The sequence below is a fragment of the Achromobacter sp. ACRQX genome (genome assembly GCF_022346505.1).
Taxonomy (GTDB): domain Bacteria; phylum Pseudomonadota; class Gammaproteobacteria; order Burkholderiales; family Burkholderiaceae_B; genus Achromobacter; species Achromobacter animicus.
The window spans coordinates 1-56394 of the sequence record NZ_JAKRML010000008.1; the positions used below are offsets into that span (position 1 = coordinate 1).

At 65.5% G+C, this 56394-nt stretch carries 52 protein-coding genes and 1 pseudogene (1 of these 53 only partly in view); 20 read left to right on the top strand and 33 right to left on the bottom strand.

Annotated features, from left to right (window positions below; genetic code table 11):
* The 8 genes and pseudogenes from MHZ91_RS09420 to gpmA all read right to left on the bottom strand — a co-directional run.
* Window positions 1-126, bottom strand: a pseudogene (locus tag MHZ91_RS09420) (IS256 family transposase); the annotation flags it as partial.
* A 518-nt stretch (window positions 127-644) separates the two neighbouring features.
* Entirely contained in the window at window positions 645-2057 is a 1413-nt protein-coding gene (locus tag MHZ91_RS09425) for an FAD-binding oxidoreductase (RefSeq protein WP_239213428.1), read from the bottom strand.
* Window positions 2054-2773: a FadR/GntR family transcriptional regulator gene (locus MHZ91_RS09430; RefSeq protein WP_175139017.1), complete on the bottom strand. Its 720-nt coding sequence runs from the start codon at window positions 2771-2773 to the stop codon at window positions 2054-2056. Before MHZ91_RS09430 ends, MHZ91_RS09425 begins: the two co-directional genes overlap by 4 nt.
* A gap of 235 nt (window positions 2774-3008) precedes the next feature.
* A complete protein-coding gene (locus MHZ91_RS09435) occupies window positions 3009-4199 on the bottom strand; it encodes a GGDEF domain-containing protein (protein ID WP_239213429.1) in 1191 nt (396 codons plus the stop codon).
* Window positions 4200-4303: 104 nt separating this feature from the next.
* Window positions 4304-5062: a molybdopterin-synthase adenylyltransferase MoeB gene (locus MHZ91_RS09440; RefSeq protein WP_108005846.1), complete on the bottom strand. Its 759-nt coding sequence runs from the start codon at window positions 5060-5062 to the stop codon at window positions 4304-4306.
* Window positions 5059-6504, bottom strand: coding sequence for a S41 family peptidase (locus MHZ91_RS09445; protein WP_175122084.1), 1446 nt, complete (start codon window positions 6502-6504; stop codon window positions 5059-5061). Before MHZ91_RS09445 ends, MHZ91_RS09440 begins: the two co-directional genes overlap by 4 nt.
* Before the next feature lie 132 nt (window positions 6505-6636).
* The gene (locus MHZ91_RS09450; RefSeq protein WP_175186355.1) at window positions 6637-8238 is read right to left on the bottom strand and encodes a peptidoglycan DD-metalloendopeptidase family protein; all 1602 of its coding nucleotides are present in this window, start codon (window positions 8236-8238) and stop codon (window positions 6637-6639) included.
* 7 nt (window positions 8239-8245) lie between these two features.
* Window positions 8246-8998: a 2,3-diphosphoglycerate-dependent phosphoglycerate mutase gene (gene gpmA / locus MHZ91_RS09455; protein WP_175122082.1), complete on the bottom strand. Its 753-nt coding sequence runs from the start codon at window positions 8996-8998 to the stop codon at window positions 8246-8248.
* A gap of 214 nt (window positions 8999-9212) precedes the next feature.
* Here gpmA and MHZ91_RS09460 point away from each other — a divergent pair, with 214 nt between their 5' ends.
* From MHZ91_RS09460 to MHZ91_RS09480, 5 genes are all read left to right on the top strand, one after another.
* Complete coding sequence (locus MHZ91_RS09460) at window positions 9213-9635, top strand: rhodanese-like domain-containing protein (protein ID WP_175122081.1); 423 nt, start codon at window positions 9213-9215, stop codon at window positions 9633-9635.
* Window positions 9636-9687: 52 nt separating this feature from the next.
* The gene (gene grxC / locus MHZ91_RS09465) at window positions 9688-9945 is read left to right on the top strand and encodes a glutaredoxin 3 (RefSeq protein WP_175122080.1); all 258 of its coding nucleotides are present in this window, start codon (window positions 9688-9690) and stop codon (window positions 9943-9945) included.
* Window positions 9946-9982: 37 nt separating this feature from the next.
* Complete coding sequence (gene secB, locus MHZ91_RS09470; protein WP_175122079.1) at window positions 9983-10513, top strand: protein-export chaperone SecB; 531 nt, start codon at window positions 9983-9985, stop codon at window positions 10511-10513.
* Window positions 10514-10530: 17 nt separating this feature from the next.
* On the top strand, window positions 10531-11604 hold the full coding sequence (locus MHZ91_RS09475) for an NAD(P)H-dependent glycerol-3-phosphate dehydrogenase (protein ID WP_239213430.1): 1074 nt from the start codon (window positions 10531-10533) through the stop codon (window positions 11602-11604).
* A 63-nt stretch (window positions 11605-11667) separates the two neighbouring features.
* The gene (locus tag MHZ91_RS09480) at window positions 11668-12660 is read left to right on the top strand and encodes a tripartite tricarboxylate transporter substrate binding protein (RefSeq protein WP_218342617.1); all 993 of its coding nucleotides are present in this window, start codon (window positions 11668-11670) and stop codon (window positions 12658-12660) included.
* Between the two features lie 22 nt (window positions 12661-12682).
* Here the strand turns inward: MHZ91_RS09480 and MHZ91_RS09485 are convergent, their stop codons facing one another.
* Both MHZ91_RS09485 and MHZ91_RS09490 read right to left on the bottom strand, forming a co-directional pair.
* Window positions 12683-13153 carry a tRNA (cytidine(34)-2'-O)-methyltransferase gene (locus tag MHZ91_RS09485; RefSeq protein ID WP_056559971.1) on the bottom strand — a complete coding sequence of 157 codons (471 nt, stop codon included), beginning with the start codon at window positions 13151-13153 and terminating at the stop codon, window positions 12683-12685.
* 224 nt (window positions 13154-13377) lie between these two features.
* The gene (locus MHZ91_RS09490; protein WP_255595129.1) at window positions 13378-14055 is read right to left on the bottom strand and encodes a ComF family protein; all 678 of its coding nucleotides are present in this window, start codon (window positions 14053-14055) and stop codon (window positions 13378-13380) included.
* Between the two features lie 203 nt (window positions 14056-14258).
* Here MHZ91_RS09490 and MHZ91_RS09495 point away from each other — a divergent pair, with 203 nt between their 5' ends.
* Window positions 14259-15194: a methyltransferase domain-containing protein gene (locus tag MHZ91_RS09495; protein WP_239213431.1), complete on the top strand. Its 936-nt coding sequence runs from the start codon at window positions 14259-14261 to the stop codon at window positions 15192-15194.
* Between the two features lie 138 nt (window positions 15195-15332).
* On the opposite strand, the gene MHZ91_RS09500 is transcribed toward MHZ91_RS09495, so the two are convergent.
* The 7 genes from MHZ91_RS09500 to rsmB form a co-directional block, all read right to left on the bottom strand.
* A complete protein-coding gene (locus MHZ91_RS09500) occupies window positions 15333-16571 on the bottom strand; it encodes a YbdK family carboxylate-amine ligase (protein ID WP_175122075.1) in 1239 nt (412 codons plus the stop codon).
* A gap of 327 nt (window positions 16572-16898) precedes the next feature.
* Complete coding sequence (locus MHZ91_RS09505) at window positions 16899-18368, bottom strand: TrkH family potassium uptake protein (protein WP_191578419.1); 1470 nt, start codon at window positions 18366-18368, stop codon at window positions 16899-16901.
* A 53-nt stretch (window positions 18369-18421) separates the two neighbouring features.
* Window positions 18422-19801, bottom strand: a complete 1380-nt coding sequence (trkA, locus tag MHZ91_RS09510) for a Trk system potassium transporter TrkA (RefSeq protein ID WP_175122073.1) — start codon at window positions 19799-19801, stop codon at window positions 18422-18424.
* Entirely contained in the window at window positions 19798-20493 is a 696-nt protein-coding gene (locus MHZ91_RS09515) for a response regulator (RefSeq protein ID WP_175139011.1), read from the bottom strand. The genes trkA and MHZ91_RS09515 overlap by 4 nt, the downstream gene beginning before the upstream one ends.
* Window positions 20494-20504: 11 nt before the next feature.
* The gene (locus MHZ91_RS09520; RefSeq protein ID WP_175122071.1) at window positions 20505-22820 is read right to left on the bottom strand and encodes an ATP-binding protein; all 2316 of its coding nucleotides are present in this window, start codon (window positions 22818-22820) and stop codon (window positions 20505-20507) included.
* Window positions 22817-23407, bottom strand: coding sequence for a DUF4390 domain-containing protein (locus MHZ91_RS09525; RefSeq protein ID WP_175122070.1), 591 nt, complete (start codon window positions 23405-23407; stop codon window positions 22817-22819). Before MHZ91_RS09525 ends, MHZ91_RS09520 begins: the two co-directional genes overlap by 4 nt.
* A gap of 39 nt (window positions 23408-23446) precedes the next feature.
* Window positions 23447-24784, bottom strand: coding sequence for a 16S rRNA (cytosine(967)-C(5))-methyltransferase RsmB (rsmB, locus tag MHZ91_RS09530; protein WP_239213433.1), 1338 nt, complete (start codon window positions 24782-24784; stop codon window positions 23447-23449).
* 95 nt (window positions 24785-24879) lie between these two features.
* Here rsmB and MHZ91_RS09535 point away from each other — a divergent pair, with 95 nt between their 5' ends.
* From MHZ91_RS09535 to rimO, 3 genes are all read left to right on the top strand, one after another.
* Complete coding sequence (locus tag MHZ91_RS09535; RefSeq protein ID WP_239213435.1) at window positions 24880-25512, top strand: LysE family translocator; 633 nt, start codon at window positions 24880-24882, stop codon at window positions 25510-25512.
* 190 nt (window positions 25513-25702) lie between these two features.
* Entirely contained in the window at window positions 25703-25954 is a 252-nt protein-coding gene (locus tag MHZ91_RS09540) for a DNA-binding transcriptional regulator (RefSeq protein WP_175122067.1), read from the top strand.
* Window positions 25955-26096: 142 nt separating this feature from the next.
* Window positions 26097-27443: a 30S ribosomal protein S12 methylthiotransferase RimO gene (gene rimO, locus MHZ91_RS09545; RefSeq protein ID WP_175122773.1), complete on the top strand. Its 1347-nt coding sequence runs from the start codon at window positions 26097-26099 to the stop codon at window positions 27441-27443.
* 79 nt (window positions 27444-27522) lie between these two features.
* Here rimO and MHZ91_RS09550 read toward each other — a convergent pair whose 3' ends face one another.
* The gene (locus tag MHZ91_RS09550) at window positions 27523-28080 is read right to left on the bottom strand and encodes a bacterioferritin (protein ID WP_175139008.1); all 558 of its coding nucleotides are present in this window, start codon (window positions 28078-28080) and stop codon (window positions 27523-27525) included.
* Window positions 28081-28314: 234 nt separating this feature from the next.
* On the opposite strand from MHZ91_RS09550, the gene MHZ91_RS09555 reads away from it, so the two are divergent.
* The 5 genes from MHZ91_RS09555 (at window position 28315) to MHZ91_RS09575 (ending at window position 31374) form a co-directional block, all read left to right on the top strand.
* On the top strand, window positions 28315-28905 hold the full coding sequence (locus tag MHZ91_RS09555; protein WP_175122065.1) for a TIGR00730 family Rossman fold protein: 591 nt from the start codon (window positions 28315-28317) through the stop codon (window positions 28903-28905).
* A 36-nt stretch (window positions 28906-28941) separates the two neighbouring features.
* Window positions 28942-29508, top strand: coding sequence for a hypothetical protein (locus MHZ91_RS09560; RefSeq protein ID WP_175122064.1), 567 nt, complete (start codon window positions 28942-28944; stop codon window positions 29506-29508).
* A gap of 64 nt (window positions 29509-29572) precedes the next feature.
* Window positions 29573-30199, top strand: coding sequence for an HAD hydrolase-like protein (locus MHZ91_RS09565; RefSeq protein WP_239213437.1), 627 nt, complete (start codon window positions 29573-29575; stop codon window positions 30197-30199).
* Window positions 30200-30211: 12 nt separating this feature from the next.
* Window positions 30212-30838 (top strand): pyridoxamine 5'-phosphate oxidase family protein, encoded by a 627-nt coding sequence (locus MHZ91_RS09570; RefSeq protein ID WP_239213439.1) that lies wholly within the window; start codon window positions 30212-30214, stop codon window positions 30836-30838.
* Window positions 30839-30852: 14 nt separating this feature from the next.
* The gene (locus MHZ91_RS09575; RefSeq protein ID WP_175139007.1) at window positions 30853-31374 is read left to right on the top strand and encodes a class IV adenylate cyclase; all 522 of its coding nucleotides are present in this window, start codon (window positions 30853-30855) and stop codon (window positions 31372-31374) included.
* Between the two features lie 41 nt (window positions 31375-31415).
* Here the strand turns inward: MHZ91_RS09575 and fmt are convergent, their stop codons facing one another.
* Together fmt and def are read right to left on the bottom strand one after the other, a co-directional pair.
* Window positions 31416-32357 carry a methionyl-tRNA formyltransferase gene (gene fmt / locus MHZ91_RS09580; protein WP_239213440.1) on the bottom strand — a complete coding sequence of 314 codons (942 nt, stop codon included), beginning with the start codon at window positions 32355-32357 and terminating at the stop codon, window positions 31416-31418.
* A gap of 67 nt (window positions 32358-32424) precedes the next feature.
* Window positions 32425-32937 carry a peptide deformylase gene (gene def, locus MHZ91_RS09585; protein WP_175122059.1) on the bottom strand — a complete coding sequence of 171 codons (513 nt, stop codon included), beginning with the start codon at window positions 32935-32937 and terminating at the stop codon, window positions 32425-32427.
* Between the two features lie 239 nt (window positions 32938-33176).
* Between def and dprA the strand changes: the two genes are divergently transcribed.
* The 3 genes from dprA (at window position 33177) to MHZ91_RS09600 (ending at window position 35789) form a co-directional block, all read left to right on the top strand.
* The gene (dprA, locus tag MHZ91_RS09590) at window positions 33177-34289 is read left to right on the top strand and encodes a DNA-processing protein DprA (protein ID WP_239213441.1); all 1113 of its coding nucleotides are present in this window, start codon (window positions 33177-33179) and stop codon (window positions 34287-34289) included.
* A gap of 93 nt (window positions 34290-34382) precedes the next feature.
* On the top strand, window positions 34383-35291 hold the full coding sequence (locus tag MHZ91_RS09595) for a hydroxymethylglutaryl-CoA lyase (protein WP_175122058.1): 909 nt from the start codon (window positions 34383-34385) through the stop codon (window positions 35289-35291).
* 24 nt (window positions 35292-35315) lie between these two features.
* Window positions 35316-35789, top strand: coding sequence for a hypothetical protein (locus tag MHZ91_RS09600; protein WP_175122057.1), 474 nt, complete (start codon window positions 35316-35318; stop codon window positions 35787-35789).
* A gap of 115 nt (window positions 35790-35904) precedes the next feature.
* On the opposite strand, the gene MHZ91_RS09605 is transcribed toward MHZ91_RS09600, so the two are convergent.
* Both MHZ91_RS09605 and MHZ91_RS09610 read right to left on the bottom strand, forming a co-directional pair.
* Window positions 35905-36921 carry an amino acid ABC transporter substrate-binding protein gene (locus MHZ91_RS09605; RefSeq protein WP_175139005.1) on the bottom strand — a complete coding sequence of 339 codons (1017 nt, stop codon included), beginning with the start codon at window positions 36919-36921 and terminating at the stop codon, window positions 35905-35907.
* A gap of 171 nt (window positions 36922-37092) precedes the next feature.
* Complete coding sequence (locus MHZ91_RS09610; protein WP_175122055.1) at window positions 37093-38334, bottom strand: PLP-dependent aminotransferase family protein; 1242 nt, start codon at window positions 38332-38334, stop codon at window positions 37093-37095.
* 211 nt (window positions 38335-38545) lie between these two features.
* Here MHZ91_RS09610 and MHZ91_RS09615 point away from each other — a divergent pair, with 211 nt between their 5' ends.
* The gene (locus MHZ91_RS09615) at window positions 38546-39265 is read left to right on the top strand and encodes a YggS family pyridoxal phosphate-dependent enzyme (RefSeq protein ID WP_218342609.1); all 720 of its coding nucleotides are present in this window, start codon (window positions 38546-38548) and stop codon (window positions 39263-39265) included.
* A gap of 188 nt (window positions 39266-39453) precedes the next feature.
* Entirely contained in the window at window positions 39454-40422 is a 969-nt protein-coding gene (locus tag MHZ91_RS09620) for a tripartite tricarboxylate transporter substrate binding protein (RefSeq protein ID WP_239213442.1), read from the top strand.
* An 80-nt stretch (window positions 40423-40502) separates the two neighbouring features.
* Here MHZ91_RS09620 and MHZ91_RS09625 read toward each other — a convergent pair whose 3' ends face one another.
* From MHZ91_RS09625 to MHZ91_RS09665, 9 genes are all read right to left on the bottom strand, one after another.
* Window positions 40503-42410 carry a DUF2235 domain-containing protein gene (locus MHZ91_RS09625; RefSeq protein WP_239213443.1) on the bottom strand — a complete coding sequence of 636 codons (1908 nt, stop codon included), beginning with the start codon at window positions 42408-42410 and terminating at the stop codon, window positions 40503-40505.
* A gap of 41 nt (window positions 42411-42451) precedes the next feature.
* Window positions 42452-42982, bottom strand: coding sequence for a DUF3304 domain-containing protein (locus MHZ91_RS09630; protein WP_239213444.1), 531 nt, complete (start codon window positions 42980-42982; stop codon window positions 42452-42454).
* Window position 42983: 1 nt separating this feature from the next.
* A complete protein-coding gene (locus MHZ91_RS09635) occupies window positions 42984-43511 on the bottom strand; it encodes a DUF3304 domain-containing protein (protein ID WP_239213445.1) in 528 nt (175 codons plus the stop codon).
* A 1-nt stretch (window position 43512) separates the two neighbouring features.
* Entirely contained in the window at window positions 43513-44337 is an 825-nt protein-coding gene (locus tag MHZ91_RS09640; protein ID WP_239213446.1) for a DUF4123 domain-containing protein, read from the bottom strand.
* Window positions 44334-46457 carry a type VI secretion system Vgr family protein gene (locus MHZ91_RS09645; RefSeq protein ID WP_239213447.1) on the bottom strand — a complete coding sequence of 708 codons (2124 nt, stop codon included), beginning with the start codon at window positions 46455-46457 and terminating at the stop codon, window positions 44334-44336. The genes MHZ91_RS09640 and MHZ91_RS09645 overlap by 4 nt, the downstream gene beginning before the upstream one ends.
* Window positions 46458-47044: 587 nt before the next feature.
* On the bottom strand, window positions 47045-47440 hold the full coding sequence (locus tag MHZ91_RS09650; RefSeq protein WP_175186343.1) for an Hsp20/alpha crystallin family protein: 396 nt from the start codon (window positions 47438-47440) through the stop codon (window positions 47045-47047).
* A 32-nt stretch (window positions 47441-47472) separates the two neighbouring features.
* The gene (locus tag MHZ91_RS09655; protein ID WP_175122051.1) at window positions 47473-47916 is read right to left on the bottom strand and encodes an Hsp20/alpha crystallin family protein; all 444 of its coding nucleotides are present in this window, start codon (window positions 47914-47916) and stop codon (window positions 47473-47475) included.
* 219 nt (window positions 47917-48135) lie between these two features.
* Window positions 48136-52095, bottom strand: coding sequence for an FAD/FMN-binding oxidoreductase (locus tag MHZ91_RS09660; protein WP_239213448.1), 3960 nt, complete (start codon window positions 52093-52095; stop codon window positions 48136-48138).
* A gap of 132 nt (window positions 52096-52227) precedes the next feature.
* Window positions 52228-52764 carry a YqaA family protein gene (locus MHZ91_RS09665; RefSeq protein WP_175122049.1) on the bottom strand — a complete coding sequence of 179 codons (537 nt, stop codon included), beginning with the start codon at window positions 52762-52764 and terminating at the stop codon, window positions 52228-52230.
* Window positions 52765-52858: 94 nt separating this feature from the next.
* Here MHZ91_RS09665 and ilvA point away from each other — a divergent pair, with 94 nt between their 5' ends.
* Window positions 52859-54367, top strand: a complete 1509-nt coding sequence (ilvA, locus tag MHZ91_RS09670; RefSeq protein WP_239213449.1) for a threonine ammonia-lyase, biosynthetic — start codon at window positions 52859-52861, stop codon at window positions 54365-54367.
* 170 nt (window positions 54368-54537) lie between these two features.
* Here ilvA and MHZ91_RS09675 read toward each other — a convergent pair whose 3' ends face one another.
* The gene (locus tag MHZ91_RS09675; RefSeq protein ID WP_239213450.1) at window positions 54538-55650 is read right to left on the bottom strand and encodes a porin; all 1113 of its coding nucleotides are present in this window, start codon (window positions 55648-55650) and stop codon (window positions 54538-54540) included.
* Between the two features lie 448 nt (window positions 55651-56098).
* A protein-coding gene (locus tag MHZ91_RS09680) for a DUF4148 domain-containing protein (RefSeq protein WP_105241081.1) crosses the window boundary here: on the bottom strand, window positions 56099-56394 show its 3' portion. 85 nt of this gene lie beyond the right edge of the window; the window shows 296 of its 381 coding nt (coding positions 86-381); its start codon lies off the right edge, out of view; the stop codon is at window positions 56099-56101.

The following is a 56394-nucleotide window of genomic DNA, read 5'->3' on the forward strand; positions in this document are numbered from 1 at the left end:
CTTCTTGAACGCCATCGACAGGTCCTGCACCGCCTCGGCGGTCATCGGGCCTTTGACGAATTGATCAACCAGCTCGGCGGGAATCGCCGGCAGTTCCCTCAGCGGTGTCTTTTTCTTGGTAGCCATACATGCTCCTTGAGCAACATGTTAGGCCCCAAACACAAAATTTATGACACTCCCGACCGTCGACGCGCGCCGCCCATCACGGCCCCTCCCCCGTCGGCGAGCACCATTAGCAAACCGATCCCCACCATCGCGCAGCGCCCACCGCCACGACGTCCCACGGCTCCGATGCCGATTGCCGCCGCCCGGGCGGCAGCAATTCGGCGGCCTCGCAGATCCCCTGCCCTGACCACAGGTCTTGCAGCGCGCAAACCAAAGACCCTCGCAGCACGGCGTCGCGGTCACCGTGGGCGCGAGCGCCGTCGATGCGCCCGACGGAATCCGTAGGAGTCGCCGCAGGCGAGGACGAGGATGAGGATGGGGCAGTCCGGAGCGAAGGCTCCGGACCGCAATCGTGGGCGATCGTGCCCACGGTGACCGCGGCGTCGGGCGACCTACGAAGATCTGATATGACCTACGAAGATCTGATGCATCCTACAAAGATCTGCTGCAACCTACGAAGATAAAACCCACAAAACCGCCTACAACAACTTCCCAGGATTCATGATCCCCGCAGGATCCATCACCTTCTTGATCTCCCGCATCAACCGCAACTCCACCGCATCCTTGCTATGCAAGAAATGCTCCCGCTTCAACTGCCCGATCCCATGCTCGGCAGAAATACTCCCGCCATACCGATTCACTTCATCCAACACCGCATCCGTGATCGCCGCCCCATGCTCAGCGACCCAGTTGCGGTCTGCGCCTGCCGGGCGGGACAGGTTGTAGTGCAGGTTGCCGTCGCCGAAGTGGCCGAAGATGAAGGGGCGGATGTCGGGGTACAGCGCGCGTACGCGGGCTTCGGCGGTCTGCATGAAGTCGGGAATGCGTTCGATCGGTAGCGACACGTCGTGCTTCAGGTGCGGGCCGTCGGCGCGTTGGGCTTCGGAGATTTCCTCGCGCAGCTTCCACAGCGTCTGCAACTGCGCCAGTGACGCCGAGACCGCGGCGTCCAGGCACAGGCCGCGTTCCAGCGCCGTGCCGATGACGTTTTCGAGCAGCGTGTTCAGGGCGGTTTCGTCCGTCGTGTCGGCCAGTTCCACCAGCACGTAGGCCGGGTAGAGCTGTTCGAACGGTTCCTGCACGCCCTCGGCGTGCGTCAGCACCAGGTCCAGGCAATCGCCGGTGAAAAATTCAAACGCCTGCAGGCGCGCGCCGCATTGTTCGAACAGGATCTCGAAGAGTTGCAGCGCTTGCGCGGGCGATTCGACGGCGGCCAGCACGACCGAGCGCACGTCGGTGCGCGGGTAGAGGCGCAGCGCGACGGCGGTGATGATGCCCAGCGTGCCTTCGGAGCCGATGAGCAATTGCTTGAGGTCGTAGCCGGTGTTGTCTTTGCGCAGGGTGCGCAGGCCGTGGAAGATTTCGCCGGTGGGCAGCACCGCTTCCAGGCCCAGGACCAGTTCACGCGCCATGCCGTAGCGCACCACGTTCACGCCGCCGGCATTGGTGGCGACGTTGCCGCCGATCTGGCTGGAGTCTTCGGCGGCCAGGCTGAGCGGCAGCAGGCGGCCGGCGTCCTGGGCGGCGCGGCGCAGGTTGCCGAGGATGGCGCCGGCCTCGGCAACCATGGTGTTGGCCACGGTGTCGATGGCGCGCACGGCGTTCATGCGGTCCAGGCTGATGACGACGTTGCTGGCGCCGCCGTCAGGCGTGGCCCCGCCGCACAAGCCGGTGTTGCCGCCGCGCGGCACGACCGGCACGCCGGCTTCCTGGCACAAGGCGAGGCACGTGGCGACCTCGGCCGTCGTACGCGGGCGCACAACCGCCTGGGCCTGGCCGTTGTACAGGCCGCGCCAATCGGACAGCCACGGCGCGATGTCGGCCGGGTCGGTGAAGACGGTGTCGGGGCCCAGGGCTTGGACCAGCCGTTGAGAAAAGTCGGATGCGCTCATGAGATGTGGGATGCGGCGGGAGAGAGAAGATCGAGCTGCAGGCGGCCGGCGGCTTGCTGCAGGTGGCGGATGGCGGCCTGGCGGGCACGGTCCGGATCGCGGGCGCGGATGGCCTCGAACACGGCGACGTGTTCCTGGTGCACGGCGGCGGTCAGGCCGTCTTGCAGGCGGCTGTTGGACCGGGCGGTGCTGACCGCCAGGCGCAGCTGCAGGTTCAGGTATTGCAGCAGGTCCTGGTAGTAGCTGTTGTGCGTGGCGGTCGCGATGGCGACGTGGAAGGCGATGTCATGTTCGACGCCGGCCTCGGGGTGGTCCAGATGGGCTTGCAGCGAGGCGAGGGCTGACGCCATGGCGTCCAGGTCCTCCGGCGTGCTGCGGACAGCCGCCAGGGCGGCTGCGCCGCCTTCAAGTTCCATGCGCAGTTCGTAGACGCTGGCGAGCTTCTTGCGGTCGACCGCGATGCCGGTGGACACCTGAAAGCCTTGCGCCCCGGTGCGCGAGACGACCGTGCTGCCCGAACCCTGGCGGCTCTGGATCAGCCCTTGGGCGCGCAGGCGCTCCGTGGCTTCGCGGATGACGGCGGCGCTGACGCCATATTGCTCGGCCAGCACGCGTCCGGCCGGCAGCTTGGCGCCGACGGCGTGGACACCATCCGCGATGTCGCTGGCGAGCTGGCGGGCAACCTGCTCGGTGAGGGTGAGGCTCTTGGTCAACATGGGCGCATTATAGGCATATTTTTCAGGTTATCTGATAACTTTGTTGTTTCGTGAGGGGGCCGGTGCAACCCACCGGCGGGATCGGGAAGTGGGAACGCGTGGCGGAGTCGAAGCTGGAATGCGGCCGAACCGCGGTGGAGTTGCGTCTGGAATGCACCCGCTGCGCAACGGGCACGCCACACGCGGCACACAGCGCTGGACCGATTCGGACCAATTCGGACAGCCGCGCTCCCAATCAAGCCGCGACGGACGCGCTCTGCAATCCTTCGCTTTCCGCGATCTGCCCGCTCTGATCCACCACGCAGCAGCGGCCGCCCTGCGCCTTGGCGCGATACAGCGCGGCATCGGCGGAGTCCAGCGCGCCCTGCGGGGTGCGGTTGGCGCCGGACAGGATCGAGATGCCGATGGACAGGCCCACGCAGACGCGATTGCCGTCTGCCAGCGTGATGGGCTGCGAGACGTCTCGCAGCAGGTGTTCGCCCAGCCGCAGTGCGGCGGTGGCGTCGATGCCGGTGACCAGCACGATGAATTCGTCGCCGCCAATCCGCGCGGCGACGTCGTCCACGCGGAGCATGGCGCGCATGCGTTCCGCGATGGTCTTGAGCACCTGATCGCCCCCGGCGTGGCCGTGCGTGTCGTTGATGCGCTTGAAGTCGTCCATGTCCATGTAGAGCAGCGCCGCGGCGCTGTCATGGCCGCGTGCGCTGGAGCACACGCGTTCCAGCGCCGCCTGCAGGCCGGCGCGGTTGGCCAGGCCGGTCAGCGCGTCTTGGCTGGCGCGGCGATCACTGTCGCGCTCGGCCAACATGGTGGACACCAGGATGCGGTTCAGGCGGTGCGAGGCGATGACCATGCTGATCAGATAGAACGGAATCTGGATGAACACGATCGCCATGACCCATTCGCCGGTGAAGAGCGCGCCCAGGCACATGGGGCCAAGACTGAGGAAAATCATGGCGCCCACCAGGCGGGGCGCGCCGTAGTTCCGGAAGCAGATCCCGCCGGCCATGGCGCCGCAGGACACGCCAGCCAGTGTCGCGGCCAGCCAGTCGCCGTTCAATAAGGTGATGAAGACGCCATAGCCCACGCTGAACGCCCAGAATAGCGCCAGCAGAATGTAGAGATCGGTGTGGGTATTGCCGCCCTTGGGGGCCGCTCGCAGCGCGGATCGCAGGATGACGACGCGCACCAGCGCGAGCACCACCTCCAGGATCAGCCACGAGATATACAGCGGTTCGGGCCGCCGCCACGCGACGACGCCCGAGATCATCAGGGTGTTGATGACCCCGCCGGCAAAAATGGGAAGCGTGCCGAACAGACTGGCGATGAGCGCCGCGCGGATGTCCGCCGGCGTGTCATGCCCGGAATGCGTCAGCCAACGTGTCAGCCGCCACTTGGGCAGGCTGAACTTCAGTCCTGTATCCACGCCGTCATGTCCATGCCCCTCTACTCGAAATCAGTAGGCTGGCTGGCGTTATAGCAGGTATTTGAAACCTTTAGTATTGTTCTTGGGTTCAATACCGACAGACTTCAGGCGTGCCCCCGGTGGCCGCAGACCGCGCATTCGGGGTCACGTTGCACGTTGACGCTGCGCCATTGCATGGTGCGCACGTCCAGCCAGAGCAAGCGGCCGGACAGGCTTTCGCCCACGCCGGACAGCAGCTTCAGGGCTTCGGCGGCCTGCATGCTGCCGATGATGCCGACCACCGGCGCGAAGACGCCCATGGTGGCGCAGTTGGCTTCCTCGACGTCGTCGGCTTCAGGAAACAGGCAGTGGTAGCACGGCGCGTTGTCGTCGCGCAGGTCATAGACGCTGACCTGGCCGTCGAATCGGATGGCCGCGCCGGAGACCAGTGGCTTGCGGTGTTGCACGCAGGCGCGGTTGATGGCGTGGCGGGTAGTGAAGTTATCGGTGCAGTCCAGCACCAGGTCCGCCTGCGCGACGGCATCGGACAAGGCCTGGTCCTTCAGGCGCTCGACCCGGGCGTGAACGCGGGTCTGCGGATTGAAGGCGCCCAGCATGTCGCGGCCGGACTCGGCCTTGGGCCGGCCAACGCTTGCGGTGGTGTGCAGGATCTGGCGCTGCAGATTGCTAAGTTCGACGACGTCGTCGTCGGCCAGCGTGATGTCGCCCACGCCGGCGGTGGCCAGGTAGAGCGCGGCGGGCGAACCCAGACCGCCCGCCCCCACGATGAGCACACGCGCCGCCAGCAGTTTTTCCTGCCCTTCGATCCCGAGTTCGTCCAGCAGGATGTGGCGGGCGTAGCGCAGCAGTTGCTCGTCGTTCATTTGTCCTTGCTGGGCTCGACTCCGGTCGGCGTGATCTTCATGCGCTGGGGCGTTCCGCCGCCGGCCTTGGCGTCAGCCTTGGCCTGGGCCCGGGCCGAGCCCTTCTGCACCGGCTTGCCGGCCAGCAGGTTCAGGGCCTGCTGAAGCTGGAAGTCGTCCTTGCCGCCGAATTCAAACACCTTGGCCGGCAGTTCCACGTTGTCCTGGTCGGCGCTGGACTTGATTTCGTTGGTGGTCTGCTGGTTGGACAGGTGACGTTGCAGGTCGGCTTCGCGGGGCAGGCGGAACAGGTCGCCGTCGGCCGTATCGGCAACGACGTAGTCCGGTTCGATGCCGGTGGCCTGAATGGAACGGCCGCTGGGCGTGAAGTAGCGCGACGTGGTGAGCTTGACCGCGGTGGTTTCGGACAGCGGCAGGATCACCTGCACGGAGCCCTTGCCGAACGTGCGGTTGCCCAGCACCTTGGCGCGCTTGTGGTCTTGCAGCGCACCGGCCACGATCTCGGAGGCCGAGGCCGAACCCACGTTCACCAGCACCACCATCGGCACCGTCTTGGTCCAGGCCGGCAGGCCGGACAGGTAGTTGCTTTCGCCGCGGGCGTATTCCGACGGCGTCGCCAGGTACTTGTGGCGGGCGTCCGGCGTGCGGCCGTCCGTGGACACCACGAGCGCATCGGGCGGCAGGAACGCGCCGGAGACACCGATGGCGCTGGTCAGGAGGCCACCCGGGTCATTGCGCAGGTCCAGCACCAGGCCCTTGGGCGGTTCCTTCGCGCCCAGCTCCTTGAGCTGGCGGGCGAGGTCGGCGCCGGTCTTTTCCTGGAACTGGGCGACGCGCACGTACGCGATGCCGTTGTCCAGCATCTTGCTGCGCACGCTGCGCACCTTGATGATGTCGCGCACGATCTTCACGACGATCGGCTGCGGGCGATCGGCGCGCATGATCGTCAGGGTGATGGGCGACTTGGGCGCGCCACGCATGAGCTTGACCGCGTCGTTCAGGGTCATGCCCTTGGTGGGCGTGTCGTCGATCTTGATGATCAGGTCGCCCGCCATGACGCCGGCGCGGGCCGCGGGCGTGTCCTCGATGGGCGAGATGACCTTCACGAAGCCGTCTTCCGCGCCGACCTCGATGCCCAGGCCACCGAACTCGCCTTGCGTCGCGGTCTGCATTTCGCGGAACGCGTCGGCATCCAGGTAGGCGGAGTGGGGATCCAGGTTCGACACCATGCCGGAAATGGCATTGTCGATCAGGGTCTTGTCGTCGACGGCCTCGACGTAGTTGTTCTTGATGGCGGCAAAGACATTGCTCAGTTGCCTGAGCTCGTCCAGAGGCAGGGGGCTGCCACGCTGGGCGACCGCAGTCACGCCAACACTCAGCAACACACCAGCCACCGCACCGATGGCAATCAGACCGAAACCGCGAAACTTACGAGTGCCCATGCACACTTCCCGAATTTTGTTTTCGCCGATGGGTTTGGTAATTTACCAACGGTATTTTTCCAACGACATTCATTTACCGACAGCGTTTACGCCGATTGCATTCCAGCAAACCGGCTGCACCAGCCGTCACATCTACTGCGCCAGCCATTGGGCCGGGTCCACTGGAGCGCCACGATGGCGAATTTCAAAGTATAGGCCGGATTCCACTTGGCCGCCGGTTGCGCCCACGGTAGCAATAGTATCCCCGCCGGCCACCGCATCGCCCACCCGTTTGAGCAGACTTTGGTTGTAAGCATAGACGGTCAGGTACTGCTGGCCATGATCCACAATGATGAGGTTGCCAAAGCCGCGCAGCCAATCGGCGTAAACCACAGTACCGGGGGCCACTACCTTGACGGGCGTGCCCTCGGCCGCGCGCAGCACCACGCCGCGCCACACGCCGCCGTCCGGACGATCCACCCCGAACCTGCCCTGCACCTGGCCGCGCACCGGCATGGCCAGCCCATGACGCAGGCCGTTGCCGCCGCCGACCGGCGGCGCCTTGGCGGTCTGCTGGGCCGATGCACTGCGCGTTGGAGTGGCGGGCTCTTCAACAGGTTCCGCCTTTTTGGGGGGATCCGCGGGTTTTGTTGATGGCGGGGTATCGGCCGGGCCGCCGATGCGGGTCTGCCGCTGCTCGGCGGGACGCAGGCCGGCGGCGTCCGGGTCGGCCACGGCCACCGGGCCGCGGTTCTTCTGGGCTGCCGCTTCGACCTGTTCGCGCGCCTGGGCGGCCTCGCGGGCTTCGCTGTCGCGGCGCGCGCCGTCTTCGGCGGCCTTGCGGTCTGCCTCGGCCTTGCGGCGCGCGTCTTGCGACCGGCGTTCGGCCTCGGCGCGCTTTTTGGCCTCTTCGGCGGCGCGGCGGGCTTCTTCAGCCGCGCGGCGCGCTTCCTCGGCACGGCGGGCTTCTTCGGCGCGCTTGCGCGCTTCTTCGGCCTTGCGGGCTTCCTCGATCTGCTTGGCGATGGCCGCGTCCAGATCGGTGATCAGCCGCGACAGGCGCTGATCGTCGCGGCCGAGCTTGTTGGCCTCGGCGCGCTGGGCGGCGATCTGGCCTTCAAGCTGGGCAAGCAGGCTGGCGCGCTCTTTTTGCTGCGCGACCAGTGCGGTTTTCTGTTCGGAGGTTTCGGCGACCCCCTTTTCGATTTCGGCGCGGCGTTCGTCGGCCTGCGCCTGCAGGGCGGCCAGCCGGTCGATGTCGGTCCGCAGCGCCTTCACGGCGTCGGCCCGGGCACGGGACACGTAGTCCAGGTAGCCCAGATTGCGGCCCAGCACCTGGGGATCGTCGCCCGAGAGCAGCGCCGTCCAGGGCGACAGGCCGCTGGTGTATTGGGTGCGCAGCTGGTCGGCCAGTTCGACGCGGCGCTTGGCCAGCACGGCCTCCTGCGCGGTGATCTGCTTTTCCAGCGACGCGAGATCGGCCGTCGCCTTGCGGTTGGCGTCGGCCAGTTCCTTCAGGCGCAGGTTGATGCGGGAAATCGACGATTCCGACTGCTTGAGCGCGTCGGCGGCCTCTTTGCGGGCCGCCTCGCGGTCGTCGATGTCCTTTTGCAGACTCTCGATGCGGTCGCGCAAGGCGGCCTGCTGTTTTTCGGCGTCGGACTGACGCCCGGCGAGGTCACTGGGCGCGGCGCGCGCAGGCAGCGTCCCACTGGCCAACATGACCGCCAACAACAACCCCGCCGTGCGACGCATAGAGATATCAGTCCTTCTTGGCCTTGCCCTGAGCTGCGACCGCAGCCATGGCCGCCTCGATCTCGGCGGCATCGCCCAGATAATAGTGGCGGATCGGACGCAGGTCATCATCCAGTTCGTAGACCAGCGGCTGGCCGGTCGGGATGTTCAGGTTGACGATGTCGTCGTCCGACACGTTGTCCAGGTGCTTGATGAGGGCGCGCAGGCTGTTGCCGTGGGCGGCGATCAAGACCTTGCGGCCCGAGCGGATGGCCGGGGCGATGGAGTCGTTCCAGAACGGCAGCACGCGGGCCACGGTGTCCTTCAGGCACTCGGTGGCGGGCAGCTGGTCGGCCGGGATCTTGGCGTAGCGGCTGTCAAAGCGCGGATGGCGTTCGTCGTCCAGCGACAGCGGCTCCGGGGCGATGGCGTAGGCGCGGCGCCAGATCAGGACCTGCTCGTCACCGTACTTGGCGGCGGTTTCGGACTTGTTCAGGCCCTGCAGGGCGCCGTAGTGGCGTTCGTTCAGGCGCCAGTTCACGCCGACCGGGGTGTACATGGCGTCCATGGCGTCCAGGGCGATCCACAGGGTGCGGATGGCGCGCTTGAGGACTGAGGTGTAGGCCAGGTCGAAGGTGAAGCCTTCTTTCTTGAGCAGTTCGCCCGCCTTGCGGGCCTGTTCGCGGCCGGTGTCGGTCAGGTCGACGTCGGTCCAGCCGGTGAAACGGTTTTCAAGATTCCACTGGCTTTCACCGTGGCGCATCAGTACGAGTTTGTGCATGGTTTGGGGCGCCCGCCGGGCGGGTTAAAGTTGGAGGATGGTTAAGGAATGCGCTCATTTTATAATTGAGTGATTTTGCCCGTGATTTTGCCCCGGCGCACCGCGTCCATGTCCTGGACGCGTCGCATCAGGGTTCGCCCCTACCAGGCTGGCCGGAAGACTTGCCCACCCGCAAGCCGACGTAGCGCCCGCCGACGTACTACAGGAAGCCTTCGTGGACCTTTTGCAATTCTTGCTCGATAAAAACAACATCTTCATCGTCGCCGTCGCCGTGGTTTCCGGCGTGATGCTGATCATTCCCGCCCTGCGCAAGGGCCGGACCGGGTCCGCCATCAGCACGACTGAAGCCATCCAGATGGTCAACCAGCGCAATGCCGTGTGGGTCGACGTGCGCCCCGTCGAGCAATTCCAGGCCGGTCATATCGCTCAGGCACGAAACGTGCCGGCAGCCGACCTCGAGCAGAAGGCCGGCTCGCTGCCCAAGAACAAGCCGCTGGTGGTGGTTTGCGACAATGGCCGCGATTCGGCCCGCGCCGCCGCCAAGCTGCGCGCCCAGGGATTCACCGACGTCGTGCCGCTGGAAGGCGGCATGCGTGCCTGGTCGGCCGCCAGCCTGCCGGTAACCCAGAAGGGTTGAAGCAGGGGGACTCGCCCCCATCTACCTATTCTTGTACCCACAGGAGCGCCCTATGAACAAAGTCGTCATGTACAGCAAGGACTATTGCCCCTATTGCTCCCGCGCCAAAGCGCTGCTCGAGCAGCGTGGCGTGGCCGACCTGGAAATCATCCAGATCGACCGCGAACCGTCCCAGCGCGATGTCATGATCGAACGCACCGGCCGGCGCACCGTCCCGCAGATCTTCATCGGCGATACCCATGTCGGCGGTTGCGACGACCTGATAGCCCTGGACCGCTCGGGTGGACTGACCCCCTTGCTGAACGGCTAATCGCCCCTTTTTGCCTCTCCCACCAACGGAAACACTCATGGCTGATCAAGACCAAAACACCCAGCAAGAAGGCGGCAACGACGCGCCCTCGTTCAATCTGCAGCGCGTCTACCTGAAAGACCTTTCGCTGGAAATGCCCAACGCGCCTCACGTGTTCCTGGAACAGGAAGCGCCGCAGGTCGAAGTAAGCATCACCGTGGGCGGCCAGCGCCTGGCCGAAACCGTGTTCGAAACCACGGTCACCGTCACCGTCACCACGCGCATCAACGACAAGGTCGTGTACCTGGTCGAAGGCACGCAAGCCGGCATCTTCGAAGCGGCCAACATCCCCGAAGAGCAACTCGACCCGCTGCTGGGCATTGTCTGCCCCACGATGCTGTACCCGTACCTGCGCGCCAACATCGCCGATGCGATCACCCGCACCTCGATGCCGCCGCTGCACCTGACCGAAGTCAACTTCCAGGCTCTGTACGAGCAACGCATCGCCGAACTGCAACAGCAGCAGGCCGCCGGCGCCAACGGTGCCGAATCGGGCATCATCCTGCCCCCCGGCGCCACCCGCCAGTAAGCACCCCGCGGCGCCCCATGAACCAACCCGCCGAGCCGCGCCTGCGCGTCGCCGTCCTGGGAGCGGGCAGTTGGGGCACCGCCCTGGCGGCGGCCGCCAGCCGCCGCCACCCCACCCAGCTCTGGGCGCGCGAAGCCGCGCAAGCGGCCGCCATGGCCGCCACCCAAGAAAATGCCCGCTATCTGCCGGGCATTTCCCTGCCCAAGACGCTGCAATATTCCTCTGATCTGGACGCCACGCTGCGCACCCTGCAGGACGACGCCGCGCGCCGTCTGATCGTGCTGGGCGTGCCCGTCGCGGGTCTCACGTCCATCTGCGAGGCGCTGTCGCAACGGCTGCCCGCACTGGGACTGCAAGACACGCCCATCGTCTGGACGTGCAAGGGCTTTGAGGCCGACACGGCCAGACTGCCCCACGAAATCATGCGCGAGGCCCTGCCCGGCGCGACCGGCGGCGCCCTGTCGGGCCCCTCGTTCGCGCGCGAAGTCGCGCAGGGCCTGCCCGTCGCCCTGACGGTCGCCAGCAGCAGCCCCGCCCTGCGCGAAGCCACCACCGCCGCCTTCCATGGCGCGGCGCTGCGCGTCTATGCCAGCACCGACCTGGTTGGCGTCGAAGTCGGCGGCGCGCTCAAGAACGTCATTGCAGTTGCCTGCGGCATTGGCGATGGCCTTGCGCTGGGAACCAATGCCCGCGCGGCCCTGATCACCCGCGGCCTGGCCGAGATGACCCGCTTTGGCGTCGCGCTGGGCGCACAGGCCGAAACCTTCGCCGGGCTGACCGGCCTAGGCGATCTGGTGCTGACCGCCACCGGCGAGCTGTCGCGCAACCGGCGCGTGGGCCTGGAGATCGGCGCGGGCCGCAAGCTGGCCGACATCCTGGCCAGTGGCATCACCGCCGAAGGCGTGCGCTGCGCCCGCGCCGCGCTGGACCGCGCCCGCGCCATCAATGTCGAATTGCCGATCACCGAAGCGGTGTGCGCCGTGCTGTTCGAAGGCGTCGCGCCCATGACCGCCGTCTCGGCCCTGCTGGCGCGGGATGCGCGCTATGAAGGACTGGGCGCCGGCTCCGGCGAGGCCATCGGCGCCGCCTAGATCGCGCCCGTCCATCCCGCTTCCACAACAAGACACGACACCCACCCCGAGGAGACATCCTTCATGACGCAAACCCGCAAGTTCCGGGTCGGCCCGCTGCTGCGTGGCCTTTGCCTGAGCCTGGCAGCCATCCTGCCCGTTGCCGCCCACGCCGACTGGCCCGAGCGCCCGATCCACATGGTCGTGCCCTTCCCGCCCGGCTCGTCGCCCGACATCCTGGCGCGCACGATTTCCGAGCCGCTGTCCCAGGCCCTGGGCCAGCCCATCGTGATCGACAACAAGCCGGGCGCCGGCGGCAACATCGGTACGCGTATGGTGTCGCAGGCCAAGCCCGACGGCTACACCCTGCTCTACACGATCAACGGCCCGCTGGTCACGGCGCCCACGCTCTATAAGAAGACACTGGGCTACGACCCGCTGACCGACCTGGAGCCGGTATCGCTGGTCGGCACCAGCCCCAACGTGCTGGTCGTGCCGGGCAACCTCAAGGTCGACAACGTCCAGGACTTCGTCAAGCTGGTCAAGGGCCGCGGCAACTCGCTGAATTACGGATCGGTCGGCCCGGGCAGCTCGGCCCACCTGGCCATGGAGATGTTCAAGGAACGCGCGGGCGTGGACCTGGCGCACATCCCGTATTCCGGCTTTCCGCAGGTCATCACCGCCATCATCGGCGGCGACGTGCAGGCTGGCTTCATGGTGCCGGCGATCGCCGTGCCGCAGGCGCGCGACGGCAAGGTCAAGCTGCTGGCCGTGACCAGCCTGCAGCCCAGTGACGCCCTGCCCGGCGTGCCCACCATGGCCTCGCAGGGCTATCCGGACTTTGAAGCCATCTCGTGGAATGCGATCCTGGCGCCGGCCGGTACGCCCACGCCGATCATTGAACGGCTCAACAGCGAACTGGCGCGCATCATCAATAGCGAGGCCGTGCGCAAGCAGCTGGCGCTGCAATACTTCACGCCGGCCCCGTCGACGCCGGAAGCCCTGACCAACCGCATCAAGAATGAAAAGGCGCGCTGGGACCAGGTGATCGACAAGCTGAAGCTGTCGCTGGACTGATCTTCAGACCGAGGGGCGGCGTCTATGCGCCCCCTTCGTAGCCCTGCTGGCGCCAGGCCTCGAACACCGTGACCGCCACGGCGTTCGACAGGTTCAGGCTGCGCTGGCCGGTGCGCATCGGCAGCCGCAGGCGCTGCTGCGGCGGAAACATCGCCTGATGCTCGTCCGACAGGCCCGCGCTTTCGCGACCAAACACGAACACATCCCCCGGCTTGAAACTGACGTCGGCCACGCTGCGCTGCGCGTGCGTGGTCAGCGCATAGATGCTGGACGCGACGGCGCCGGTGTCGTCCAGCGCCTCCTGCAGCGTGTCGTGCACGCGCACAGGCTGCCACTCGTGATAGTCCAGCCCCGCGCGCCGCATGCGGGCGTCATCCAGCTCGAACCCCAGGGGACGCACCAGATGCAGTTGCGCCCCGGTATTGGCGCACAAGCGGATGGCGTTGCCGGTGTTGGGAGGGATCTCCGGGCAGACGAGAATGACGTGGAACATGGTGCGGGCAGAGGTGGAAAGGTCCGTGGCCGGGAAGCGGCCGCGCGAGCGTGATTGTCGCCGATTTGGCGGCGGGGCCAGGAACCGCGACCCGACGGCGGTCCGGTGAAGGCGCGGATGCGGGCGCGGTTGCAAACGGCGGATGCAGGCCAGGATGCATGCGGGGGCACGGGCGGGGATGCGGGCGGGAAGCCAGGCACGATCCAGACGGCGATGCAGGCAGATCATGGCGTACGCGCGGCCACCAATACCGTCACGCTGGCCGCGCCTGCCGCCATCAGGGCAGTGGCCGCCGCGCCCACGGTACTGCCGGTGGTCATCACGTCGTCCACCACCGCCACATGACGCCCGCGAACCGGGCCGGTGCAGACAAAGAGACCCGCCGCCCCCCGCTGCCGCGCCCGCCGGCCTAGCGTGGCCTGGCGGGGCGTTTCGCGCCGCCGTGCAAGCAGGAGACGCGGCGCCGGCAGCGCCAGTTCGGCGGCCAGACTGCGCGCGATCTCGGCCGCCGGGTTCATGCCCCGCTGCCGCAGCGACGCCCGGCTGGCGGGAATGGGGACCAAGAGAAGATCGGGCGGCAGGAACCCGGTGCAGCGCCCGCAGTCGGCGGCGGTGTCAGAACCGCTTGATCCGGAAATGCCGGCGGCTTGCGCGCCGGACTGCGCCGCCGCCTCCCGCACCGCCTGCGCCATCATTCGCGCCAGCACCGGCGCCATGCTGAGCCGCAACTGCGTCTTCAGCATCAGCACCAGCGCATCGCCGGGCGGCGCATAGTCAAACGCCGTGATCGTGCGGCTGAACGCCTGCGGCTGCGCCAGACACGCCGCGCAATGCTGTCCGCCCCCTTGAAGGCGCAGCGCGCATCGCGGGCATCTTGCCAAGCCCCCCGGCGGTCCGGCCATGATGTCCGCCTGACACCCGGCGCACAGCCGCGCGCCCGCGACCCGTGCCCCGCACAACGGACAATCGCATCCCAGGCGCGACAACAACCGTCGCCCCATGTTCAGTAGGGACAATCGGAGCCTGCCGCCGGGATGGGCAATAATGTGAGCCATCCCAGATCAAACCATGCTCCGCCCCGGGAGATCCCGCGAGCGCGACCGAAATGTCCCTGCCAGAAACCGCAACGCCCCCCTCCCTGCCCCTCGTCACCGCCGACGTGCCGCGCCAGTTCGCGCGCCGCGGCGACCTGGCCGACGCCCAATTCCTTTATGGCGAAGTGGCGCGCCGCATGCTCGGCCGCCTGCAGTACATCCGCGTGCAACCGCAGGCCATGCTGGACGCCGGTTGCGGCGCCGGCGACAACCTGCCGCTGCTGCGCGAACGCTATCCCGACGCGGCCTACACCGGGCTGGACAACTGTGAGCCCTTGCTGGCGCAAGCGCGCCAGCGTCACGCGCCAGCCGGCCTGTCGGCCTGGATCGGCAAGCTGGCGCGGCGCGGCCCGGCCGCCCCCGCGTTCGTGAACGCCGATCTGGCCAACACGGGACTGCCGCCCGAATCGCTGGAACTGGTGTGGTCGAACATGGCCATGCACTGGCACCGCGAACCGCACGCCGTGCTGGCCGAATGGCGCCGCATCCTGAAAGTGGGCGGCCTGGCGATGTTTTCCTGTCTGGGACCGGCCACGCTGCGCGAATTGCGGCAGGCGCTGGCGGATGCCGGCCTGCGCACGGCCACGCCGTCCTTCGTGGACATGCACGACTTCGGCGACCTGCTGGTGGAAAACGGCTTTGCGGATCCGGTGATGGACCAGGAGATCCTGACGCTGACCTACCGCAGCCCCGAAAAGCTGCTGCAGGATGTGCGCGCCCTGGGCGGCAACCCGGCCGAAGGCCGCCGCGGCGGACTCGTGGGACGCGACTGGCGCGACCGCCTTTGCGCGGCGCTGGAAGCGCAACGCAATGCGGACGGCCTGATCGTCTTGAGTATCGAAGTGGCCTACGGCCACGCCTGGCGCGCCGCCGCGCATCGGACCGTGGCGGGCGAAACCCGCCTGTCCATCAGCGCGATCGGCGGCCGGCAGCGCGGAACCCTTTGACGACAGGGCCTGCAAAGCCGCCCTGAAAGATCGGTCTCCGAAAACAGGCCTGCATGCCGCGCCTCCGAAAGCAGGCCTGCATGCCTCGCCTGTGAAAAAGGCCCGCCAAGCGGGCCTCGCACGCACCCCTGCCGCAGCCTAGTGCAAGCGTTCCGGCACGGTCACGCCCGGCTCGGACGCGGACAGACCTTGCATGGGTTCGGACGTTGCCCGGATGCGGCGGCGAAGCACCGCGGTCGGCTCTGCCGGCGGCGCAACGGGCGCCGCCGTACCGCGCCACGCGTTCGACATGGCTTCCACCACCAGAGGCAAGTCGCGCAGGCGATGGTACTGGCTGCGCAGCCAGCGGGCGTCGTTGCCGGCGCGCATGGCGTCGTCGCGCAAGGCGGCGATCATGTCGCCCGTCCCCAGTTCCTCGGCCACCGGCATCAGACGCTGGAACAGCGCACGCATATGGTCGATCAGGCGCACGCGCTGCCCGTCGGGCGTGACGTAGCTGCCCTGCAGGCCAAAGCGGCAGGCCTGGAAGTGGTTGCTGCGATAGGACAGCCAGGCGTTGTCGCTGGGATCTTCCTCGCGCATCAGCAGCACGGACAGCGCTTGGGCAAACGCCGCCACCTGGCAGGCGCGCTCCACCGTCAGCGGCGTGTCGCAGACCCGGATTTCGACCGTGCCGAACTCGGGCTTGGGACGGATATCCCAGTACAAGTCCTTGATGCTCTCGGCCAGACCAAAAGCGCGAAGCTGGGACAGGTGGGCTTCAAACTGGTACCAGTCCTTGACCTCGGGCGGCATGTGGCCGGCCAGCGGAAAGCTGTTGACCGCATTCAGGCGCGAGCACGAGAACAGGGTGTCCACCCCCTCGCAGTACGGCGACGACGCCGTCAGCGCGATGAAGTGCGGCACGTAGGGCGAGAGTCGGCGCAGCAGCTTGATGGAATCGTCGCCGCTTTTCACGCCCAGATGGATGTGTTGGCCGAACACCGTAAATTGACGCGCCAGGTAACCGTACATTTCGGCCAGGTACTGGAAGCGCGGGGTATCCGAGATGGAGCGCTCTTGCCAGCGCATGAAGGGATGGGCGCCTCCGCCCGCCACCGACACGCCAACCGCATCCGCGGCTTCAACCAGGGCGTCGCGCATCTCGCGCATTTCGGCCAAGAGGCCCATGGGGTGCTCGTGCACCGAGGAGTTCAGTTCGATCATGGACCGCGTGATTTCGGGTTTTACGCGGTCGGCAATAGGATGGTTGGCCATTTGGGCCAACAGTTCGTCAGACGCTGCAGCAAGGTCAAAACTGCGGGGGTCGATCAGTTGCAGCTCGAGTTCGATGCCCAGGGTGTTGGGGGCCGACGAAATGAACGGGATTTGTTCCATCTCGGACTCCTTTGAATGTTTGATGAGGGTATGCGCCGTTCGACCTTGAAGCCCGGCAACCTCCCGGGGGGCACTAGACGGCGGCTTGTGAACGCATGATAGCCGCAGGTTTGTGGCAAAACGATTGAAAATCGTGACATTTGTGTGCAACATCGCGAATCATCCGGTTTTCCCCTCTAAGGAAAAGTAAGCAAGCGCTTACCGCCCAGGATTGGCGCGGGTTCTGGGCGAGCGCCCGCCGCGGAGCCAGAAAAGACGGGGATTTCCAAAGGGGACGGGATAACCCTAATTAGGGTTATCCCTGACGATTTCGGGGCGTAGCGGCGCCTATTTGCGCCAGAAGATCGGCGTGAAGAGCACCAGCACCGTCAGCAGTTCCAGCCGGCCGATCAGCATCGCAAAGGTGCAGACCCAGATCTGGAAGTCCGACAGCACCGCAAAGGTGCCCATGGGGCCCACCGGACCCAGGCCGGGCCCGGTGTTGTTCACGCTGGCGAAAACGGCCGAGAACGCCGTGATCGGGTCCAGGCCCGAGAGCAGCAGCAGGCTGGTGAACACGGCGATGGACAGGCCGTAAAACAGCATGAAGGCCAGCACGGACGACATGGTGCGCGTCTCCACCGCCCGGCCGTTGATCCGGACCGGGCTGACGGCATGCGGATGCAACATGGTGACCAGCTCATTGCGGGCCTGCTTGATCAGCAGGATGGCGCGGATCATCTTGATCCCGCCCCCCGTCGACCCCGCCGACGTCGCAAAGCCCGAGAGCAGCAGCATCGTCAGCGGCGCAAACAGCGGCCATTGGGCGAAGTCGGTATTGGCATAGCCGGTCGTGGTGGCCATGGAGATGGTGTTGAACATCCCGTAGCGCAGCGCTTCCAGCGGATCGGTGTAGACGTCCTTGATGAAGAGGTACACCGAGATGACCAGCCCGACCCCCAGCACGACGACCAGGTACGGAATGGCCTCCGGACAGCGCCAATAGGCGCGCGGACTGCGCTGGCGGAAGGCATTGAAGTGCGTGGCGAAGTTGATGCCCGCGATCAGCATGAACACCATCGCCACCATTTCGACCGCGACGGAGTCAAAGTGCGCGAAGCCGTCGTCCCAGGTGGAAAAGCCGCCCAGCCCCATGGTGGTGGCCATGTGGCACCACGCCTCGAACCAAGACAGCCCGGCCAGCCGGTACGCGATGAAGCAGAGGATGGAGAACACGAAATAGACCGCGTACAGCGCCTTGGCCGTGCTGGCGATGCGGGGCGTCAGGCGCTCGTCTTTCATGGGCCCCGGGGTCTCGGCCCGCACCACCTGATGCCCGCCGACGCCCAGCAGCGGCAGAATGGCGACGGCCAGCACCAGGATGCCCATGCCGCCGATCCAGATCAGCGTGGCCCGCCACAGGTTGATCGACGGCGGCAAGGTGTCCAGGTTGGTCAGGACCGTGGCGCCGGTGGTGGTCAGCCCGGACATCGCCTCGAAATAGGCGCCCGTGAAGGACAGCGGCAGCCCCGCGCCATGGAAGTACAGCAGCAGCGGAATGGCCGCCAGCAGCGGCAGACCTGCCCAGACGGCCGACACCAGCACGAAGCCGTCGCGCGCCCGCAATTCGCTGCGGTTGCGCCGGGTCAGCGCGGCCAGGCCGCCGCCGATGCCGACGGAAATCAGGAAGCCATCGCGGAAGGCGTCGCGCGCCGCGTCGCCGCCCACATAGGCGATGAACAGCGGGATCAGCATGGTGAGGGCGAACATCACCATGGTGAGGCCCAGGATGTACAGGGTGGCCAGGACGCGCTTCATGGAGGCTTATCCGGCCGCTCGCGGCCCACGCAAGGGGTGAACGGGGCGGCGCATCAGAAAAACGAGGCCGAAACCTGGAACAGCTTTTCCACGCGCGGCATCTGCTGGCGCGAGGGCACGAAGACGATGACGTGGTCGTCGGTTTCGATGACGGTGTCGGCGTCCGGCAGGATGATTTCTTCGCCGCGCACCAGCGCGCCGATGCTGGCGCCCTTGGGCAGGCTGATCTTGCCCACCGCGCGGCCCACCACCTTGGACGTGGAGCGGTCGCCGTGGGCAATGGCCTCCAGCGCCTCGGCCACGCCCTGGCGCAGCCGGTGCACGGCCACCACGTCGCCGCGGCGCACGTGGCGCAACAATTCGCTCATGGTGGCCTGCGACGGCGACACGGCGATGTCGATGTGGCTGCCCTGCATGAGTTCGCCGTACGCGTGGCGGTTGATCAGCGCGATCACCTTGCGCGCGCCCAACCGTTTGGCCAGCAGCGACGACATGATGTTGTCTTCGTCGTCGCTGGTCAGGGCCAGCCACGTGTCCATGTCCTCGATGTTCTCGCGCTCGAGCAGCGCCTCGTCGGTGCCGCTGCCGTGCAGGATCAGCACGCTGTCCGGAAGCTGGGTCGCCAGGTATTCGCAGCGCTTCAGGTCGTGCTCGATGATGCGGACGCTGTACTTTTCCTCGGCAAGCTGGCGCGCCAGGCGCAGGCCGATGTTGCCGCCGCCGGCGATCATGACGCGGCGCACCGCGCGCTCAGCGTCGCGCAGCTTGCGCACGGCGCGCCGCGCGTGGTCGGAATCGACGACCAGCACGACTTCATCGCCCGGGGCGATGACGGTGCCGCTGCCCGCCCGCAGGGGACGGCCGTCGCGCAGGACGTCGATGACGCGCGCCTTCACGTCCGGCCAGACGTCGCGCAGCTTGTCCACGGACGAATGCGCCATCGGGCTGCCATGCCCCACGCGTACGGTCACGACACTGACGCGGCCTTCGGCGAATTCCACAACCTGCAGGGCCTCGGGGAATTCGATGAGGCTTTGCAGGTAGGTGGTGACGCTGCGTTCGGGGCTGATGAGCGCGTCGATGCAAAAGCCTTCTTCGCTCATGAGTTCCGGATGCTCGGGAAACTCAGCGGAGCGGATACGGGCGATGCGGCGGGGGATATTGAACAGCTGGCGCGCGACCTTGCACGCCACCATGTTGGCGGTGTCGGACGCCGCACAGGCGATGAAGAGATCGGTGTCGGCGGCGCCGGCATTTTCCAAAACAGAAACCTGCGAGCCGTCACCCAGGACGACACGCAGGTCAAAGTGTTCTTGCAGGTATTGCAACTGGGCGGGGTCGGAATCGATGACCGTGATGTCGTTTTGCTCGGACACCAGGTTTTCCGCCACGCTGGTGCCTACGCGACCAGCGCCCATGATCAGGATCTTCATGTGCTGCGCTTGCGCGCGGACTCGATGCCCAATTGCTTGAGCTTGCGGTAGAGGTGGGTGCGTTCCAGCCCGGTACGTTCGGACACGCGCGTCATGCTGTGGCTTTCCCTGACCAGGTGGTATTCAAAGTAGATGCGCTCGAATTCGTCGCGCGCTTCGCGCAGCGGCTGGTCCAGCGAGATGCTGCCCAGCTGGCCGTTGGACGTGGCCGGCACATCGTTGGCGGACACGGCGGACAGCGCGGCGGGCGGATCCAGTTCGTCTTCCAGCGCCACGATCGGGCTGGCGACGGCCGGATTGGCGGCGGCGGGCGCCGCATGCGGCACGCGGCCACGCGCCAGGCCCGCGGCAACGGTCTTGAGCAGACGCTGCAGCGTAATGGGCTTTTCGAGGAAATCCATGGCGCCGATGCGCGTGGCTTCGACCGCCGTGTCGATGGTGGCGTGGCCGCTCATCATGATGACAGGCATGTCCAGCAAGCCTTGCGAGCCCCACTCCTTGAGCAGGCTGACGCCGTCGGTGTCGGGCATCCAGATGTCCAGCAACACCAGATCGGGACGCATGCGAAGACGGGCAGCGCGCGCTTGCGCCGCGTTTTCGGCCAGCTCGACCGTGTGTCCCTCGTCGTAAAGGATTTCCGACAACAGTTCGCGTATACCGACTTCGTCGTCAACCACCAGAATTCTGGCCATAAAGCATCCACCTATTGCGTAGCCGCATTATCCTTTTCTTGCGCGGTGGCGTCCATAGTGTCGGACCCGGGCGCGAGCCGGGTCAACAGGATGGAAATCCGCGCCCCTCCTTCCTTGCGGTTGGCAAGGTCGATACGTCCGCCATGCTCTTCCACGATCTTGCGGACGATTGCCAATCCTAACCCAGTCCCGTGGGACTTTGTGGTTACGTAGGGCTCAAATGCGCGTTGCATGACCTGCGGCGGGAAGCCGGGACCCGTGTCCGCCACCGTGAAACGCAGCGCCTGATGCGCCACACGATCAGGCTGTTCGCTGCGCATGAGCTGGGTCGTCACGCTGACGCGGCCCTGCCCGCCCAGTTCCGCGATCGCATCGCGCGCATTGGAAAGCAGGTTGTGGATCACCTGCCGGAGCTGGGTCGGATCGCCTTCGATATCGGGCAGGTCGGCGCCAAGGTTGACGTCCAGATTCAAGGCCTTTTCCGTCAGGCGCGACGGGGCGCCCTCGGGTTCCCAGCCATAGAGCGACAACACGTCCGCCACCAGCGCGTTGAAATTGATGCGCTGCATGACGGCCGGCGGCGTACGCGCATACTCGCGGAAGTCGTCCACCATCTGCTTGAGCGACGCCACCTGGTTCACGATCGTGTTGGTGGAGCGCGCCACGATCTGCGCCTCGGCGGGCGGCAGCTTGCCTTCCAGCTTCATGGCCAGGCGCTCGGCCGAGAGCTGGATCGGGGTCAGCGGATTCTTGATTTCGTGGGCCAGGCGGCGCGCCACCTCGCCCCACGCCACGGTCCGGTTGGCGGAAATCACTTCGGTGATGTCGTCGAACACCACCAGATAACCGTTGCCGCGCCCATCGACGCGCAGGTGCGTGCCCCGCGCCAGTAAGGTCAGCGGCTGGGATGCGGTCTCGCCTTCGGTCTGGGCGGGCGCAATTTCAAATTGCTGTTGCCAGTGCTGGCGCTCGGAGCCGACCGCCGCGTGCGTGGAAAACGCCTGGCGCACGATATTCGCAAATTCCAGCATGCCGTCCGCGGTTTCAAGCGGGCGGCCGATGACCGAGCGCAGGTCCGCGCCCAGGATGGTCTGGGCGCCCTGGTTCACGGTGGTGACGCGGAACGCTTCGTCGAACACCAGCACGCCGGAAGACAGGTTGGACAGCACGCTTTCCAGATAGACGTTGGAGCGTTCGAGCTGCTGGCGGTTGCTTTCGACCATGCGGCGCGCTTCGTCGAGCTGGCGGGTCATGGCGTTGAACGACCGCGTGAGCTGGCCGACTTCGTCGCGTTCCGGCGGCTCGGGCAGGGGCCGGTAGTCGCCCACGCCCACCGCCTGCGTGCCGCCCGCCAGGCTGAGCAGCGGGCGCACCAGCCGCTTGGACAGGGACAGCGCCACCGCGATGGCGCCAAACGCGGCCAGCAGCAGGGCCAGCGTCAGCGTGATGCCATAGAGCTTGCGCAGGCCCAGCCGCGACAGCGCCAATTCCTGGTAATCCCGGAAGCCCTGCTGCACCAGGTTGGCGTTGTGCGCGATCTGCTCGGGCACCGGCTGCAGCAGTTGCAGCCAGCGCGGCTCAGAGGCCGGACCCAGCAGGTTGTCGTAGCGGTCCGGACCGTTCAGCGGGATCACCACGCGCAGATGCAGGCCGCCTTCGGCGCCCGCGGTAACCGGATCGTCGGCTTCGGCCGCGGAATAACCGCGCGCCAACCGCAGCTGATTCATCACGGTGGAAGGCGGCATGGCCGGCAGCAACTGGCCGTACTGGCTGGTCGAAAACGCCACCATCCGGCCGCTGCCCGTGAACACCATGGCTTCCTGCACGCCGTTGGCCTCGCGCAGCCGGGTCAGCGCCAGCGTCACGCCGCTGTCGGTGCTGCGGTTCAGTTCCACGGCCATCGAGCGGGCGCGGGCGTCGAGGTCGGCCAGCAGCGAATCCAGCGCGGCGCGGCCCAGGTTCAGGCCGGCTTCCAGCGCCGTGTCCACACGCACGTTGAACCAGGATTCGATCGAGCGCGACATGAACTGCACCGACACGGTGTAGATGAGCGCGCCGGGCACCACGCCGATCAGGGCGAAAGCCAGGGAAAAGCGCGCGGTGAGCCGCGCGCCGAACTGCCGGCGCCGGATCTGCCGGGCCAGCCGCACCGTCAGCGCGACAACCCAGACAAAGAGCGCCAGCGCAAAGATGCCGTTCAGGACCAGCAGCGTGTCGTAGTAGCGCGCAAAACGCGAGGCGTTTCCGGTGGACCAGGCCAAGAGGCCCAGCAGCGCCAGGCCGCTCACGGCGCCGACCATCAGCGCCAGCCGAAGCAAAAGCCTCATGAGGGATCTTTCTCCTTGTCGCCCAACATGAACGAGAAGTCCATCCACGGCGTCGCCTGCGCCCACGAGCTGCTGTTCAGGGCGTTGACCTGAAACGGCCTGGGCAACAGCGACGTATCCAGCCGGAGGCGCAACTGCCCGTTGTATTGCGACCCCGCATCAAACTCGCCGGCCTTCGCAACCCGCCAATTGCGGATATGCCGGATGGCGCTCATGGCATCGTCCAGCGAGGCCACCGGAAAGGACAGCTCGCCCACGCCCGCCCGCCACTGGCGGGTCAACGCGTTATAGACCACACGCCAGGTGCGCGATGTGTCCACCAGCGACTCGTCGAACCAGTACCAGCGTTCTCGGGTGATGGTCAGGTCAGCCGTGAAATACAGCGCGACGCCGCGCTGGGCGGCGTCGCGCAACTGCTGGTTCAGCTCGAATTCGATGTCCGCGTCGATTTCCAGGTTGCCGTCGCGCACCACCGGCTCCACGCGCGTCACGCGCGGCTCGGACGCGTGAGCCACACCACCCGGCGCAGTCAAAAGCACGGCAGATACCAGCAACAACCCAAGAAATACGCGCGAAATAATGGACATACGGCACCGGAACTACGTCATGCCCCTATTCTTCGGGATTCAGGACTGCTTGGCAAACAAGGCGTAGAAAAACCCGTCGTGTTGCGCCGCGGGTGTTGCATCGACCGCAACTGGCAGCAATTGGCCGGGCGCGTCCAGGCGGGTCGCGTCGGAATGGCGCTGCAGGAATTCCAGGGCCTGGCGCGTGCCTTCGATCGGGAACACCGAGCACGTCACATAGAGCAGCCGGCCGCCGGGGGCCACGGTGGACCACAGCGCGTCCAGGATCCGGGTCTGCAGGCTGGCGGTGCGGCGCAGGTCGTTTTCGCGGCGCAGCCAGCGGATGTCGGGGTGGCGCCGGACAATGCCCGATGCCGTGCACGGCACGTCCGCCAGCACGGCGTCAAAGGGCTTGCCGTCCCACCAGGCGTCCAGGTCGGCGGCGTCGGCCGCCTTCAGACGGACATGGCCGCCGCCCAGGCCCAGCCGTTCCAGGTTCTGTTCTACGCGGCCAAGACGGTCGGCGTCGGCATCCAGGGCGAGCAGGTCGATGTCGGCAAGTTCAAGCAGGTGCGCCGTCTTGCCCCCGGGCGCCGCGCAGGCGTCCAGCACGCGCATGCCGTCGGCAGGGGCCAGCAGTTCGGCCGCGAGCTGGGCGCCCGCATCCTGCACCGACCACCAGCCCTCGGCAAACCCCGGCAACTGCGTCACCGGTTTGGGCGTGGCCAGCACCACACCCGACTGGCCCACGGCTTCTGCCGCCAGGCCCGCCTCTTCAAAGGCGGCCAGCACCTGCTCGCGGGTGGCGCGGCGGCGGTTGACCCGCAAGGTCAGCGGGGCGGGCAGATTGGATGCCGCCAGGATCTCGCGCCATTGCTTCGGATAGGCCACGGTAAGTTGTTTGACCCACCAGCCGGGATGATTGAATTGCGCCTCGGGGCTGTCGGCCACCGCGGCCTCCAGCGCGGCGCGTTCACGCAGGAAACGGCGCAGGCAGGCATTGAGCATCCCCTTGTAGGACGCCAGGGCGCGCGACCCGGCGGCCGCAGTCACCGCCTGGTCGACGACCGTGTGCGGGGCGTAGACCGGCATGCCGGGCAGGGCGACGGCCGCATCGCCCTCTTCCTTGAGCAGCGTCAGCGACACCAGCAGCAGGGATTCGAACAACACGCTGGGGTAACGCTGCACCATCTCGCGGCCGACGGCGTCTGCCCAGCCCAGGTAGCGCATCGCGTGGAACGACACGGCCTGCGTGGCCGGACGCAGCGCGCCATCGACCTCGGCCAGCGCCTCCGTGAGCGAGCGCCCGTCGAGCACGTCCTCCACCACCCCCGCGCTGGCAAGAAGTACGGAAGAAAGCGGGGGGGCCAGATTGGGGGAGTCAGGACGGGTGGACATGGTGCGAAATCAAAGAGTAAGACCGCTATGGTAGCCCGGACCTGGACGGACGGCGGCCCGCGCGGCACACTGGCTCCCTGCCCTGGAGCCCCGTCATGTCCCTCGCCACGCTGCTGCTGTTTGTCCTGGCCTCTGCCGTCGCCATCGTCACGCCCGGCCCCACCACGCTGCTCGCCATGAGCAACGGCTCGCGCCACGGCGTGCGCGCCGCCTGCTGGGGCATGGGCGGCGCGGTGCTGGCGGATCTGGTCCTGATCGGCGCCGTGGCCTGCGGCCTGGGTGTGCTCCTGGCCGCCTCCGAGGTCGCCTTCCAGATCGTCAAATGGGTAGGCGCGGCGTACCTGGCCTGGCTGGGCTGGAAACTCCTGCGTACGGACGCGGCGCTGACGCTGCCGTCCGAAAGCGCCCGCGATACGCGCCCTGCCGGGCTGGCCCTGGGCCTGCGCAGCTTCGTCGTGGCCCTGACCAATCCCAAGGCCCTGCTGTTCATGTCGGCCTTCCTTCCCCAATTCATCAACCCCACCGCTCCCCTGCCCGCCCAGTACGCCATCCTGGCCGGCGTGCTGGCGCTGCTGAACGTGGCGACGATGCTGGCCTATGCGGCGCTGGGTGCGCAGATGGTGCGCGCCTTCCGGGCAGGCGGCCTGCGCTGGCTGAACCGGATCTGCGGCGGCATGCTGATCGGACTGGCGGGCACGCTGGCGCTGTATCGCCGCACTGCGGCCTGAATCGCGGGCCCCGGTTCCACGCGGCTTTCCGTCCCCCGTTGCCAGACGGGCCCCACCATCCCGTGCTATCCCCGCCTACGGCAATGCCGTATAATCCTGCGCTGCCCCGCTATCCCCATCGGTGCGGCCGCCGGCCGAACTCCCGCCGGCGCGAATGAATGCCGCACCGCCCCCTCCCAGTGATTGAGTTATGAAGAAGGCTGTACCGCCTGCCCGGTCCGTCCGGTGGCAGGCGTCGCATATCAGCGAAGCGCGCAATCGCGTGGGCCTGCCGCAGGCGGATTTCGCGGAGTTGTTGGGCGTAAGCGTGCGCACCTTGCAGGATTGGGAGCAAGGCCGGCGCAACCCCTCCGGCGCCGCGCAGACCTTGCTGCGCGTCGCCATGCTTCATCCGGAAACGCTGCGCCACCTGTCCTCCCAGGACGCTCCGGCCTGGCCCTGAATCTTTGACGATGACCCCGCCGCACGCCGAATGCCCGTGCGCGAACCTACGGTGAATTAGATTGGAAGTTATTGAACATTCCCGCCCCGGCAAAGGCGCCGGCGCTGCCCCCAGCAACGGCAACAACGCCACGCTCGATGCCATCACGGCCGCCGCGCAAGAGGCCAACCCCGGCCGCGCGCCGCGCGTGGGCTTCGTATCGCTGGGCTGTCCGAAGGCACTGGTCGACTCCGAACGCATCCTGACCCAGTTGCGCACCGAAGGCTACGAAGTCACGCCCGAGTACAACGATGCGGACGTGGTCGTCGTCAACACCTGTGGCTTCATCGACAGCGCCAAGGCCGAATCGCTGGAAGCCATCGGCGAGGCCCTTGCTGAAAACGGCAAGGTCATCGTGACCGGCTGCATGGGCGTCGAAGAATCGGTGATCCGCGACGTGCACCCCAGCGTGCTGTCGGTGACCGGCCCTCAGCAATATGAAGAGGTCGTACGCGCCGTGCACAGCGCGGCGCCCCCGCGCACGGACCACAACCCCTACGTGGACCTGGTGCCGCCGCAGGGCGTCAAGCTCACGCCGCGCCACTACGCCTACCTGAAGATCTCCGAAGGCTGCAATCATCGCTGCAGCTTCTGCATCATCCCGTCGATGCGCGGCGACCTGGTCAGCCGCCCCGTGGGCGACGTGCTGAACGAAGCCGAGCGGCTCGTGAAGGCGGGCGTCAAAGAGCTGCTGGTGATCTCGCAGGACACCAGCGCGTACGGCGTGGACATGAAGTACCGCAGCGGGTTCTGGAACGGCCGCCCGGTCAGGACGCGCATGACCGAGCTCTGTATGGCCTTGTCCGAGATGGGCGTCTGGACGCGCCTGCACTACGTGTATCCGTACCCGCACGTGGACGAAGTGATTCCGCTGATGGCCGAGGGCAAGATCCTGCCCTACCTGGACATCCCGTTCCAGCACGCCAGCCCGCGCATCCTGAAGCTGATGAAGCGCCCGGCCTTCGAGGACAAGACGCTGGCGCGCATCAAGCGCTGGCGCGAGATCTGTCCGGACCTGACGATCCGCTCGACCTTCATCGTGGGCTTTCCCGGCGAAACCGAGGAAGACTTCCAGTACCTGCTGGACTGGATGCAGGAAGCGCAGCTCGACCGCGTGGGCTGTTTCCAGTATTCGCCCGTCGAAGGCGCGCCCGCCAACCTGCTGGACGATCCGGTGCCGGACGACGTCAAGCAGGACCGCTGGGAGCGTTTCATGGCGCTGCAGCAAACCATTTCGGCTGAGCGCCTGGCGCTCAAGGTGGGCCGCGAGATCGACGTGCTGATCGACGAGGTCGACGAAGACGGTGCCGTGGGCCGCAGCGCCGCCGACGCGCCTGAAATCGACGGCTGCGTCTACGTCAGTTCGGACAAGCCCCTGCAGCCGGGCGACATGGTGCGCGTGCGCGTCACCGACTCCGACGAATACGATCTCTGGGCCGACGTGGTCTGATCCAGGGCGTCTTCAGAACAAACGCCGTCCGGCGCATCGCGCGCGGGACGGCGTTTTGCTTTGGCGGATCAGCGCCGCGTCACTTTTCCAGGAAGTCCGACAGATCGTCGGCGTGTTCCTCTTCAACCGCCAGGATTTCTTCCAGCAGACGGCGCGTGGTCGTGTCCTGTTCGCCGATGTACTCGATCATCTGGCGATAGCTGTCGATGGCGATCCGCTCGGCGATCAGGTTTTCCTTGATCATCTCTTCCAGCGTGTTGCCTTCGACGTATTCCGAGTGGCTGCGCTCCAGCAGCCCCTTGGGCGACAGATCCGGCTCGCCGCCCAACTGCACGATACGCTCGGCCAGCTTGTCGGCGTGTTCCTGTTCCTGCGTCGCATGCTCGGCGAACTCGGCGGCGACGGGTTCGGCATTCAGGCCGCGGGCCATGAAGTAGTGGCGCTTATAGCGCAGCACACAGACCACTTCGGTCGCCAGCGCTTCATTCAGGAGCTTCAGCACGGTTTCGCGGTCTGCGCGGTAGGTGTCCGTGATGGCGCCGGATTCGATGTCCTTGCGCGCCTTGGCGCGAATCGCCTGCACGTCCATATCGAAGGGACGTTTGGTTTGCTGCGGGGTGCGGGTTGCTTGTTCCATATCGTTAGCTCCTCTAGTCAGTGAAAGCAGCACGACGCTGGACTTCCAGTCGTTTTCGCAATATTCAGTCTACCGGCCATGCCGGAACATGCTGTGTCCAAACATTGCCCGCGCCACGCGGCCGGACCGCGCCGGCCGCAAAAAGGCTCCTGCGCAACCTTGCGTAAACTATCGGCTTCGCGAAAGGCATCGTGACGCAATCTGTAACGCGGCCGGCAATTTCCCACCGTTTTTATGACCCTGAAGAATATCTGCGTGTATTGCGGCTCCAACCCGGGCACGCGCCCGGACTACATCGAGCAGGCCCGCGTGCTGGCGCGCGAACTCGTCAAGCGCGACCTGGGCCTGGTGTACGGCGGATCGATCGTCGGCATCATGGGTGTGGTGGCCAATGAAGTGCTGGCCGGCGGCGGCCGCGTGATCGGCGTGATTCCCGAACTGCTCCTGAAGAAGGAACAGGCGCATCTGGGGCTGACGGAGCTGCACATGGTGCAGAACATGCACGAGCGCAAGGCCATGATGATGGAGAAGTCAGATGGCTTCATCGCCTTGCCCGGCGGCGCCGGCACGCTGGAAGAGTTCTTCGAGGTATGGACCTGGGCGCAGCTGGGCATGCACCAGAAGCCCTGCGGACTGCTGAACGTCGCCGGGTACTACGATGCCCTGATGCAATTCATCGACCACACCGTGGAAGAAGCATTCATCCGTCCCCAGCATCGCGACATGCTGGTGGTGGAAGAAGACCCCGCCTTGCTGCTGGATCGCTACGCCATCTACGAGCCGCCCAACGTCTCGAAATGGTTCGATCCGGTCAGAAAGCCCTGACACCGACGCTTGAGACCTGAACGGAAGCCCCCCGCAATGCCCACCGATTCGTTGTTCCCCGCCTGCACCGAGTCCGTATTGCGCGACTATTTTCACGCGAAGGACGAGAACCGCCCGCATTACATGGCCCGTGCCTTTGCGCCCGACGCCGTGCTGAAGATGGCCCTGCGTACGCAGGCCATCGCCTTTCCGCCCGAATCGCATGGCCTGGCCGCCATCACCGACACGCTGGTGCGCAAGTTCGGGCAGACCTACGACAACGTCTACACCTTTTACCTGTCGCGCCCGGACGCCGATGCGCGCCTGTCCGAGTACCACTGCGACTGGCTGGTCGGCATGACGGAAAAAGCCACCGGCAACGTGCGCGTGGGCTGTGGCCGCTACGACTGGGCGTTTCAGCCCGACCCGTATCGCGCCAAACGCCTGACCATCACGATCGAAACCATGGTCAGCCTGCCGCCCGCCAATTCGGCCGCGGTGTTCGGCTGGCTGCTGGCCCTGGACTATCCCTGGACCAGCGCGGCGCGCGTGGTCGCCGGCGCCCCGCCGCTTGAAGACCTGGCGCCGGTCGTGCACTATCTTCTTCACCCGCACGGCGTGTAGGGCTCGCGCAAGGCGTCTGTGAAACGGGCGTCCTTGACCGGCCTGCCGGCACTGGATTCAAGAATTGAAATACGACATCGCAGCCTTCGACTTTGACGGAACCCTGGCAGACACCATGCCGTGGTTCAACTCCATCCTCAACACCGTCGCGGACAAGTACAACTTCCGCCAGATCGACGCGGCCGAGCGCGAGCAACTGCGCAGCCGCGACGCGATGGAGATCCTGAAGTACCTGAACATCCCGCTGTGGAAGCTGCCCGCGATCATGACGCACGTGCGCACGCTGATGCAGGACATCGACCCCAGCGTCCAGTTGTTCGACGGCATCCCCGACGCGCTGGCCCGCCTGAAGGCGAGCGGCCTGCGACTGGCGGTGGTCAGCTCCAACTCCGTCGAGAACGTGAAGCGCGTGCTGGGCGAAGAAACCGCCGCGCTCTTTGACGACTACGAATGCGGCACCGACCTGTTCGGCAAGGCCGCCAAGATCGACCGCCTGCTCAAGCAGCACGGCACCGCGCCGGAGCGCTTCCTGCTGGTGGGCGACGAAATGCGCGACATCGACGCGGCCCGCAAGGCGGGCGTGCGCGTCGGATCGGTCGCCTGGGGCTATAACCACCCGGACGCCCTGCGCGGCCGCGGCCCCGATGAACTCTTCCTGACGGTCGAAGACCTTCCCAACGCACTGGCGTAACGCCCAGATCCCATGCACACCGATCCCGCCCACCTGATTACCGACGCCGACGCCCTGCAAGCGCTTTACGGTTCGCCCGGCGAAGCCTCCCTGAAAAAGGAGGTTGACCACGTGCATCCGCACTACCGCGCGTTCATCGAAGCCGCGCCCTTTGCGCTGCTGGCGACCGCGGGACCGGACGGGCTGGACGCCTCGCCGCGCGGCGACCCCGCCGGGTTCGTCGTGGTGGAAGACGAAAAGACGCTCTTGTTGCCCGACCGCCGTGGCAACAACCGCGTGGACAGCCTGCTCAACGTCATCGCCGATCCGCGGGTGGCCCTGCTGTTCCTGGTGCCGGGCGTGGGCGAGACGCTGCGCGTGAACGGCACGGCGCGCATCAGCGTCGACCCAGCCCTGCTGGCGCGCTTCGAGATGGACGGCAAGCTGCCGCGCTCCGTGCTGATCGTCGACGTGCACAAGGTCTACTTCCAGTGCTCGCGCGCGCTGCTGCGCTCGCGCCTGTGGGATCCAGACACGCAGATTCCCCGCACCGCGCTGCCCAGCGTCGGCCGGATACTTTCCGACCTGACGTCCGGCACGTTTGACGGCGTGGCCTACGACCGCGACCTGCCCGCGCGCGTGGCCAGCTCGCTTTACTGAACTCCGAGGCGCCCATGGCACGCAACGTCGAAATCAAGGCGCGGGTCGACAGCCTGGACGCCATCGAACACCTGGCCGCGGCGCTGTCCGGCCAGGAACCGGCGTTCATCGACCAGGACGACACCTTCTTCACGTGCGCCAATGGCCGCTTGAAACTGCGCGCCTTCGCAGATGGCTCGGGCGAGCTGATCTTCTATCAGCGCGCCGACGACAGCGGTCCCAAGGAAAGCTTCTACGTCATTTCGCCCACGGACGAACCCGACACCCTGCGCGAGGCGTTATCGCACGCCTACGGCGTGATCGGCCGCGTGAAAAAGCACCGTACGGTCTTCATGGCCGGACGCACCCGCATCCATCTGGACCGGGTGGAAGGCCTGGGCGAATTCCTGGAACTGGAAGTGGTGCTGCGCGAGGGCGAGACCGTCGAGGCGGGAATGGAAGAAGCCCGCACGCTGATGGCCGGGCTGGGCGTCGCGCCCGAGCAGTTGCTGTCGGGCGCCTACCTGGATCTGCTGGCGGCGCGCCACAAGGGCTGATGCCTCGCGTGCCGCCGGGCGTGATCCGTCTTGGGGCGGGTTCAGGCCGGCTGCCAGCCGCGCACGAACACATCCACGGGTTGGCGCTTGCCGCCCGCCTTTTGCAGTTCAAGCAAACGCAGCACGCCCTGACCGGTGGCAATGTCGATGCCCACCGCGTCGGCGCGCAATACGCTGCCCGGCGCGGCCGTGGCGGCCTCGTCCAGCGCCTGCGCACGCCAGACCTTCACCGCATCGGGCAGTCCCGGCAGGCGGATGCTGGCGCCGGGCACCGGATTGAACGCACGCACGCGGCGCGCCAGCAATTCGGCCGGCTGAGTGCAATCGAGCGCGGCTTCCGCCTTGTCCAGCTTGGCCGCGTAAGTCACGCCGTCTTCCGGTTGCTTGCGCGCGTTCAGGCCGCCCTTGGCCAGCGCGTCCAGCGCCTCGACGATGGCTTCGCCACCGGCCTCGGCCAGCGCGTCGTGCAACTGCGCCGCATTGGTATCGTCCGAAATCGGCACGATGCGTTCGAGCAGCATGTCGCCCGTATCCAGGCCCTCGTCCATCTGCATGATGGTGACGCCGGTGCGCGCATCGCCCGCTTCGATCGCGCGCTGGATCGGCGCCGCGCCGCGCCAGCGCGGCAAGAGGCTGGCGTGGATGTTCAGGCAGCCCAGACGCGGCAACTCCAGCACCCATTGCGGCAGGATCAATCCATACGCCGCCACCACCATGACATCGGGCGCCACGCTTTCCAGCAGGGCGCGCGCTTCGGCGGCCTCGTCGGGATAGCGGCCATCCAGGCGCAGGCTGCGCGGCTGGGCGACGGCGATGCCGGCGTCCAGCGCGGCCTGCTTGACGGGGCTCGGCGTGAGCTTCAGGCCCCGCCCCGCCGGCCGGTCCGGCTGCGTCATGACCAAGGGGATGTCGTGGCCGGCGGCCCGCAGGGCGTCGAACGCGATACGGGCGAATTCCGGGGTGCCGGCAAAAACGATGCGCATGAGGTGGACTGCTGAAGAGGTGAACGAAGGCGCGAGGGCGGGAATGGGCCGAAGTCAGGCCCCGGGATCAGGCGCGCAGCGCTTCCCGCTCCGCCTTCTTGAGCCTCGTTTTGATGCGATTCTGCTTGAGGTTCGACAGGTATTCCACGAACACCTTGCCTTCAAGATGATCCAGCTCGTGCTGCACGCACACGGCCAGAAGGCCGTCGGCTTCGAACTCGAACGGCTTGCCGTCGATGTCCAGCGCCTTGCAGCGGATGCGCGACGCGCGTTCCACCTCGTCGTAGACGCCGGGGACGGACAGACAGCCTTCTTCGTAGATCTTGTAGTCGTCGCTGCGCCAGGTGATCTCGGGATTGATCAGCGTCAGCAACTGATTGCTGTCTTCGGAAACGTCGATCACGACCACGCGCTCATGCACATCGACCTGGGTCGCGGCCAGACCCACACCCGGCGCGTCGTACATGGTTTCGGCCATGTCGCGCACGAGTTGGCGGATGCGGTCGTCGACCTCGGCAACCGGCTTGGCCTTTTTGTGCAAGCGCGGGTCCGGGTAGCGAAGGATGGGAAGTAAAGCCATTGAATGGGGATGCCAGTAGGAATGCTTGTCCGAGAGTTTAATTCATTAGAGTCTTGATTTCTAATAGTTTTCGGCTAATTCCGGCATTGCGGACATTGCTACGGCACCCTTTTTTCTAGCATTCCGGCGACAGCTCGCTGCGCGCGTATCGATCCACCCGTCGCCCGCCGCCGCACACGACGCATGCGACACTCTCGGACCCCCGACGCGTTTTCCGCGTCCTTTTCCGCGCCCGTTTCATGCCGCTGACGCAATCCTCCGACGAACTCGCCGCCTGGCTGCGGTTGTCCCTCGAACCCAACATCGGTTCGGCCACCGCCTGCATGCTACTTAGCGCGCTGGGTCTGCCCGACCAGATCTACGCGCAACGCGCCACTGCGCTGTCGCGGCACGTGCCCGAAGCGCTGGCGCGCCAGCTGGCCGCGCCCATGCCGGCCGACATGGCGGAACAGGTCGAGCGCGCGCTGGAATGGGTGCAGGCGCCCGGCCGCCACATCCTCACGCTGGCCGATCCCACCTATCCGCAAAGCCTGCTGACCATCGCCGATCCGCCGATCCTGCTCTACGTCGCGGGCGACCCGGCCTATCTGCAGGGACCATCGCTGGCGGTCGTTGGCGCGCGCAACGCCACGCCCGGCGGGCAGGAAAACGCGCGTGCCTTTGCGCGGCACCTTGCCGGCGCGGGCTGGCGCGTCGTCAGCGGCCTGGCGCTGGGCATCGATGCCGCCGCGCATGAGGGCGCGCTGGATGCGGGTCCCAAGGGCGCAGGCACCGTGGCGGTCATGGGAACAGGCATCGACCGCATCTATCCGGCCAGCCACCGCGATCTGGCGCATCGCATTGCGGCGCACGGCGCGCTGGTGTCCGAGCTGCCGCTGGGCACGGGCGCACGGCCGCAACACTTTCCCAAGCGCAACCGCATCGTGGCGGGCCTGGCGCGCGGCGTGCTGGTGGTAGAGGCCGCCAAGCAGAGCGGATCGCTGATCACGGCGCGGCTTGCCGGTGAATGCGGACGCGAGGTCTTCGCCATTCCCGGCTCCATCCATTCGCCGCTGTCGCGCGGCTGCCATGCCCTGATCCGCCAGGGCGCCAAGCTGGTCGAGACGGCCATGGACATCACGGATGAATTGGGCGGCGGACCCACGCCGTTGCAGCCCGCCCGCAAGGAGGCGCCCGCCGTGCTCCCCGCGCATCCCGTGCTGGACGCATTGGGCTTTGACCCGCTGCACCTGGACGCCATCCAGGCGCGCTGCGGGCTGGAAACCGCCGCCCTGCAGACGCAACTGGTTGAACTGGAATTGCAGGGCCGCATCGCCCGCCTGGATGACGGCCGCTACCAGCGTTTGCACTAGCACCGCAACGGGGCCGGATGCGATGGCGCTAATATGTTCGGCAGCGCCGCAGCCTTGTAGCGCCGGTCACCCAATACCGATACAGGAAGAGACATGGCATTGCCCTCCCGCGTGAAGATCGTCGAGGTATCGCCCCGCGACGGTCTGCAGAACGAAAAGGAATTCGTCCCCACCGACATCAAGGTGGAACTGGTCAACCGCCTCAGCGCCGCGGGCTTCCCCAATGTGGAAGCCGCGTCGTTCGTGTCGCCCAAATGGGTGCCGCAGATGGCCGACGGCGCCGACGTGATGGCGCGCATCGAGCGCCGGCCCGGCACCATCTACTCCGTGCTGACGCCGAACATGAAGGGCTTTGAAGGGGCGCTGGCCGCCCGCGCGGACGAGATCGTGATCTTCGGCGCCGCCAGCGAGGCCTTTTCCCAGAAGAACATCAATTGCTCGATCGCCGAATCCATCGCGCGCTTCGAACCCGTGGTGCAGGCGGCGCGCGAAGCCGGCATTCGCGTGCGCGGCAGCATCAGCTGCGCGCTGGGCTGTCCCTACCAGGGCGAAGTCCCCGTCGAAGCGGTAGTCGACGTGGCGCAACGCTACCTGGCAATGCAGGTCGACGAGATCGACGTGGCCGACACCATCGGCGTGGGCACGCCCAAACGCGTGCGCGAAGTCATGGCCGCAGTCACGCGCGTCGTGGACCCGGCGCGCATCTCCGGCCATTTCCACGACACCTATGGCCAGGCGCTGGCCAACATCCTGGCGGCGCTGGAAACCGACATCTCCATCTTCCACACCTCGGTGGCCGGCCTGGGGGGCTGCCCTTATGCCAAGGGCGCCACCGGCAATGTCGCGACAGAAGACGTGCTGTACATGCTGCGGGGTCTGGACATCGACACCGGCGTGGACTTCGACGCCGTGGTCGACATCGGTCAATGGATGTCGGCGCATCTGAACCGCAAGGGCTCCAGCCGCGCCGGCAACGCCATCGCCGCCAAGCGCGCGGCTTGATCTGCGCCGCATGACCCGCACCGCATGACCACGCAGAATGCCCCCTCCGCGCCCGAAGACCTCGCGGCGCTGCTCCGCGCCATCGGCCCGTTGCCCCTGGCGGGCCAGGCCTGGCCGGACTGGGTGCGCATTCTGACGTGGGTGTTGCTTGCCGTGCTGGGCGTGCAGGTCGTCACCACCGCAATCCGCGCGCCCTCGCAGCCTTTTGACACGCTCTTGGCGGTGGCGGTGGTGCTGTGCTTCGTCGCGCTGCTGTTCGTGTCGTGGCACATGCAGACATCCATCACCACGATCGACGACCGCGGCATCCGCCAGACCTGGTTCACCCGGCGCGAAGTCGCCTGGGAAGACGTGCGCTTTGCGCGGTTTGTACCCATGGTGTTTTCCAAGCGGCTCGTCGTGTTCACGCACCGCGGAAAACCCGTGATTTTTCAGGGCGGCACGCGGGAACTGCGCGTGGCGTTCGTGAAGATCGCTCAGGTGTATCGGCGCGGCTAACCAACGCGGTCAACCAACGCGGTCAAGCAGAAAAAACGCCCCGAGTCCGGGGCGTTTGGTCATACAGGGCGATCCAGCTACGCGCCGCACTGGGCGGGTAGCCGATGCCGCCAAATCATCGAATCGGCAACGCGTACATCAACCCGCCCTGCGTCCACTGCGCATTCAGGCCACGCTTGATTTTCAGCGGGCTGCCCTCGCCCACATTCCGCTCAAAACTCTCGCCGTAGTTGCCCACCTGCTTGACGATGTTGTACGCCCACTTCTCGTCCAACCCCAGGTTGGCGCCGCCACCCGGCGTCACCCCCAGGATGCGCTTGATGTTGGGGTTGGCGCTCTTGGCCTGTTCGTCCACGTTCCTGGACGTCACGCCGTATTCCTCGGCTTCGATCATGGCTGACAGCGACCAGCGCACGATGTTCAGCCACGCGTCGTCGCCCTGGCGCACGAACGGGCCCAGCGGTTCCTTGGAGATGATCTCGGGCAGCACGACATAGTCGTCGGGATTCTGCAGCTTGGAGATGCGGATCGACGCCAGACCCGACGCATCGGTCGAGAACACGTCGCAGCGGCCAGACGCGAACGCGTTGACGACCTCGTTGAAGGTCTCGATGACGACCGGCTTGTACGTCACGTTGTTGGCGCGCGCCCAGTCGGCCAGCGTGTTTTCGTTGGACGTGCCGGTCTGCAGGCAGATGGTGGCGCCGTTGATTTCCTTGGCGCTTTTCACGCCCAGCGACTTGTGCACCAGGAAGCCCTGGCCGTCGTAGAAGTTGATGCCGGCGTGGATGATGCCCAGCGCTGTGTCGCGCTGCTGCGTCACGGTGGTGTTGCGCGTCAGCACGTCGACTTCGCCGGATTGCAGCGCGGTGAAGCGTTGCTGCGAATTGAGCGGCACCACCTTGATCTTGTTCGCGTCGCCGAACACCGCAGCGGCAATGGCGCGGCACAGGTCCACGTCCAGGCCCTGCCATTTGCCTTGCGCGTCAGGGGCGGAAAAGCCTGCAAAGCCCGTGGTCGTGCCGCACGCCACGGCGCCGCGCTGTTTCACGACGTCCAGCGTCGCCGCCTGCGCGCCCTGCGCGGCCGCCATCAAGAGCGCCGCGCCCACCAACCCTTTTGCAATGTTCATGACCTGGATTCCTTTCTGCTACCGGGCGCGAAAGCGCGCCAAGGCAAGAAGCTTATAGACATGAAGCGCCCCCGCCAAATAACGAGCGCTTATTTAGGTATGCCGCCGGCGGATGCCGGCGGCCTGCGCAGAAAGGATAGCAATGCGGGGCGGGCGTGGCGCTGCGCGCCGTCAAGCCGCCAGCGAGATCGACACCGGTTCGTTGGCCTGGCACGCGTCCAGCGCGCGGCCGAGGCGGACCATGCCCTGCGCGATCTGGCTTTCGTTCATCGTGGCAAACGACATGCGCATGGCAAAGAGATCCGCCTTCGCCGGGTCGGCGTAAAACGCCTTGCCCGGCACGTAGACCACCTCGTGCTCGATCGCGTAGGGCAACAGGCGCGTGGCATCCACGTCGCCCGTCAGCCGCGCCCAGAAGAACATGCCGCCCTCGGGCTTGCTGAAAGTGATGCGCCCGTCCAGTTCCCGCGCCAGCGAGTCAGCCATGGCGGCGCAGCGCAGGCCATAGGCGGCACGGATGCGCGGCACGTGTTCGTCGTAGCGGCCGTTTGCCAGGTACTGCGCAACGATTTCCTGTATCCAGGCCGAGGACGCCATGTCGTCGGCCGCCTTGGCGCCGACGCAGCGGCGGCGGATCTCGGGCGGCGCGACCAGCCAGCCGATACGCAGCGCGGGCGCCATCGTCTTGGACATGCTGGCCATGTACACCGCCCAGTGACGGGCCTCGCCCTCTGCCAATGCCGCGATGGGCGGCACGGCTTCGCCGGCGAAGCGCAGTTCGCTGTAGGGATCGTCCTCGACGATCAGGAACCGGTGCTTGACCGCCAGTTCAAGCAAGCGCAGCCGGCGCTCACGCGTCAGGGTGGCGCCGCAGGGATTCGAGAACGAGGCGACGACGCAGACCATCTTGGGTTTCACGCGCGCGGCCAGTTCGTCCAGCGCGTCCACGTCGATGCCATCAGGGCCCGACGGCACGGTGTGCACCGTGGCGCCCGTGTAGCGCAGGGCCTGCACGGAATTCGGGAAGGCCGGCGACTCGATGATGGCGTGGTCGCCCGGTTGCAGCATCACGCGGGTCAGGAGCGCCAGCGCCTGCTGCGAGCCGCCCGTCACGACAAGTTCGGTGTCGGCATTGCAGTGCAGGCCACGCGCCGCGGACAGGCGCGCCAGCTCATGCCGCAGGCTGGCCTGGCCGTCGATGTTGGAATACTGCAGGCAGGCGCCCAGCCGGGCCGTGACCTGCGACGACGCGATCGACAAGCCGTCGACGTCGAACAATTCCTGGGCCGGATAGCCGCCGGCCAGCGAAATGGTGCCCGGACGCATGGCGTAGGGCATGAGCGATCGGATGGGCGAGGCGGGGGGATTCAGGAAAGGCGTGGCGAAGACGTATTCGGGCGCTGCACTGGACATGGCGTGGGGGCTGATTAAGAGGGAAACGTGTCGCCCGAATGGGCGGCGCCGGACGGCATAGAACTTTGAAATATAAACAAATCTCCGCAAATTCTAAGCCTGCCGATCAGACAGGGTCAACGGCGGGATTCGGGGCGGCGGATACCCGCCCGGCGGCGGGCCCGAAACCCGTCCTACACTATGGGACTTCCTGTTTTTGCCAGAGAGCTGCATGACCGCCGAAGACACCATGGCCGGGCGCCTCGCCCAGATCCAGCAACGCATCCACGAGGCCTGCGAGCGCGCGGGCCGCGCACCGGGCAGCGTGACTTTGCTGCCCGTCAGCAAGACGTTCGGCGAGGACGCCATCCGCGAGGCGATGGCGCTGGGCCTGACGCGCTTTGGCGAAAACAAGACGCAGGAGATCCGCCAGAAGGCCGCCGCGTTCGAAGGCGCCGGGCTGCAATGGGTGCTGATCGGCCACCTGCAGACCAACAAGGCCAAGGATGCCGCGCGCGACGCCGCGGAAGTGCAATCCCTGGACCGCGTGGAGCTGGCAGATGCCCTGCACCGCCGTCTGCAAAATGAGGGCCGCACGCTGGACGTGCTGGTGCAGGTCAAGACCTCGTCCGAGCCCAGCAAGTTCGGCATGGAGCCCGAGGAGGTCGGCCCCTTCCTGCGCCGCATTGCCTCGGAATACCCGACGCTGCGTGTGCAGGGCCTCATGACCCTGGCGGTCAACTCGCCCGATGCCGACGAAGTCCGCGCGTGCTTTCGCGCGCTGCGCGAGCTGCGTGATGGTCTGGTGCAGGAGAACATTCCCGGCGTGGCGCTGGACCGTCTGTCGATGGGCATGAGCGGCGACTTCGAACTGGCCATCGAGGAAGGCTCGACGGAGGTGCGCATCGGTTCGGCCATCTTTGGCGCGCGGCACTATCCGGATCCGCAATAACGCGGACCCACGCGGACTTGTCGCAGCGGCAATAGGCTGGCGCGCGACGATTTGAGGGGGCCCAGATCACGGGCCCCTTTTTGCGTAGGCGCAAGGCATAATAGCCACGCAAAAAATATGCGGCGCAAGTTGACGTCGATCAACACGCGGACGCCGCGCTCACGATACCCCGCACGAGGAGACACTCCATGCACAAGCACGCAAAGCGCCTGCTGGCGCTTGCCGCCCTATCGCTGGCCGCCACCGCGGCCGCAGCCCAATCCTGGCCCACGCAACCGGTCCGCTGGATCGTTCCCTACCCCGCCGGCGGCGGCACCGACGTGGTCGCACGCACGGTGGCCAGCAGCCTGGAAAAGACGCTGGGCCAGACCATCGTGGTCGAGAACCGTCCGGGCGCCGGCACCATCATTGGCGCCACGGCCATCGCCCAGGCGGAACCGAACGGCTACCTGGTGGGCACCGCCGACTCGGGCACGCTGGCCTTCAATTCGTCGCTGTACGCCAAGCTCTCGTACGACCCCGCCAAGTTCACCTACATCGGCGGCATCGCCAAGTTCCCGCTGCTGCTGGCCGTGAACGTCAACTCGCCGTACAAGACGGTCGAAGACGTGCTCGCCGCGGCCAGGAAGGAACCCGGCAAGCTGACGTCGGCCTCCGCCGGCGCAGGCTCGCCGCATCACCTGGCGCTGGAACTGTTCAAGCAGCGCACCGGCGCCAACGTGCTGCACGTCCCGTACAAGGGCGCCGCGCCCGCCATCCAGGATCTGCTGGGCGGCCAGGTGGACATGATGTTCATCGATCTGGGTTCAGGCCTGCCCAACGTCAAGGCCGGCAAGCTGCGCGTGCTCGCCGCCGCCACGCCCGAACGCGTGACGGTGCTGCCGGATGTCCCGACGATGGCCGAACAGGGCGTCGCCAATTTCACGGCCTACGCCTGGCAAGGCCTGGTCGGCCCGGCCGGTCTGCCTGAAGTAGTGGTGAAGAAGCTGTCCGCGGATCTGGACGCCACGCTCAAGTCGCCCGCGGTGTCGCAGAAGATGCTGGACATGGGCGTCATCCCCATGCCGATGTCGGCGCAGGACTTCAAGACGTACGCCGATCAGGAGCGCAGCGCCTGGGCGGACGTCATCAAGAAGGCGAACATCAAGCTGGAGTGATCGCCCTCGGCATCATCCGTCAAGGCAAAAAGCCGCGGTCGACTGACCGCGGCTTTTTTATGGAATAGATGTAGTCCTTACTAGAATCCGTTGAACAGGTTGTTCATATCGACACTGTTTTGCATGCTGCGCAACTGGGCATCCCGTTCGCGTTGAGCGGCTTCGTGTCGCTGCGCTTCAGTGGGCGGGGCCAGGGTCACCGGATTGCCCGTGCCTCGATAGACGCGACGATAACGCAGGTATCCCTGCGGCTCCCAACTGCCGGGCACCGGATCCACGCAGCCAGCCCAGCCTTGGGGATGGTCAAAGGGCCGAAAGCCCGCATAGGAATCGTGCGTATAGTTGGCAAACAAGTACGCTTGCGGCGTCAGATGCTCAGGGTTTTCGGGCGTGCCCAGTATCGGATGTGCCTTCAGGTGAGCCAATACGTCTTTGGCTTCGCTGGCCAGGGTGGAGCGACGCAAGAGATTGCCAAGCGCCACGCTGGCGTATAGCGAAGGACTGATCATGGCAGCCCTTTCGTAGCGTTGGACTTGCTCTTCGGTCTGGCCATCCAGCGCGGCGATGTCGCCCAGCAGTGTCTGGTTGGCGCCCTCCAAGTCCTGGAAGTCCTTGGGAAAGTTCGCTTGGGTACGCGATACCCAGGATAGTGCGGACGCATAGACGTCGCGTACCTGATAGCGCCAAGCCAGGTAGGGCAACAGCGATTGGGCAGTCGTTGCTGCGGCTGGGGTTGCCTTCATAAAGGCGGTGTAAGCGTTGAGGACATTGGGGTGGATGGCGAAAGGGTCGTAACCGTCGAGTTTGGCAGCATCCGTGCGGTCCAGGGGAACTTGCGCCTGCCTCGCCGCTTCGTACATCAGCGCCAAAGGTATCTGCGACAACATATCGTCATGCTGCCCGCTGGGACCACGCCCCTGACTACCCGGTAGGTAGCCCCCTCCCACATCGGAATGCATGCCAGGCAACGCGTATTGCTTGTGCTTTTCTGCAAGAATGCCATCGGAGCCGCGCACGCTTTCCAATGGGAACGAAGCGCGGTTCTCGTGCATTGCGGTGTAGTGCACACATTGCACATGGCTTGGTACGCGCAATGCCGTGGCGCTGGCCCAGGCAAAGTGTCCATCGCCGCCGGCGCTATTAGGCAGGCCCACGGAAGCGACTGTGTCGAACAGCCCTAGAAAGCGAATTCGCGTGGGCACGCCACATAAGCGGTCGCCGTCCATCATCGTCAGCAGCCAGTTGCAGAACACGCGGGCTTGCGCGGCGCCACGGGAAAAGCCGAATACATCCATCGTGATGTCCACCAGCTTCGGTTTGCTGGTGTTGGCTATCTTGTCCGCCAACGCCTGAGTCTCGCGCTGAAAAAAAGCTTCCGCATGAGCACGGGCGCCATTGCTGTCGCACAGCAGGCCGCCTTCGGTGCGCATGCCAACTGCATCCAGCGCCTGAACGTCCTGTACGCCCCCTTTCAGCGGCGCGTACATGCTGTGTCGTCGGTGGTATCCGCGTTTGCCGTTGCGGCACAGGGCGAGGATGACTTCGTCCACATATCGATTGCGACCGCTGCTGATCGACGCATGGATCACGTTCAGCACGCCAAGCAACGCATAGTTGATGCGCCCATCGCCACCCCGTCCCATCGCCGGGCCGAAAGAGGCGTAGACGTCCTCACCAATGTCTGGAAAGGGCGTGCCCACACCGGGGATATAAAGGGGATACTTGCCCTCATTCCTTTTATCAGGATATGCGCGGAACAGCCTGGCCACGTTACTGTCCTTGCGAGCTATTCGCTGGGTCATTCCCGGTCCGAGCCCCTGCTCGCACCCATCCGAGTCATCCCAATCCTGGTTGTTGCCCGTGCCGTCGAAGAAAATGCCGATTTGCAGGTCGATCTCGCAGTTCTCCGACGCGGGAATGCACTGCGGAAACATCGGCACAAGTCCCGGTGTGGGACCGAGAGGGTGAGTGCTAAACACTTCGTTCATGAAAACTTCCTGGTTGTCCACGTCATGTTCAGGGGCTTCAATCATTTGTCCAGAGACTCGGTCAGTACGGGCGGGGCCCCCACTGGGCAACGTGGCGACCATGCGCCATAAATCTCGGAGGGCCTCATGCCTGATATTGCGTCGGGAGGACCGCGATATTCTTCATTCCCGTAGCCGGGACTGATATTCGATGAAATGGCGCGGACGCTTCCGTCGGACAGGAAGTGGATGTACAGACGCCCTACCTGCTCATAACGCTCCACGGGCACTCGACGTTCACGGCGTTCCCAGGTGCAGTCGCGCCAGTTGGTCACACCCCAGCTCACCAACACGGTCAGGTCGGGCCGCCATTTCCGGGGCAGCTTCGCGCAGCAAACGATTCGCCCTCCAGTACCCGCCTGGTGCCCACTGACACCATTGACCCAAAAGTCCTGAACGCTCAGGTGATCGGGCAAGTGGTCGATGCCCGATAGGGATGCCGGCACCATGGCTTCCTTAGGTTGAACAACGTCGCAACCGGCCAAACCCAGCAGCAACAACAACCTCATCGTCAACCGAGTGGCACGGTTCATTTCAATTTGCCTCCTCCACCACAACGGGTCCGCCGCGGGGGGGACAACGTTCGCCATAGTCGCCGTAGGCATGCCAGGGATTCTTGTCGGGGATGGGGTCTTGCGGGCCAAGGTATTCCTCGTTCCCGTACCCGGGACTGATGTTCGAGGAAATGGCGCGGACGCTTCCGTCGGACAGGAAGTGGATATACAAACGTCCCACCTGCTCATACCGCTCCACCGGCACCCGGCGCTCACGGCGCTCGCCACCACAGTCCCTCCAATTGAGGACATCCCACCCCACCAGCACCGTCAAATCATCGCGCCATCGTCGAGGCAGCTTCGCACAGCACACGATGCTGCCTCCGGAGCCCGCCTGATGGCCGCTGGCGTCATCGACCCAGAAATCGGGAACGCTCAGATGGTCGGGCAGATGGTCGATTCCCGTCAGAGATGCTGGCACCACGTCTTCCTTGGGTCGAACGCCGTCGCATCCATTCAATCCAAGCAGAACAAGCAATGCCATCATCAATCGTGCTGTGGCGTTCATATCAACTGGCCCCTTGAGTCGAAGATGCAGGGCCAAATGCCAGGATGCCACTGACATCGCCGCTTCGGCTTGCCTGCCTTAATGCCGCCTCGAATCGGTCATCGTGCAACACTTGCGCCGCCGTCTGCCATACCACCAATACCGCTGATATCTTTACGGCCACGTCGTGCACCTGCAGTCGCTGGAGCCGTTCATGGACTTGTGCAGCCCAGTCAAGGCGTTGTCCGCTCGTGCCTTGCGCGGGTATGCGGTGGTTGGCCCGCGATGCGGCGAGGAACAGCTCGCCGACTCGAGTGGCCTTGAGCATCCGGTGCCATTGTTCGGGCTGCAGATGCAGTGGGAGAGAATCGCAAGAACGCGCTGACCGTACTGGATCTTGTCGCGCGCAACATTCCCTGCCCGCCATATCGTGGTGATGCCACGCCTGCACCGGACCCAGTACGGCCCGGCGCTGTTCGGAAGATAGCGTCAGCCAGACATTGGAAAACGCGCGGCCGTCGGCGAAGCGGAAGTGGTAGCGCTTGCCGCTACCGACATGGATGAACCGCAGTTGTTGCAAGTGCTGCAAGACTTGCTCCATCGGGACCGAGCCGCGCAACACGCCATAGCCAAACATTACATCCGGATTGCCGGCCGAAAGCTGATTCATCAGCTGAACCACGGACTGACACGCGGGCAATAGCAGCGGGCCAACACGGGCAGCCTGGGGGCCTTCGTCCTCATAAAGCAGACGGATATCCGGTGCTTCCAGGATGCGGTCGCGAAGCGCAATGTCATGCAGCAATGCGCCATCGAAGAGCAAATAGCTGTACGCGGAGATGCTCATACGGGCACCACCGGGCCACCCGTTCGCGCGGCGCGCAGGAAGCAATCCAGGCAGAAGTCGCTTTCCACGCCGGCATCCGGATTCCCTTCGATGGCAAAGGGATTGCCGTGGCCTGTTGCCACGCATTGCAGCGGTCCTTTCATCTGGACTTGCACCCCATTCAGCGTGATGCCGTCGGCATGCAAAGTGATGGCTCCGCCGGGGCCCTTTAGGCTGAACACCTCGCCGGCTTGCAACGCGATCACACACGAACGCCGGCGGATCGCCTGGCCCGCTTGCAGGTCCGCGTGGCCCTCGACAGTGTGTTCCTGGTGTCCGCCGATGCGCACCCAATGATTCGCCGCGGTCTTATCGCGGCGGTTATTGCCCACTTCCTCGGTACGGTCCTTGGTGGTGTAGATCGTGCGATTGCGCCCCACGGTCAAAAAGTCATCCCGCCCGATATCGGGCCGCCGGTCCTGGCCGATGGTGACCTGTTCGTCGTTGCCCACCGTCTCCTTGCGGTCGTGGCCGATCGTGATGGTTTCATCGTTCTCGACCTGCTCGCTGCGGTCGTGACCCACAAACGTCGACTCGTCGTTGTTGACATGGATGTTCTGGTCCTTCTGCGCGTGGACGTAGATTTCTTCCTGGTCCTTCTCATCCTCAAAACGCAGTTCGTTGAACCCCTCGCCCTTGTGGGTCTTGCTCTTGATCGTCATCCTGGTCTTGTGGCGCGGCAGTTCGTAGGGCGGCAATTGCAGGCGGTTGTAGACGCGGCCGGTGATCACGGGCTGGTCGGGGCCGCCGTCGAAGTAAGAGACGATGACTTCCTGACCGATGCGCGGGATGGCCATGTGGCCCCAGGTGGCGCCGGCGATGTTCTGCGAGACGCGAATCCAGCAGGAGCTGTATTCGTCCTCCGTGCCTAGCCGGTCCCAGGGGAACTGGACCTTCACCCGGCCGTATTCGTCGGTATAGATCTCTTCATTGGGCGGGCCGACCACCACAGCGTTCTGTGGACCGTCGATGCGCGGCCTGGGTAGCGGTTCCGCGCGCCATTCGGCGTCGTCAGGAACCAGCTCCGCCTCGTAGCTGTAGTGCGTTCCCAACTGGGCTTGTGCACTTTCCTCGGCCTGACTTGTGTATTGGATGCCACGGTGGACGATGCGCACCGGGCGCCAGCCGCGGTTCAGGTCTTCGCGCGGATGCCCAGCAAGGGTGAATGAAATGCCCGGCTGCAGCCGCGGGTCATCCCCTTCAACCAAAGCGACGCACGAATCGCGGCGGTGGCCGCGCAGGCGGTTCTCGGCGAACGATCTGCCCGCTTCGTCGAATTTGGCGCGGGCCGGGTAGTCATAGCGTTCGTAGCGGCGGCCCTGATGGTCCAGATCTCGTCCGTCGCGGCTGTGCTGGTGGGTGTAGCGCGGATGGTGGAAGGTGTAGTCGCGCTGGGTCTGGCGCGCGGTGCGCACGTTCTCGGTGTAGGAGAATCGCCGCAGCGCTGGCTGCGGCTGGTCGCCGCCGGGTGTGGGGTTGTACTGCGCTGGCTCGTCGCCCACGCGGCCGTGAATGAACAGGCGGTCGCTGTGGATAAGTTGATGCCCCTCGGCCCCATGACGGAAGGAATAGAAGAAGCCTTCCTCGCGCATGATGCGTTCGACAAAGTCGTAGTCCGTGTCGCCCGCTTGCACGCAGTATTCGCGCGCCTGATGTTCGGTGGTGCTGCGCAGCTCGTAATCCTGGGTAAGACCATGCGCCTTGAGCACCGCCTCGGTGATTTGCGGCACGCTCTGGCGTTGGAAGATGCGCCAGTCGGAACTGAGCTTTAGCCGCGCCAGGCGCGGCTCGACAATCGCCGAGTAGCGCGTACGCCGAAAACCCGTGTCGCCCTGAACAAAGGAGGACACCACACCGTGAACATGGCGCACGGGGGTGCCGCCCTGCCAGATCGTCAGACACGCGGGACGGTCAAGCACTTGGCCAAAATCTACGGCGGGGTTGGCGCTGGACAGATCGACCGTAAGCAGAAACGTCTCGGAAAGCGCTTCGTGCAGATCGAACCGAACCACCTCGAACGCATCTGTCGCCGTACTGCCGATGAGATCGAAGGTGAATCGCAAATCAGATTGGACGGGCATGGCAAGCTCGGGGATGACCAGGGCGGTTGCCCGGTATCAACGTTGAGGAAGCTGACCGGCGATTCGGGGCCTGCAATAGCCTGGTGCAGCGGCAAGCGCTTTTGTGCCGTGACCCTGCGTCTGAACATGCCGCTGCGTCATCGGTGAACACAGGGCAACTATGCAAACTTCATGCCAGAATTTTCTGATCTTCCCTTAGCTTTAATAATCAGTGGGTTACGCAAGGGGCGCTGAGAATCGGGCTTGTCCGAGGTTGCAGAAGCCGCGAGAACTGGTTTTCTGAAAGGATTTTCGAGCCAACCTTGACCCGGTTTTTTTTTAAGTCTTTGAGATTCAACGAAAAAATAACGGGCCAGGATTGGCCCGCCCGGGCCAATCCTGGCCCGATCAATTGAGCGTTTGCACACCGTCCCCAGGGCGACCCTGCGTCAAACATCACCGCAAGGCCGCAGTCGCACAATCGCGGCTTTCCTGATGGGCATGCTCGGGCACGATGTCAGACACCCGGCAGAGAGGGCCGACAGCTTACGGCGGCACCTCAACAGGTGTCCGACACCTTGGTCGCGAATCGCGCCCTGAGGCGCAAATCACCCCGCCACGACAGGAATCTGCCGCGGCTGCGCCTCGCGCACGCGCGGAATGCGCAGCGTCAGAAGGCCCTGCTTCAGGCTCGCGCTGATCTGCGCGCGGTCGAACTCCTGTCCCAACCGGAACGACCGGCGAAAGAGCGGCGCGCGCATTTCGCCCAGCACCAGCCGCAGGTCGCTGGGGGTCTCGACGGCAGCTTCGCCTTCGATCTGCAGCACGTCGGCCTCGACGTTGATGCGCAGCCTTTCCTTGGACACGCCCGGCAGATCCGCAAGCAGCGTGATGCCTTCCTTGTCCTCGTAGATGTCCACGGCCGGCACGGTCACGCCGCGCCCGTCGCGCTTGTCAGACACGGCCGCTTCGGCGGGCACGGTCAGGTCTTTGCGTTCATTCATGATCGATACTCCTATGCGGTTGCGTTGGCGGGTCACTGCACGGTCACGGTGCGCGGCTTGGCCGATTCCTTACGCTTGATGGAAATGGCGAGGCAGCCGTCCGTATAGCGCGCCTGCACGTTGTCGGGATCCGCGTCTGCAGGCAGCTCGATGATGCGCGTGTAGCGGCCCTGCGTACGTTCGCGCGCGTAATAGCGGGCGCCTTCGGGAAGCTCCTGCGGCTTGCGTTCACCGCTGATGGTCAGCAGGCTCTTCTCGATCGACACGTTCAGGCCTTCGGGGTCCATGCCGGGCACGAAGGCGACGACTTCGATGGAATCGCCCGACACGCCGACGTTGACGGGTGGGAAGTACGCCTGCGGCGTCGCCCGCAAGGCAGCTGGTACGCCGGCATTGCGCAGCACGCGGCCCATGTGCTCCTGGATCGCGTCGAACGCGCTGGCAAAGCCGTTATCGTTGAAAGGAAAGTTGCTCATGAAGGTCTCCTCGAACGAAAAAAGGGACCGATGCAGACGCATCACAGCCGCGACTTGCGCGACCGCAGGTCTGATCGCTTCAGTCCGAGTATGGGATCGGTTTTTGGAGTTTCAAGAGGGCTTTTCAGTCCGGCAAAACACGCGCGGCCCCCAGTCCGGCAGCGCAAAAAAAACCGCGGCCATCGCTGGCCGCGGTTTCCGTTTGGCGCGTGCTGAGGCCTACACCAGGACGCGTTCGATGCCGCCTGCGTTCGCCCGGCGCACGTAGTCTTCCATCCAGCCTTCGCCCAGGATGTGGCGGGCCATCTCGACCACGATGTAGTCGGCTTCCATCTTGGTGTCGCCCTCGTAACGCGACAAGCCCTGCAGGCACGACGGGCACGAGGTCAGGACCTTCACGTCGCCCGTGAAGCCGTCGCTGCGCATCGCGGCATCGCCCTTGAGCAGTTCTTCCTGCTTGCGGAAGCGCACCTGCGTCGAGATGTCCGGACGGCTGACCGCCAACGTGCCCGACTCGCCACAGCAGCGGTCGCTCTTGACCGCGCCATCGCCCACCAGCGCCCGCACCGTCTTCATGGGTTCCTGCAGTTTCATCGGCGTGTGGCAGGGGTCGTGATACATGTAGCGCACGCCCTTGGCGCCTTCCAGCTTGATGCCTTTTTCCAGCAGGTATTCGTGGATGTCGATCAGCCGGCAGCCCGGGAAGATCTTCTCGAATTCATACCCGGCAAGCTGGTCGTAGCAGGTGCCGCAGCTGACCACCACGGTCTTGATGTCCAGGTAGTTCAGCGTGTTGGCCACGCGGTGGAACAGCACCCGGTTGTCGGTGATGATCTGCTCGGCCTTGTCCGTCATGCCGTTGCCGCGCTGGGGATAGCCGCAGCACAGGTAACCCGGCGGCAGCACGGTCTGCACGCCCGCATGCCAAAGCATCGCCTGCGTAGCCAGGCCCACTTGCGAGAACAGGCGCTCGGAACCGCAGCCCGGGAAGTAGAACACCGCTTCCGTGTCGGCCGTGGTGCCCTTGGGATCGCGGATGATCGGCACGTAGTTCGCGTCTTCGATGTCGAGCAGCTTGCGTGCGGCCTGCTTGGGCAGTCCGCCGGGCATCTTCTTGTTCACGAAGTGCACCACCTGCTCGCGCAGCGGCGGTTTGCCCACCGTGGCTGGCGGCTTGGCGGTCTGCTTCTTGACCAGGCCCGAGAACAGGTCGTGCGCGGCGCGCTGGACCTTGTAGCCCACGCCCACCATCGCCTTGCGGGTGGCGTTGATGGTGGCCGGATCCTTGGCGTTCAGGAAGAACATGGCGCTGGCCGTGCCCGGATTGAACGACTTGCGGCCCATGCGGCGCAGCACGGCGCGCATGTTCATCGACACGTCGCCGAAGTCGATATCGACCGGACATGGGTTGTAGCACTTGTGGCAGACGGTGCAGTGGTCGGCCACGTCCTCGAATTCTTCCCAGTGCTTGAGACTCACGCCGCGACGGGTCTGTTCTTCGTACAGGAAGGCTTCGACCAGCAGCGACGTCGCCAGGATCTTGTTGCGGGGCGAATACAACAGGTTCGCGCGCGGCACGTGCGTGGCGCACACCGGCTTGCACTTGCCGCAGCGCAGGCAGTCCTTGATGGATTCCGAGATGGCGCCGATGTCGCTCTGCTGCATGATCAGCGACTCGTGGCCCATCAGGTTGAAGCTGGGCGTCCAGGCGTGGCGCAGATCCGCGCCGGGCATGAGCTTGCCGGCATTGAAGTGGCCGTTGGGGTCCACGCGCCGCTTGTAGTCCTGGAACGGGGCCAGTTCGGCTTCGGTCAGGAACTCGTACTTGGTCAGGCCGATGCCGTGCTCGCCCGAAATCACGCCATCCAGGTCGCGCGCGATCTGCATGATGCGCTCGACGGCCGCGTGGGCCTCGCGCAGCATTTCGTAGTCATCCGAGTTGACCGGGATGTTGGTGTGCACGTTACCGTCGCCTGCGTGCATATGCAGCGCGACGAACACGCGGCTCTTAAGCACGCGGGCATGGATGGCGACGAGCTCGTCGACGATTTTCTTGTACGCGGCGCCCGAGAAGGCGCGCTGCAGGCCGGCCAGCACTTCGGTCTTCCAGGAGACGCGGATGGTGCGGTCCTGCACCACGTCGAAGACGCGGGCCCCGGGTTGTGCCGCCAGGCGGGCGGTCAGCGTGGCGTGAAGCTCGCCCAGGCCAAGGCCTTCGAGTTGCGGCAGCGCATCGCCCAGCGGCAGGTCCAGGTTGTCCAGCAGCCACTGCCAGCGCTGGCGCGTGGCGGCGATCAGTTCGATGGCCTGTCGGGTACGTTCGGCCAGCACCTCGGCGCGCGTGGTCTCGATGTCGGCGTCGTCGATCTTGCCGACCGGCAGCGGCGTGCACAGGTACGCGTCAAGCTCGCCCAGCAGCTTGAGCTTGTTGCTGGTCGACAGTTCGATGTTGATGCGCTCGATGTGATCCGTGTATTCGCCCATGCGGGGCAGCGGGATCACGACGTCTTCGTTGATCTTGAAGGCGTTGGTGTGACGCGCGATCGCGGCGGTGCGCGAGCGGTCCAGCCAGAATTTCTTGCGCGCCTCGGCGCTGACGGCGACAAAGCCCTCGCCGTGACGCGTGTTGGCCAGGCGTACGACTTCGCTGGCGGCCGCGGCCACTGCGTCGTCATCGTCGCCGACGATGTCGCCGATCAGGACCATCTTGGGCAGCACGCCGCGCTTGCTCTTGGTGGCGTAGCCGACCGCGCGCAGGTAGCGTTCGTCCAGATGCTCCAGGCCGGCCAGGATGGCGCCGCGCGCCTTGCCTTCGCCGTCCAGGTAGCCCTTGACCTCGACGATCGACGGGATGGCGTCGCGCGCCTGCCCGAAGAACTCCATACAGACGGTGCGCGTATGGCGCGGCATGCGGTGCAGCACCCAGCGCGCCGACGTGATGAGACCGTCGCAGCCTTCCTTCTGGATGCCGGGCAGCCCCGCCAGGAACTTGTCCGTCACGTCCTTGCCCAGGCCTTCCTTGCGGAACACGCGGCCCTGGATTTCCAGCGTTTCGGTTTTGAGCAGGCGCTCGCCGGGCTTGCCCTTGCCGTCGAACCACTTGAGCTCGAAACGGGCCACTTCCACGTCATGGATCTTGCCCATGTTGTGGTCCAGGCGCGTGACTTCCAGCCAGTTGCCGTCCGGATCGACCATGCGCCACCAGGCCAGGTTGTCCAGCGCGGTGCCCCACAGCACGGCCTTCTTGCCGCCGGCGTTCATGGCGATGTTGCCACCCACGCAGGAGGCTTCGGCGGACGTCGGGTCCACGGCGAACACGAAGCCGGCGGCCTCGGCCGCTTCGGAAACGCGCTTGGTGACCACGCCGGCGCCGGCATGGATGACCGCGACGGGCTCGGTGAGGCCGGGCAGGATACAGGACTCGACCTTGCCCAGTTTGTCGAATTTTTCGGTGTTGATGACCGCCGACTTCCAGGTCAGCGGAATGGCGCCGCCGGTGTAGCCGGTGCCGCCGCCGCGCGGCACGATGGTCAGGCCCAGTTCAATACAGGCGGTGACCAGCGCGGCGATCTCGTCCTCGGTGTCCGGCGTCAGCACCACGAAGGGGTACTCCACGCGCCAGTCGGTCGCGTCCGTGACGTGCGACACGCGCGACAGGCCGTCGAACTTGATGTTGTCGCGCGCGGTGATGCGGCCCAGCACCTTCTGCGCCTGCTTGCGCATCATGGCGGTCTGGTCGAATTCGCCCTCAAACGCCGCAATGGCGGAACGCGCCCGGGCCAGCAGACCGACGACCTTTTCGTCGCGATGCGGATCGTGGCCGGCTTCAGCGGGCGCGCTCGGGTCGCGGCGCTTGTCGATTTCGCCCAGGCGGTGATGCAGCGCCTCGATGAGCTGCTTGCGGCGCTTGGGATTGTCGAGCAGGTCGTCCTGCAGATAAGGATTGCGGCGCACGACCCAGATGTCGCCCAGCACTTCGTAGAGCATCCGGGCGGAACGGCCGGTGCGGCGCTCGCCGCGCAGGTCGCTCAGCAGGCTCCAGGCGTCTTCACCCAATAACCGGCCCACGATTTCGCGGTCGGAAAACGACGTGTAGTTATAGGGGATTTCGCGCAATCGCGCGGGTGCGGCGGGCGGCATCGCCCCGTTCAAGATGTGGCTGGCGAGTGGGGCGTTCATGGCGGCAAGAGGGGGCCCTTAAAAAAGTATTTTATGCCATTGTCCCGACTTGACCCCTAATAAGTCTGGCAAGGCGTCCAAAAGCGCGCCGGGAACGACATGTACCGTCCCCGTTTAAGTCCGGCGTCAGGGCTAGATTTTTCCAGGAAAGAACCAGAGCAGCCCGGCGGTCATGAACAGATAGCGCATGAATTTGCCGATGGCCATGTAGAACACGCAGGGCCAGAACGACAGGCGCAACCAGCCGGCAACCGCGCATAGGGGATCGCCCACCGCGGGCAACCAGGACAACAGCAGCGCGGGCGGTCCCATCCGGTGCAGCCAGTCATGGGCGCGCTCGTTCCAGCGGCCACGCATGCGGCCACCCTCGGTCGCCTTGGGATGCGGATGCGGGTGCTTTTCCTTCCAGCGCTCGACCGCCTTTTCGGCGCCCAGGCCCATCGCGTAGCTGATGGCCCCGCCCACGGTGTTGCCTGCGGTGGCCACCAGGATGGCGGGCCAGAACATGTCCGGCGAAAGCTTGATGTAGCCGAACACCGCCGGCTCGGAGCCCAGGGGCAGCAGCGTCGCGGACACGAGCGAAACGGTGAAGATGGCCGACAGGCCGACTGAGGGCAATGCCAGCACGCCCAGGAGCCAATGAACTGCGGATAAGAGACTTTCTTCCATGGTTGCGGCAGTGTAGCCGCGGGAATCCCGGAAGGCGACACGCATTCCCTGCAATAATCTTGGCCAGTCCTCACTCTTGCCTGTTGCGCGGTCCATGTCCACTGATTATCTGAAACGCATCCTGACTTCCAAGGTTTACGACGTCGCGGTCGAATCCCCGCTCGAGGCGGCGCCGCTGCTGTCGCAGCGGATGTCGAACACGATGTTGCTCAAGCGCGAAGATACCCAGGCGGTGTTCAGCTTCAAGCTGCGCGGCGCGTACAACAAGATGGCCAACCTCACGCCGGCGGCGCGCAATCGCGGCGTGATCGCGGCCTCGGCCGGCAACCACGCCCAGGGCGTTGCGTTGGCGGCAAGCCGGCTTGGCTGCCGCGCCGTCATCGTCATGCCCACGACCAGCCCGCAGGTCAAGATCGACGCCGTGCGCCGCCTGGGCGGCGAGGTCGTGCTGGCCGGCGAGAGCTTTTCGGACGCCTACGCGCATGCGCAGGTGCTGGAAAAGAAAGAGAAGCTGACCTTCGTCCATCCGTTCGACGATCCCGACGTGATCGCCGGCCAGGGCACCGTGGGCATGGAAATCCTGCGCCAGCATCCCGGCCACATCGACGCGATCTTCGTGGCGATCGGCGGCGGCGGCCTCATCGCCGGGGTGGCGGCCTATATCAAGCAGCTGCGCCCCGAGATCAAGATCATCGGCGTGCAGACCGAGGACTCAGACGCCATGCTGCGCAGCGTGCGCGCGGGCCGGCGCGTTCAGTTGAACGACGTGGGCCTGTTCTCGGACGGCACGGCGGTCAAGATGGTGGGCGCCGAGACCTTCAAGCTGGCGCGCAAATATGTGGACGACTACGTGGTGGTCAACACCGATGCGATCTGCGCCGCCATCAAGGATGTCTTCCAGGACACGCGCAGCGTGCTGGAGCCGGCCGGCGCGATGGCCGTGGCCGGCGCCAAGCAGTACGCGGCCGAACACAATCTGAAAAACAAGACGCTGGTGGCGATTGCCTGCGGCGCCAACATGAACTTCGACCGGCTGCGCTTCGTGTCCGAACGCGCCGAGGTCGGCGAAATGCGCGAGGCTATCTTCGCGGTCACCATGCCCGAGCAGCGCGGTAGCTTCCGCCGCTTCTGCGAACTGGTGGGCGAACGCAGCGTCACCGAATTCAACTACCGCATCTCGGACGCGGACCGCGCCCACGTGTTCGTCGGCATCCAGGTGTCTTCGGCCGCAGAACCTGACAAGATCGCGGCGAATTTCCGCCGCCACGGCTTCGACACGCTGGACCTGACCCACGACGAAATGGCCAAGACCCACTTGCGCCACATGGTGGGCGGCCGCTCGGCGCTGGCGCGCAACGAACTGCTGTACCGCTTTGAATTCCCCGAGCGGCCGGGCGCGCTGATGCGCTTTTTGAATGCGATGAATCCCGACTGGAACATCAGCCTGTTCCATTACCGCAACCAGGGTGCCGACTATGGCCGCATCCTGATCGGCATCCAGGTGCCGCCGGCGGACAAGAAGCAATTCCGCAACTTCGTGGCGGAACTGGGCTATCCGCATTGGAACGAAACCGACAACCCGGCGTACAAGCTCTTCCTGTAGCCGCTGCGATTCAGGTGTCCTGAATGCGAGAGGGCCTCCTTGCGGAGGCCCTTCCCTTCTGTGCGCAAGGCGCGCCCGGCTGAACCCGATCTAGGGGGGTTCGCTGTCACTCAGCGGTCCACGGAGAATGGCCCGCACATTCAGCAAGGTCCAGCCGGACGTCCTGACGCTTAGAAACGGTGGCGCAGGCCGACGGCGACGGCCGTGTCGGTCGCGTCGTGCTGGAACGCGTAGTTGTCGCCATACGAGGCGTACGCGTACAGGTTCGTGCGCTTGGTGAAGTCGTACGTGTAGCCAAGGCTGTACACGTTGAACGTTGCGTCGTCGCCCGTCAGCTTGTCGTTGCTGGCGGTGGCGCGCTGCCACGAACCGAACACGGCGTGGCGGCCCATCGGCACGGTGGCGCCGAGCATGTACGAATTGGCGCGGAAGCCATCAGCCAGCTTGAACGAACCCAGCTTGTTCATGCCGTCGGGCGTCGTGCCCATGTTCTGGCCGACGAACCAGCCATCACGCGTCTGGCCGAAAGCCGCCGCGATCTTCACGACTTCAAAGTCGTACGAACCGCCGACAATGTATTCCTGGATGCGCGCTGCGTCCTTGCCGCCGACGCGGTCGTTGGACGGGTTGAAGCGGTCGTAGGCGGCCGCCAGATTCAGCGGGCCGTTGACGTATTGCACACCGGCGGTGATCACACGGTTGTTGTTGCCCGTGGCAAAGCCCTTCTGCGTCGTGTCCGTGACGGTGTCGTCCGCGCTGAACGCGTAGCCGAGGCCGACCTTCAAACCGCCCAGGCTGGGGGTTTGATACAGGACCATGTTGTCCAGGCGCATCGTGTTGGCGCTGCCGAACGTCGTACCCATGTTGGCGTTGTTGTAGCTGATCGAGAACGGGTCGATCGAGCCGAAGTACTTCGACGCCAGGTTCGTCTGACGGCCGAATTCCAGACGGCCCCAAGAATCGCTGTCCAGACCAACCGTCGCTTGGCGGCCGAACAAACGGTCGTTCTGCAGCGACTTGCCGTTCAGGGGACCGAAGCCGCCTTCCAGCGTGAACACGGCGCGCAGGCCGTCGCCCAGGTCTTCCGTGCCGCGCAGGCCAAAGCGCGAACCGCTGCTCACGCCCTGAACCGCACCGATGCGGCTCTGCGAATTGCCCTTGAACTTCACTTTTTCGTAACCGAGGCCAGCATCGATCAAGCCGTACAGCGTCACGGAATCGGCGGCCTGCGCGGCGCCGGCAAAGCCGGTCAGCAACGCGACGGCCAGAAACGTCTTCTTCATTTGAATCCCCAAAATGGCGAGATGAAAGGCGCATTGCGGGGCGCCGCCGAACACCGCGGGCCCTCGCATGCCGCAACGTTGAATCGAGCGGCGATGCACTGGGCGTAGTGTCCGGCTTGTAGCAGTTCGTAGTAACCCGGATTTCGACGAACTACTTTCCATGGCTGGGATAATGACGCAAACCGAAGGCTCGCCTTGTTCCAAAAAGCTCGGTAAGGCCTTGATCTCAAATATGAATCATTGCTCGCATCAGAATATCGCGAGATTAGATGCGGCTTTCCTTGCCCTTCCGGCCGGCAACATATGTAGTGCAGGCGGAATAGTTGTGCGGCGTAAACGCCACACTGTTTCCGCACAGATAAAAACGCGAGGCGCAAAAAAACCCCTCGGCGTCACAAGGGGTTCTTTCGGTGACCTGCGGGGCGGCGCGGCGCGCCAGCGCTGGAAATCAGCGGCCCTTGGGCGGGTAGTCCAGTTCGCCAAACGTGTATTCGCCGCGCGCCTTGGCGTCGGCCAATTCCTGGCGGACTTCTGCACGGCTCTTGCCGGCGGTCTGCGCCACGGTCTTGGGCGGGTAATCCAGTTCAGCGCTCGTCACCTGACCTGCGGCCTTGGCGCTTTGCAATTCCTGCTGAACCTGTTCGCGCGACAGGCTGGTGGTCTGGGCGACGGCGGGCGGATAGTCCAGTTCACCAAAGGTGACGGTGCCGGCGGCCTTGGCGGCTTGCAGTTCCTGCTGGACTT

Excerpts from the sequence above, each read along its gene's own strand:
- MHZ91_RS09575 (WP_175139007.1), top strand. The coding sequence starts at position 30,853 with ATGGCACGCAACGTCGAAATCAAGGCGCGGGTCGACAGCCTGGACGCC.
- MHZ91_RS09560 (WP_175122064.1), top strand. The coding sequence starts at position 28,942 with ATGCCCACCGATTCGTTGTTCCCCGCCTGCACCGAGTCCGTATTGCGC.
- grxC (WP_175122080.1), top strand. The coding sequence starts at position 9,688 with ATGAACAAAGTCGTCATGTACAGCAAGGACTATTGCCCCTATTGCTCC.
- gpmA (WP_175122082.1), bottom strand. The coding sequence starts at position 8,998 with ATGCACAAACTCGTACTGATGCGCCACGGTGAAAGCCAGTGGAATCTT.
- MHZ91_RS09550 (WP_175139008.1), bottom strand. The coding sequence starts at position 28,080 with ATGGAACAAGCAACCCGCACCCCGCAGCAAACCAAACGTCCCTTCGAT.
- MHZ91_RS09655 (WP_175122051.1), bottom strand. The coding sequence starts at position 47,916 with ATGAGCAACTTTCCTTTCAACGATAACGGCTTTGCCAGCGCGTTCGAC.
- MHZ91_RS09480 (WP_218342617.1), top strand. The coding sequence starts at position 11,668 with ATGACGCAAACCCGCAAGTTCCGGGTCGGCCCGCTGCTGCGTGGCCTT.
- MHZ91_RS09540 (WP_175122067.1), top strand. The coding sequence starts at position 25,703 with ATGAAGAAGGCTGTACCGCCTGCCCGGTCCGTCCGGTGGCAGGCGTCG.
- ilvA (WP_239213449.1), top strand. The coding sequence starts at position 52,859 with ATGTCCACTGATTATCTGAAACGCATCCTGACTTCCAAGGTTTACGAC.
- MHZ91_RS09665 (WP_175122049.1), bottom strand. The coding sequence starts at position 52,764 with ATGGAAGAAAGTCTCTTATCCGCAGTTCATTGGCTCCTGGGCGTGCTG.
- MHZ91_RS09555 (WP_175122065.1), top strand. The coding sequence starts at position 28,315 with ATGACCCTGAAGAATATCTGCGTGTATTGCGGCTCCAACCCGGGCACG.
- MHZ91_RS09430 (WP_175139017.1), bottom strand. The coding sequence starts at position 2,773 with ATGTTGACCAAGAGCCTCACCCTCACCGAGCAGGTTGCCCGCCAGCTC.
- secB (WP_175122079.1), top strand. The coding sequence starts at position 9,983 with ATGGCTGATCAAGACCAAAACACCCAGCAAGAAGGCGGCAACGACGCG.
- MHZ91_RS09500 (WP_175122075.1), bottom strand. The coding sequence starts at position 16,571 with ATGGAACAAATCCCGTTCATTTCGTCGGCCCCCAACACCCTGGGCATC.
- MHZ91_RS09605 (WP_175139005.1), bottom strand. The coding sequence starts at position 36,921 with ATGAACATTGCAAAAGGGTTGGTGGGCGCGGCGCTCTTGATGGCGGCC.
- MHZ91_RS09450 (WP_175186355.1), bottom strand. The coding sequence starts at position 8,238 with ATGCGTCGCACGGCGGGGTTGTTGTTGGCGGTCATGTTGGCCAGTGGG.
- MHZ91_RS09615 (WP_218342609.1), top strand. The coding sequence starts at position 38,546 with ATGACCGCCGAAGACACCATGGCCGGGCGCCTCGCCCAGATCCAGCAA.
- def (WP_175122059.1), bottom strand. The coding sequence starts at position 32,937 with ATGGCTTTACTTCCCATCCTTCGCTACCCGGACCCGCGCTTGCACAAA.
- MHZ91_RS09625 (WP_239213443.1), bottom strand. The coding sequence starts at position 42,410 with ATGAACGAAGTGTTTAGCACTCACCCTCTCGGTCCCACACCGGGACTT.
- MHZ91_RS09610 (WP_175122055.1), bottom strand. The coding sequence starts at position 38,334 with ATGTCCAGTGCAGCGCCCGAATACGTCTTCGCCACGCCTTTCCTGAAT.
- fmt (WP_239213440.1), bottom strand. The coding sequence starts at position 32,357 with ATGCGCATCGTTTTTGCCGGCACCCCGGAATTCGCCCGTATCGCGTTC.
- MHZ91_RS09535 (WP_239213435.1), top strand. The coding sequence starts at position 24,880 with ATGTCCCTCGCCACGCTGCTGCTGTTTGTCCTGGCCTCTGCCGTCGCC.
- MHZ91_RS09620 (WP_239213442.1), top strand. The coding sequence starts at position 39,454 with ATGCACAAGCACGCAAAGCGCCTGCTGGCGCTTGCCGCCCTATCGCTG.
- MHZ91_RS09650 (WP_175186343.1), bottom strand. The coding sequence starts at position 47,440 with ATGAATGAACGCAAAGACCTGACCGTGCCCGCCGAAGCGGCCGTGTCT.
- MHZ91_RS09505 (WP_191578419.1), bottom strand. The coding sequence starts at position 18,368 with ATGAAGCGCGTCCTGGCCACCCTGTACATCCTGGGCCTCACCATGGTG.
- MHZ91_RS09475 (WP_239213430.1), top strand. The coding sequence starts at position 10,531 with ATGAACCAACCCGCCGAGCCGCGCCTGCGCGTCGCCGTCCTGGGAGCG.
- MHZ91_RS09515 (WP_175139011.1), bottom strand. The coding sequence starts at position 20,493 with ATGGCCAGAATTCTGGTGGTTGACGACGAAGTCGGTATACGCGAACTG.
- rsmB (WP_239213433.1), bottom strand. The coding sequence starts at position 24,784 with ATGTCCACCCGTCCTGACTCCCCCAATCTGGCCCCCCCGCTTTCTTCC.
- MHZ91_RS09440 (WP_108005846.1), bottom strand. The coding sequence starts at position 5,062 with ATGAACGACGAGCAACTGCTGCGCTACGCCCGCCACATCCTGCTGGAC.
- MHZ91_RS09525 (WP_175122070.1), bottom strand. The coding sequence starts at position 23,407 with ATGTCCATTATTTCGCGCGTATTTCTTGGGTTGTTGCTGGTATCTGCC.
- MHZ91_RS09635 (WP_239213445.1), bottom strand. The coding sequence starts at position 43,511 with ATGAACGCCACAGCACGATTGATGATGGCATTGCTTGTTCTGCTTGGA.
- MHZ91_RS09485 (WP_056559971.1), bottom strand. The coding sequence starts at position 13,153 with ATGTTCCACGTCATTCTCGTCTGCCCGGAGATCCCTCCCAACACCGGC.
- MHZ91_RS09630 (WP_239213444.1), bottom strand. The coding sequence starts at position 42,982 with ATGAACCGTGCCACTCGGTTGACGATGAGGTTGTTGTTGCTGCTGGGT.
- MHZ91_RS09520 (WP_175122071.1), bottom strand. The coding sequence starts at position 22,820 with ATGAGGCTTTTGCTTCGGCTGGCGCTGATGGTCGGCGCCGTGAGCGGC.
- MHZ91_RS09675 (WP_239213450.1), bottom strand. The coding sequence starts at position 55,650 with ATGAAGAAGACGTTTCTGGCCGTCGCGTTGCTGACCGGCTTTGCCGGC.
- trkA (WP_175122073.1), bottom strand. The coding sequence starts at position 19,801 with ATGAAGATCCTGATCATGGGCGCTGGTCGCGTAGGCACCAGCGTGGCG.
- MHZ91_RS09490 (WP_255595129.1), bottom strand. The coding sequence starts at position 14,055 with ATGGCCGGACCGCCGGGGGGCTTGGCAAGATGCCCGCGATGCGCGCTG.
- MHZ91_RS09600 (WP_175122057.1), top strand. The coding sequence starts at position 35,316 with ATGACCACGCAGAATGCCCCCTCCGCGCCCGAAGACCTCGCGGCGCTG.
- MHZ91_RS09660 (WP_239213448.1), bottom strand. The coding sequence starts at position 52,095 with ATGAACGCCCCACTCGCCAGCCACATCTTGAACGGGGCGATGCCGCCC.
- MHZ91_RS09640 (WP_239213446.1), bottom strand. The coding sequence starts at position 44,337 with ATGAGCATCTCCGCGTACAGCTATTTGCTCTTCGATGGCGCATTGCTG.
- MHZ91_RS09645 (WP_239213447.1), bottom strand. The coding sequence starts at position 46,457 with ATGCCCGTCCAATCTGATTTGCGATTCACCTTCGATCTCATCGGCAGT.
- MHZ91_RS09570 (WP_239213439.1), top strand. The coding sequence starts at position 30,212 with ATGCACACCGATCCCGCCCACCTGATTACCGACGCCGACGCCCTGCAA.
- MHZ91_RS09445 (WP_175122084.1), bottom strand. The coding sequence starts at position 6,504 with ATGGGCACTCGTAAGTTTCGCGGTTTCGGTCTGATTGCCATCGGTGCG.
- MHZ91_RS09495 (WP_239213431.1), top strand. The coding sequence starts at position 14,259 with ATGTCCCTGCCAGAAACCGCAACGCCCCCCTCCCTGCCCCTCGTCACC.
- MHZ91_RS09595 (WP_175122058.1), top strand. The coding sequence starts at position 34,383 with ATGGCATTGCCCTCCCGCGTGAAGATCGTCGAGGTATCGCCCCGCGAC.
- dprA (WP_239213441.1), top strand. The coding sequence starts at position 33,177 with ATGCCGCTGACGCAATCCTCCGACGAACTCGCCGCCTGGCTGCGGTTG.
- MHZ91_RS09425 (WP_239213428.1), bottom strand. The coding sequence starts at position 2,057 with ATGAGCGCATCCGACTTTTCTCAACGGCTGGTCCAAGCCCTGGGCCCC.